The following is a 57,671-nucleotide window of genomic DNA, read 5'->3' on the forward strand; positions in this document are numbered from 1 at the left end:
GTTCTTCCTTTTTTTTGGGGCCCAACCACCCACCGCTGGTGGTGCACCCCCCCCTTCATCCACCTCACCAGACGACGCGCGGCTGCGCGGCTGAGTGGCGGCAGACGCCGAGCCACGGCGGACATCGGGACACGGCGGACAGCGAGTCACCGCTGGTGGTGGCGCCGCCGAGCACCCGGACGCGAGCGAGGCGAGCAGCAGCGCGTGGCGATCGCGTTCGCCCCCGGTACCCGAACCATCCAAGCCGAACAGTCCACTCACGTCGAAGCCGTCGTCGAATGCCGAACCGGTTCGACACCCGACCCCTTGCCATCCCCGAGCAACTGCGCGTACTTTCAGGCAGCGATCGAACCGGTTCGAGTCTCCGTCACCCCTGACCCAGTTTCGGAGTCCTCATGGTTCACCGACGCACCAGCAAGACACTCCTCGCGATCACCGCATCCCTGCTTGCCCTCGCCATGCCCGCGCAAGCCGCCAACGAGTCGATCGGCGTTGACTTCTCCGTCACGAACGGCACTCCCACCTACCGCGCCTCCGGCTGGATCTACGGCATGACGGAGAACGCGGCGGCCCCTGCCGACCACTTCTACCGCGACGTCAAGTTCCGCTACATGCGTGCCGGTGGCGCGCAGCTCGACAGCCCCGGCGGCTGGGTCTCGGGCAAGTACGACCGGCGGTGGAACGCGACGCGCGCGCAGCTGCTGCGGACGAAGCAGCTGGGCGGCGAGTTCGTGTTGCTCGTGCACGATCTCTGGGGCGCGGACGGGTATCCGATCTCGCGCTTTCCCGGCGACAACGGCAACTGGTCCGACTACGACGCCTTCCTCACCCGCGTGATCGACGACGTGCGGGCGACCGGGGTGCCGGTGCAGTGGGACCTGTGGAACGAGCCCAACATCACGACGTTCTGGAACCGGCCGCAGTCGCAGTACTTCGAGCTGTGGCGGCGCGCGTTCCAGCGCATCCGGGCGGCCTTCCCGGCGCAGCTGATCGTCGGGCCGAGCCTGGCGGGCGTGCCGTCGAACGGGGGCTGGTGGACGCAGTACCTGGACTTCGTGCGGGCCAACAACGTCGTGCCGGACATCGTCAGCTGGCACGCGTTGCCGAGTGATCCGGTGGCCAACGTGGCGACGGCGAACTCGACGCTCAACGCACGCGGTATTCCGCACCCGCGGCCGTACCAGATCAACGAGTACGGCGCGAGCAACGAGCAGAACCCCGGTGACGGCGCCTGGTACATCGCGCGGCTGGAGCGGGCCGGGGCCGACGGGCTGCGGGCCAACTGGGCCAGTGGCGGCAACCTGCACAACGACCTCGCCAACCTGCTCGTCCACAACTCCTCCGGGCAGCACCAGCCCAAGGGCGAGTGGTGGGCGTACCGGTTCTACGGGTCGCAGACCGGGCAGGTGGTCACCACGACGCCGAGCCAGTCGTACGACTCGTTCGCGACCAAGGCGAACGGCGAGGCGAAGATCCTCGTCGGCGGCGGCAGCACCACCGGCAACCTCGCGGTCGGGCTGCAGCGGCTCGACACCACGACCGGCATCGTGCAGAACAACCAGGTGCGGGTGCTCGTGCAACGCATCCCGTACAACAACGGCGGCGCCGTGCAGGGGCCGGTCACCGTCCAGAACAGCGTGGTGTCGTTGTCCGGCAACGCGGTCACGGTCAACGTGCCGCACAACAACATCGACGAGACGTTCACCATCACGCTGCTCCCGCCCAGTTCCAGCGGCTTCCAGTCCGTCGCCGCCGCCCAGCACTCCCAGCAGTGCCTGGACAACACGGACCTCAGCACGGCCGACGGCACGCAGCAGCAACAGTTCTACTGCGAGGGCGGCGACCAGCAGCTGTGGAACTTCGCGCCGGTGCAGGGCGTCGCGGACACCTACACCGTCAGCAACCAGCTGTCGGGCAAGTGCCTCGACATCAGCGGGACCACGGACGGTACCGCCGTCACGCAGCAGGCCTGCGCCGCGAACGCGACCAACCAGCAGTTCACGTTGCGCAAGGTCACCTACAGCGGCAACGACCCGCACGACTACCAGCTCGTCGCCCGGCACAGCGGCAAGTGCCTCGACGTCAACGGCATCTCCACGGCCGCGCGCGCCCAGATCATCCAGTGGACCTGCAAGCCGGTCTCCCAGGGCACCGAACTGAACCAGACCTGGCGGATCTGGGGCCGGTAGAGCCCGAACCTTCCCGAGGAGAAAGACAATGCTGTCTTCATCCCACCCCCGTCGCTGGCTCGCGACGGTCGGCGCATGCCTCGCGGTGATGTTCGCCGTCGCACCCGCGCCCAACTCGTTGGCGGCTAGCACGGGGCCGTGCGACATCTACGCGTCCGGCGGCACACCGTGCGTCGCCGCACACAGCACGACCCGAGCGCTTTACGGCTCGTACAGCGGAAACCTCTACCAGGTAAGGCGTTCGTCGGACAACGCCACGAAGAACATCCCCGTGCTGGCCGCGGGCGGCACGGCGGACGGCGCGGCCCAGGACGCGTTCTGCGCCGGCACCTCGTGCGTGATCACGGTGATCTACGACCAGTCCGGTCGCGGCAACGACCTGTGGTACCAGGGTTCGGCCCAGGTGCCGGGCTCACCGCAGAGCAGGCCGGCGAACGCCACCTCCGAGTCGCTGACCGTCGGCGGCGGCAAGGCGTACTCGCTCTACATCAACCCCAGCAACAGCTATTGGCGCGACGGCCACCTGACCGGTGTTCCGACCGGCAGCGCGCCGGAGGGCATGTACATGGTCACCAGCGGCACGCACGTCAACGGCGGCTGCTGCTTCGACTACGGCAACAGCGAGACGACCAGGAGCGCGGACGCCGCCGGGGCGATGGACGCGATCAACTTCAGCACCCAGTGCTGGTTCGGCGGCTGCTCCGGTACCGGCCCGTGGGTCCAGGCGGACCTGGAGTGGGGCCTGTTCCCCGGAGGCAGCAAGTCGTGGAACCCCAACCAGAAGGCGTTCCCGAACAAGTTCGTCACCGCGATGCTCAAGAACAACGGCACCTCGCGGTTCGCGCTGAAGGGCGGCAACGCGCAGTCCGGCACGATGACGACGTTGTGGGACGGTTCGCTGCCGTCCGGCTACAGCCCCATGAAGAAGCAGGGGGCGATCATCCTGGGCAGCGGCGGTGACTGCTGCAAACCGGGCGGTGGCGCCAACCTCAGCGCGGGCACGTTCTACGAGGGTGCGATGGTGGCCGGGTATCCGTCCGACGCCACCGAGAACGCGGTGCAGGCCAACATCATCGCGGCGGGCTACAGCACCGGCGGCACCGGCAACGGCGGAGCGGTCCGCGGCACCGGATCCGGCCGTTGCCTGGACGTCGGCAACACCGCGCCCGGCACGCAGCTGCAGATCTGGGACTGCAACGGCGGCGCCAACCAGGCGTGGACGCGGACCGCGTCCGGCCAGCTGACCGTCTACAGTGGAACGAACCTGAAGTGTGCGACGGCGTCCGGCACGAACACCGGCGCCGCGGTCACGATCGCGTCGTGCGACGGCGGCACCGCGCAACAGTGGCAGTTCAACGCCAACAGCACCGTCACGAACACCGGGTCCGGCCTGTGCCTGGACGTCAACGGCGCCGCCACCGGCAACGGCGCCAAGGTGATCGTGTGGACCTGCCACGGCGCGTCCAACCAGCAGTGGACGATCGGCTGACCTCAGCCGCGCGTTGATCTCGATGAAGGGCTCCTTGTTCCACCTGAGGTGGAGGAAGGAGCCCTTCATCGAGCACCAGCACGCCGCGCTCGGGCGCGGTCAGCGGCTCACCGCGGCGAACACCGGGTTCGAGTAGAACCAGAGGTCCTCCCACGGGTCGGCCTTGCCGACCACGTCGAGCGCCGGCCCGGCCGGGTCCACCGCGGCACCGTGGTAACCGACGGAGCCGCGCTTGCCGTCGGTGCCGCGCACCCGCACGTAGAACGGCCCGTCGACGGTGATCCGGTGCACCAGCTCGACGGTGCCGGTGCGCTGCCCGACGTCCCACGAGCGGACGACCTCGGTGGCGGGGGTGTGGAACACCGAACGGTCCGACGCCGGACCGGTGATGCCGCCGACGATCAGGTCGACCCGTGCGAGCTTCGGCACGAACCCGGCGAAGTTCGGCCGGTCGGCCAGGTCGACCCGGACCACGACCTCCACCACGTCACCGCGACGTGCCCGCAGCGTGCCGCCCATCACCGCGCCCTGCCCGTGCGGCCCGCGCAGCCGGACGTCCAGTCCCGCCACGAGGTCGCCGAGGCAGACCCACATCCGGCCGGCTCGCATCGCCCGCATCACCTCGCCGTGCCCGCACCGGGTCACGCCGACCCAGGTCTTGTTGTAGGCACCGGGCGGGAACGAGCTGTACTCGACGACCGGGCGACCGGCGTTCACCGGGTCCGGGAAGCGGCCGGTGGTGGCGAACGTGTGCCCCTCGCCGTCGTACGGGATCTCGTCGTAGGACTGCTGGTCCAGCCGGTCGACCGGGTTCTTCACCCAGTCACCGCAGCCCTGGTGGCCGTCCGAGGTGGTGGTGATCCACCACGGTTTGCCCTCGGCGAGCAGGCTGTCCCAGAGGCCGCCGACCGTGGCCGCCGCCCAGTCGAACCCGCCCCACGTGCGGTAGCTCTCGGCGGGATAGCCGGGGAACGAGAACTTGCCCGGCGCCGAGTCGTACAGCCCGCGGCCGCGCGCCATGCCCGGTGCGGGCAGTCCGGCGGCCTGGTGGCCCGGTGCGCCCTCCATGCCGATGACGATGCCGGGCGCCGTGTCGCGCCAGGCACGGGTCTCCTGCGGCGAGTTGATGCCCAGCCGGGACGGGTGGTTGGGCAGCACTAGCGCGTCGGCGATGCGGCCGGTGGCCACGGCGTTCTGCAGGAACTTCAACGCCTGCACCGCGATCGCCTCGTTGGCGGGGGTGCCGTCGCGCGTGCCGTTGACCCGCGCGTCGAACCTGGTGACGAACTCCTGCAGCAGGCTGCCCTCGTTGCGGCCGGGCGCCAGCATCAGCGTGGTGTGCTCGCCGGCCGGGATGTTCCACTCCAGACCGGTGAACACCAGCACGTCGGGGTGCGCCCGCCGGGCCGCGGCGATGTCGGCGACCAGCGGGGTGACGCTGTACTTCGCGAACGGGACGTTGCCGTGGTCGGTGATGGTCAGCCAGCTCAGGCCGTGCCGGGCCGCGCGCTCGACCTGCGTGGCGACCGGGTACATCGCGTCGTTGCTGTACTGCGTGTGGATGTGGTGATCACCGGCGAGCCACTGGTAGCCGCCGCTCGACGCGTGTGCGGGAGTGCTGCTCAACGCGGCTCCGGCGACGAGGCCGGAGCCGATCAGGAAGGTGCGCCGATCGGTCATGACGCGAGGCTAAGATAACGCGAGAAACTTTCGGATATCGTGGACATGACAACACCGTGTACACGAAGCAACGAACTCTTGTCCTTTATGGACTGAATTCGATCTGAAAACTGTCTGTTCGACGACATTCGACGAAGAGGTGCGGAACAAGATTCCGCAAGCTTCGGACGAAGATCCGCGACTCGCCGAACAACCGACGTCCTCACTGTTCCCGCGAACGGGTGACGGGGGATGATCGGCGCCTTCACCCGGAGCGCAGCGACCAGAAAGGATCTGTGCGATGTCCGCCGGCCCGCCGCAGGCCCCCGCTCGCGCGACCAACCGCAGCACCTCCGCGACGATCGCACCCATCATCCTGCGGTACCTCACGGCGGTGACCGACGAGCTCGGTGCCGACCTGCGGCCCGCACTCGCGCACGTCGGACTGCACGAGCAGCTGCTCCAGTCGCCTGATCTGCGGGTCTCCTACCGCCAGGGCAGCGAGGTCATCCGCCGTGCCCTGGCGCTCACCGGGAGCGACGACCTGGGCCTGCGCGTGGGCGCGCGGCAGCACCCGACCGCGTGGGGCCTGATGGGGTTCGCGCTGATGGCCGCGGGCACGCTGCGCACCGCGGTCGAGACGGGCGTGCGGTTCCAGAACCTGTCCGGTGCCATGGTGGTGTGGTCGGCGGGCGAGGGCGACGCGGGGTTCACGCTGTGGGCGGACCTGCCCGATCCGGCGGTGGACGGAGGCGTCGGCGCTTTCCTCGCGCAGGAGGCGTTCGCCAGCGTCGTGACGGTCAGCAGGCTCGCGCTCGGCGCCGACTTCCGCCCGCGCCAGGTCGAGTTCACCTCTCCCGAGCCGCGCGACACCGCGCCGTTCACCGAGATGTTCGGATGTCCGGTCCGCTTCTCCGCGCCGCGCAACGGTTTGGTGTTCCCCGCCGACTGGGTGCGCACCGAGATGCCCGGCCACGACCCGGTCACCTACGCGTCGCTGCAGACCCTGCTGGACGACCAGATCGCGTCCCGCCGGACCCGCCAGGACCTGTTGGAGGTGCTGGAGATCTCGATCGCGCAGAGCCTGCCGGACGTGCCGACGTTCGCCGAGCAGGCCCGCAGGCACGCGGCGGGCGAACGCACGTTGCGCCGCCGCCTGTCCGAGTGCGGCACGACCTACGAGGCCCTCGTCGACGGCGTTCGGCGTGAGCGGGTCGAGCAGCTGCTGCGCCAACCGGAGATCACGCTGGCCGACATCGCCCGCAGGGTCGGCTTCTCCGACGTCCGCGCGCTGCGGCGGGCGATTCGCCGTTGGCACGACATGACTCCCCTGCAGCTGCGCGGCACGGTCCTGGACCAGACCTGATCACCGGGTCCGGAGCCAGACGGTCTTCTCCCTGGTCCACTGGTCGAACGCGGTCGTGGACTTCTCCGCCCCGCCGAACCCCGACTGCTTCCACCCACCGAACGGCGAGGTGAGATCACCCTCGCTGTAGGTGTTGACCGAGACGACACCGGCCTGGATGCCGCGCGCGAGCCGCCACGCGACGTCGACGTCCCGCGTCCACACCGAGGCGGCGAGACCGTACCTGGTGGCGTTGGCGAGCTCGACGGCTTCCTCCTCGGTGGCGAACGTCTGCACGCTGACCACCGGCCCGAACAACTCGGTGGTGAGCAAGGAGTCTCCCGGCGCGACGTCGGTGACGACGGTCGGCGGGTAGTAGGAACCGCGCGGGTGCAACCCTTCCGGCAGCTCGGCCGTGTGCACCCGCGCACCCGCCGCCTGCGCGTTCTCCACCGCCCGCGCAACGCGTTTCACGGCGCTGTGGCTGATCAGCGGCCCGATCCGGGTGTCCGGACTGGACGGATCACCGATCACCAGGGTGCGCATCGCGGCGGTGAACCGCGCCACCACCTCGTCCGCGACGTCCCGGTGCACCAGGATGCGCGAGCCCGCCGTGCAGTTCTGGCCGGACGTGAGGAACGCGGCCCCGATCATGGTGTCGACGAGGTCGTCGAACTCGACGGCGTCGGGCATCAGCACCTGCGGGCTCTTGCCGCCCATCTCCAGCGAGACGCGCTTGAAGTTCGTGAGCGCGGCGGTGGCGAGAACCAGCCGCCCGGTCTCCGTGGAACCGGTGAACGACAACGCTCCCACCACGGGGTCCCGCGCGAGTGCCGCCCCGGTGACGTCGCCGAACCCGGGCAGCACGGTCAGCACGCCCTCCGGCAGACCCGCCTCCCGCGCCAGTCTCGCCAGGCGCAGTGCCGAGCGCGGGGTCGCCTCCGCGGGCTTGAGCAGCAGGCAGTTCCCGGCGGCGAGCGCGGGACCGATCTTCCACGCGGCCATGGCGAGCGGGTAGTTCCACGGCAGGATCGCGGCGACCACCCCGACCGGCTCACGGCTGATCACGCCGAGCTGCCCGGGACCGGTGGGGGCGACGCGGCCGAACACCTTGTCGGCGGCCTCGGCGAACCAGCGCACCGACTCGATCGCGCCGGGCACGTCACCGGTGCGGCACTCGGTGATCGGCTTGCCCGCGTCCTCGCTGTCCAACCGGGCCAGAACCTCGGCGTCGCGCTCCATCAGGGCCGCGAGGGCGAGCAGGACCGCCGCACGTTCTCGCGGCGGTCTCCGCGACCAGCCCTCGTGCGCCTCCGCCGCCCGCCGCACCGCCTCGGCCACTTCGGCTTCACCCGCCGCCGACACCACCGCGACGAGCTCGTCGGTCGCCGGATTGCGCACTTCCAGGGTCGTCACCGCGCCACCCCCGCCTCGGCCACCACGTCGACCGACTTCGTCTTTTTTGCGCGGTTTCAACATATTGGCCCGGGGGTCAAAGAGAACTGGCCTGAGCGGCCACGAGCAGGGCCGCCCGCGGAACCGCCAGACGGGCTACTCGACGGCCGGGCAGCTGCTGCCCTCGGCCGGCACCTTCAAGCGGAGCAGGTAGTCGTCCACACCACCGCGGGTGCAGGCGCCGTGCTCGCCCAGCGCCTGCCGAACCGCGTCCACGTCCTGCGCGACGACGGCGCTGTCGGCGTGGTCCAAGATCGCCCCGCTGCGCTCGCGGCACCTGCGCAGCACGTCCTGGTTGTGGCGCAACAGGGTGGCGAACCGCGCCTCGTCGGCCGGACAGCTCGTCGGCGGGTCCGTCATGAGGTCGTCACAGAGGATCCGCAGGCTGTTGCCGGTACCTCGCGAGTCGATGCCGACGATGTCGAACCGCCGGGACCGCCCGGGTCCACCATCAGCACACCGATTCGCCGCACCGGCCCTCGGGGTTGTCCGCGCACGGCGCCCATGCGATGACCGGCGCCGGTGCGGCGTTCACCGCACCGGCGCCGGTCATCAGGATCATGGCACCCAGGGGTACCACCAGCGCCCGCGTCATCGACCGCATGGTTCGCAACCCTGACAGAAGATCACCGGCGCGGAATCCCCTCACTAGCCGAAGTTCACGTCGCTGCACCACATGTAGGTCTGGTCCGCGTGCGAGGCCTGCCAGATCGTGAACACGATGTGGCGCCCGCGGTAGCCGGAGGTCTGGACGTTGAACGTGATGTCCTTGGCCGGTGCGAACCTGCCGGTCTGCGTGATGAAGTCGAGGTTGCCCCAACCGAGTTTCTGCGTGGTCGGGTCGTACCCGTTCTTGCTGACGTAGACCTTGAAGTAGTCAGCGCCGTGGCTCGCCTGGTCGTACAGGTGCATGGTGAAGCTGCTGCCCAGGTTGGTGGCCTTCCAGTCGCCGGGCGTGTTCAGGGAGTTGTTGCGCGACAGGGCGTTGCTGCAGAGCTGACCGTCCGGTGTGGAGCCCTGGAAGTTGCCGCGGAGGCCGTCCCGCAGCGCGCTCATCCAGTTCCACATCGTGTCGGCGTTGGCCTGGAAGGCCTGGTAGCACATGGGGTCCTGGGTCTTCATCGCCGGATCCAGGTGATGGCTGCCCCACGTCTGCCAGCACTGGTAGGCACGGGTGGCCGGGCTGACGATGGTGCCGTGCGCCGAGGCCGTCGGCGTCCATAGGAACGTGCAGACCAGCATGCCGATGATCAGTGTGACGACGCCCCGCCGTCTGGTGACGGACCCGAAGGTGCGCGTGAGCATGGATGTGCCTCCATTCTCCGATGATCGACAGCAGCGGCGGAATGGGAGCGCTCCCAGAACATTTAGCGTACTCCTCACTTTGTGAAACCTCAAGGACACATTCCGTAGCGGCCGACCTCGCCCCCACAGCCGCGTCCGTGGGCGTTAGCGTGTGCCGTACCAGAACGGCGCGGGGAGGCCAGGATGGAACGACCGACGTGGGCGGGTCCGGAGATCGACGTGGACAAGCCGAGCGCCGCCCGGATCTACGACGCCCACCTGGGCGGATTCCACAACTTCCAGGTCGACCGGGAAGCGGCCGCGAAGATCGTCGCGTTCATGCCGGAGCTGCCGGAGATCATGCGGGCCAACCGGTCGTTCCTGCGCCGGGCGGTGCACCACCTCGCCGGTGAGGGCATCACGCAGTTCCTCGACCTCGGTTCCGGCATCCCGACGGTCGGCAACGTGCACGAGATCGCCTGGAAGGCCAACCCGGACTGCCGGATCGTCTACGTCGACTCCGACCCGATCGCCGTCTCGCACAGCCGCACGATCCTCACCGGCCTGGATCGCGCCACCGCCATCCGGGCCGACCTGCGCCGTCCTCAGGAGATCCTCGCCCACGAGGAGACCCAGCGGCTGCTGGACTTCTCGCAACCGGTCGCGGTGCTGATGTTCGCGGTGCTGCACTTCGTGCCGGACAGCGACGACCCGCGGGCCATCGTCCGCGAGTACCTCGACGCGACCGTGCCGGGCAGCTGTCTCGCGATCTCGCACGCCAGCCTGGAGGGCCCGGAGCCGGAGCGGGCGGAGGACGCCACCAACCAGTTCCGCCGCAGCGTCACCGACTTCTCGATGCGCACCCGCGCGGAGATCACCGCGCTGTTCGACGGGCTGGAGCTGATCGACCCCGGCGTGGTCTACCTGCCGCAATGGCGGCCGGACCCCGGCGACGAGATCGGCGACGCACAGCGGACCTCCACGTTCGCGGGCGTGGCGCGCAAACGGGGCTGAGCACGCCGAGCGACACTGCAGGCGAACTCCACGATCATCGCGTCGCCGCCCACGCCCGTGCCGCCGCGGCCATGCCCCACTTCCAGGGCTGCGGGTCCTGCTCCGCGATTTCGCCCCACAGGCTCGCGCTCGCCGCGGCGAACACGCGGACACCGGCCTTCGGGGCCGAGCGCCACGCGGGTACGTCCGCGACACAGGCCTCGGCGGCCTCGGACGTGTGCCCGGCCGCGATCAGCCGGACGATCAAGACGCACGTGTCGATCCACGCCGCGCCTCGACACGGCCAGGCCCAGTCGACCATCCGCGCACCATCGGCTCCGATCAGAACGTTCTCCGGATTGAAGTCGATGTGCAGCAGCTGAGACCCGGCGAGGAGCTCAGTGGCAGCCGGATCATGGAGGTGGGCAGCGAACGCCGCGCGCACATCGCGGGCCGGTGCATCCGCCGGATACTCGATCTCGCCGATACGCGTCAGCAGTTCCACCGTTGCCAGAACGTCTGGTGAGCCAGGTGTGTAGTCGGCATGACGACCGTCGACGAACTCGAACCCGAGTACGTCCCAACCAGCCGCGTCAGGCAGGTGCCACAGCAGTTTCGGGGCGACACCCGCGACGTGCGGTGCGACCGCGGCCTCGCGCGCCTGACTCGCCGCACCACGAGAGCCCGCAGGCATTCCCTTGACGAACACGGGGCCGTTCTCGGCTTCGAGCACGGCCGCCAAAGGGCTGTTCGCGCCCGCACTGATCATCCGCACGGTCTGGATCCGCCCGGTGCGGTCAGCAATCGCAGCCTGGGCGGCAGAGGTCAGATCGTCCCAGGTGATCCTCGGGCGCATGAGTGTCCTTACACACGTGACGGCACGGCCGACGGCAGGTTACCGATGTCCGCGCGAGGGCCCGGAGCGACGCTCCGGGCCCTCATGCCCGTCGACTGTCAGTACGGAAGGTCGTCGCCGACAGCACACGAGCAGCGGTTGAATGCGCTCAACTGCTCAACGTCGTCGATCATCACAACGGCGTCAGGCGCCGTCGGTGGCGGTGTGAGCTCAATCGCGACAGCGGTCATGGTTCACCTCCCCGTGTGCTGGCAGTAGCGGTTCAAGGGGGCTCCGGACTCCTGGTACAGCCGTGCCAGCGGCCGACAGGTGAAGCACGTGCTCGACAGAGCACAGCCGGAGCATCCACCGGTGCGGGCCATCAGCCCGTCGGCGATTTCACCGAGGCGGAGCAGTCCGTCGAGGCCCTCGGTGACGAGATCCACGGCGGAGTCTCGCCCCACCTTGCACATGCTGGCCTTGCCGTGCGGGTCGACGTGAAAGTGCGTGTGTCCCGCACCGCAGCCCATGAAGGGCTTGCGGGCGCGAAGGAACGCGGCTGATTGCGACGGCAGGGTCTCGGCACCGCTGTGGATCGTGGGTGAGATGTTGCTGTACTCGTTGAACGGCAGGCGGTAGCGATCGGCCAGTGTCCGCATGGCGTCGATCTCGTGCTCGTTGTGCCGGGTGATGACCAGGCTGAGCGTGACGGGCAGACCGGCAGCGCAGGCAGCTTCCAGTCCGCGGCTGAACAGCCGGAACGAACCCTTGCGGCGCGTCAATCCGTCGTAGGACTGCTCGGTCGCTCCGTACACGCTCACGGTGATCCGATATGGACGACGGCTGGTCAACAGTTCCAGAATCGCCGGGTGGTGCAGCCGAGATCCGTTGGACAGCAACGTGATGACCATGCCGAGATCCCAGGCGAGGCGGTAGACCTCGCTGAACAACGGATCGATGGTCGGCTCGCCTCCAGTGAGCTGAAGCCAAAGCACGCCAGCGTCGCGCATGAGGCGCAAGACCAGTTCGCGAGCCCGCCAACTCATGCCCTCGAACCGCTTCACGCCCAGATAGCAGTGTTCGCAGTCGTAGTTGCAGCCCAGGTTGAGCTCGTAGGACGCTCGCCCGTACCCCAAGGCCGACGGTTCACGGACCAAGACTGTGTCCGTCAGCCTCCGCCCCGCCAGGTCGAGGTCCCATCGCTGCCGGGCGGCGTCAGCGAGCCAGGCTGGCACCACGTTGTCAGGTCTGGTGGCCGCTGCCAGCAGATCGCGATAGCGGTGGGCGCCGACCTTGACCGCTCGCGGGTCATCGGGCCGAAGGACCAGGTGCTCACCCAGGAACGGGCTGGCGATCAACGTGCGCAATGGTCTGCTCCCTCGTGTGGAACCTGTGCGAGGTAGCGGTCAACCACCTTCGTGCTGCGGTGTGGTTGGAGCGGTGGTGACCCACTACCGTCGCCAGATGCAGACAACACCCCGTGGAGCGCCGCGACCACGGCGTCAAGGCCGCAGGATTACCGCGTCCAAGCCGCACAAGCCGGTTTGACCAGCGAAGAGTCCCTTCTGGTGAAGCACGCCGAAGGCACACTGTCTGGTGCAGCCCTACCGCACGGGGCGAGCCACGAGCCGTACGTCGGAACCGCTACGAGCGACGTCGATCAGTTCGAGCCGGAGGATGTCCGACATGCTGTGGATGCCCGCGTCCTCCAGACCGCTCTTACCGGCGCCGAGAAGCGCAGGGGCCACGTAGTTGACGACGCGATCGACCAGGCCCCGCGCAATGAAACTGCCGGCCAGCGTCGGACCTCCCTCGAGGAAGACGGCCTTGATGTCGCGCGCGAACAGGCCGTGCATGACCGCACTGAGGTCGAGCCCCCGTTCGGCACGTCGGACCCGCAGAACGTCCACCACCCCGTCGAGGTGCGACGTGTCGGCATCGTCCGCGACGACGATGAGGGTGGGCGCGGCGTCGTCGCACACGTTGGCGTCGGCGGGCGTCTTGGCGTTGCTGTCGATCACGACGCGCCAAGGCTGCCGATCGGGGTTGGACACGATCGACAGATCGAGACGTGGATCGTCGTTCCCGCGCACTGCGAGATTGGGGTTGTCCGCCTGCTGCGTTCCTGACCCGACCACCGTCGCCTGACACCCGGCACGCAGCAGGTGCACCTCGGAACGACTCTCCGCGCTGGTGATCCACTGGCTGGTGCCGTCCTCGGCGGCGATCCTGCCGTCGAGCGTGGCCGCGAACTTGTACACGACGAATGGGCGTTGCTGCTCCTGGTTGACGGCCTCCCACTCATCACGTCCGACCAGCTCGTCAACGCTCAACACGCCCACTCGGCTTCTCCTTCGGTGGCAACAGCTTCCACAAAGTCGTCGACGCCAGCGTACGACCGCCACTGCTGCATACCGGCCGCGCTGCGGACGAGTTCTCGGATCGTTCGTCGCGACTGCGTTTCGCGAGCGATCGTCAGCGCTGCGAACCCACTCTCAACTGCGGCATCAGGGACCCCTGCACGCACCGCGACATGTGTGCGGCGTGCGAGGTGAAGCCCTCTTTCCCGGTGGAATTCCTGAGGCCAGTCGCCCAGTACGCGGTCGTACTCGTCGAGAGCATCGCGATGCTTGCCGAGAGTGTTCAGAACCGCCGCGCGCTGCACTGTCACATATACCGGAGTGCAGTAACCGGCCAGCGAATAAGGATCTTCCTCGTCGAGGTCCTTTCCGCTCAGATGGTAAGCGGCGTCGAGGTGCGACAGGGCCGAGACCTCGTCACCGTCCAGGGCTGACGCGTGGGCAGCCTGTTGACGGACAGCGGCTCGAACGCGAACGCTCCTGACCGAGCTGTCGTAGCGACCGGACGAGTGCGCCAACGCGGCTGCCGCGCCCTCGTCTCCGACAAGTTGCGCCTGCTGACTCATCCGCATGAGGACGTACGCCAGCAGATCAGCACTTCCCGACGCATGAGCCCATTCGAGCGCCTGGCGCGACCACGACCTCCCGTCCTCGAACTTCCCGAGGTCGTCGGCCAGCCAACCGCAGAACTCGGCGAACAGCGCCCCCACCTCGAACAACCGGCCCCGCGTCTTGAGATCCGCACGACCGAAAAGCCGCGCGACATTGGAAACCTGCTCGACAGCGGAGTTCACCAAGCTTCCCGAGCCGAGCAGGCTGTCGGCCGCGACAAGTGAGTCACGCAGGTCCACAAAGGTGTCCACAAGGGCTGGATTGAACGCCTGGGTCCTGCTTTCTCCCAGTGCCAGCAGAACGCCCACGCTGACGCCAGTCGAGAGAACGCTGCGCCGATCGATTCCGGCACCGCTCGATTCCGCATCGCTACTTCCTCGATGGACTGTGCCTCCGGAAGCAGCCAGAATCTCGCGGAGTTGCTGCGGACTGACTCCGAGGACCTTCGCCAGTTTCGGCCACAGGTACGGCTGCGGCCGGTTCTTCCCGGAGTGCCAACGCTGAACGGTCGCACGGTCGACGCCGAGCTTTTCCGCCAAGCCCTCCTGGGTGTAACCCGCCATCAGCAGCGCCTCACCCAGCGCCGTCCGTCTTGTCACAACTCAGAGTGTCCCACCACCGCCGAAACCCACAAGGAGCTTGTTTGCGCTGGTCACGGTGCACAGTGCGACATTGATGCGGCAAATCAGCCACAAGGTTGCGCAGCTTCTGGAGCATCCCGTCCGGTACGAAGACCTGATTCGCCACCTCGCCCTCTCGCATGCCGGCATGGAGGGACCGGAGCCGGAGCGCGCGGAGATCACCGCCCTGTTCGACGGGCTGGAGCTGATCGACCCGGCGTCGTCTACCTGCCGCAGTGGCGGCCGGACCCCGGCGACGAGATCGGCGACGCGCGGCGTACCTCCGCGTTCGCCGGGGTGGCGCGCAAACGGGGCTGAGCCTCGACCAGCTCGTCCCCCAGCCGGGTGCGCTGGTAGAGCACGTGGTGCCCGTCGCGGCGGAAGGCCACGAGGCCGACCCGGCTGAGCGCCTTGAGGTGCACGTTGACCGTGGGCGCGGCAAGGCCGAGCAGCGCGGCGAGGTGCGTGGTCGACATCGGCAGGTCGAGCTGGACGAGGATCGCGGCGCGGCTGTCGCCGAGCACCCCGGCCAGCGCGGAGGAACCGTGCGTGCCGGTCTCCCACAGCCGGCCCGTTCCGCGCGGTGAGTAGGTCAGCGCCGGCTGCGGGTCGGCGGTGCGCACGATGACGTCGGGCCAGGCGAAGACGCACGGGATCAGCAGCAGGCCGCGCTGCCGGAGGTCGGCCGTGCCGTCGTAGTACTTGACGACGCTGAGGGTGTCGCCGTCGAAGCCGACCGCCGGGTGCAGCGTCCGGAACAGCTGCCGCAGGCCGCCGGTGGCGAGCTCCTCCAGACGGTGCGCAAGATCCGCGTGCAGCAACGCCCGCATGCGCGGCCAGTACGGCGCGACGGCCACCCGCCAGTAGCGGTCGAGCGCGGCCACGATCCGGGCGAGAGCGGACCGCGGGTCTGCGATCAGCTCGGCGAGCACCGCGCGGTGGCGACCCGCGCCCCTCATGGCGAGCGGGTGCTGGGCGAGATGCGCCAGTTCCGCCGCGACCAGCCGTGGATCGGTCTCGGCCAGCGCCGCCAGGCTGGTGTCGAAACCCGGTGCCCGGCGCGGCGGGATCGGGTGCAGGAAGTCCGGCAGATACCCGGCCGGGCGCACCACGGCGGTGAGCAGGTCCAGGTCGTCGCCGGCCAGACGCGGCCGGACCTCCGCGAGCCACGGCCCGTGCACCCCGGCGGGCGAACCGGCGGTCAGCGTCCGGAGGCTCGTCACGGCCTCCCAGAGCGGTGAGGTGGCGAACCGGACCTGGCCGAGGTCCTCGACGCTGAACCGCAGTCGGATCACCCTCGCCAGATTAGGCCACAGGCTAATCCTCGACCGGCCGATCGCCGCCCGCGCATGCTCGTCCCCGACCTGATGGGGGTGAGCCATGACGGTTCTCGACGAGGCGTACCAACGGCTGCACGGCAAGGGACCGGAGTTCGGCGGCGACGAGGAAGGCAACCACGGCCTGACCAACCACGGCCCGATGGCCGTCGAGGTGATGGTGCGCCGAGGCCTCGATCTGAACGTGCACCGCTGGCTCGACCGCTACCTCGACCGGCTCACCGACCTCCCCGGCACCGTGGACCCGATCACCGCGCACAACTGGCGCGCCGCCCTCGGCGACCCGCGCCGGATCGGCGACTGGACGGCCTGGTTCACCCGGCAGCTCGCGGAACACCCGTGGCGGCAGGTGCTCGCGACGTGGTGGCCCCGGCTGCTGCCCGGCATCATCGCCGGCTCGACCCACGGCGTCATCCGAGTCGGACACGCGGTACGTGCCCTGCGCGCCGCGGACGACGACCGGCCGGCGGCGGCCGAGCTCGGGCACGGGCTGGCCTTCTGGGCGGCTCGGTGGCGTCCCCTTCCCGGCCTCGGCGCCCCCGTGCCGGACCTCGCAGAGGCCGCCGCCCTGACGGCCCGTGCCGCGCTGGCCGCGGTGCCCAGGCTGGCCGACCAGAGCGGGCTCATCGCGCACCGCCTGACCCGGCTCGCCGAACTCCCCGGCTGGCCCGCCGCACTGGCGAACCTGCGCCCACCGGCGGCCCCGGCCGACGTGCCGGTCCTCCTGGCCGACCTGGTCGAGGCGGCCGTGCTCGACTACCTCGGACACGGCCAGGCGAGCCCAGTGCTCCTGGTGCACACCGCCACGGCCCCCAACGCCGTCCGGCACGTCCTGCCCGTGCTTCCCACGGCGATGTGGGTGCCCAGCCTCACCGCGGTATGGTCGGCCGGCGCGGCCATCACCGCCGCCTACGCCCCCGCGCGGCCGGAATCACCGTCCGCACCGCAGCTCGGTTCCGATCCGGTGGCCGAGGTGCTCGACCTGGGCGCGCGGCACGGCGACGAGCACGTCATCAAGTTTGCCGACACCGCCCTCGACGTCTTCGACGACACCGGTGACCCACGCGTCCTCGCCGCCGCCCTGCACGCCGCACGACTCATCGAGTCGCCGTGACGCACCTGGTGTGGCAAGGGGCCGCGGCTGCCCGAAACCGACCCCGCCCCACTGATCCCACAACCACCGCCGGGGCAAGATGACCAGGTGAACGCGCCCAGACGAGGCCGGCCCGCCGGTCCCACCGGACCGGTCGTCGGCCGTGCCCTCCACCTCCTCGGCGCGTTCGACGCCGACCACCGCGAGCTGACCCTGAGCGAGCTGGCGCGACGGGCGGACCTGCCGTTGTCGACCGCGCACCGGCTGCTGAACGAGTTCTGCGAGTGGGGCGCGGTCGAGCGGGGCGCCGACGGCCTCTACCGGATCGGGCTGCGGTTGTGGGAGCTCGGCTCGCTCGCGCCGCGCGGTCCCGGGCTGCGCGAGGCCGCCTTGCCGTTCCTGGAGGACCTGTCGCTGGTCACCAGGGAGAACGTGCAGCTGGCCGTGCGGGAGGGCACCGAGCTGGTCTTCGTGGAACGGATCGCGGGGTCCGGTGCGGTGCCGGTGCTCACGCGGGTCGGCGGGCGGTTCGCGCTCACCGCCACCGGGGTCGGGCTGGTGTTGCTGGCGCACGCCCCGGTCGAGGTGCAGGAGGAGGTGCTGGGCAGCCCGATCGACCGGTACACCGACCGGACGGTCACCGATCCGGTGCGGCTGCGCCGGATGCTCGCCGAGACCAGGTCGAACGGGTTCTCGATCAGCGACCGCCAGGTCACGATGGACGCGCTGTCGGTCGGCGCGCCGATCCGGGACCGGCAGGGTGCGGTCGTCGCGGCGGTCTCGCTCGTGGTGCGGCACGGGAGCACCACGCCGCACGCGCTGGCGCGGCTCGTGCGCACCAGCGCTCAGGCGATCTCACGCGCCCTCTCGGGTTAAGAGCTTCCATTTTACGGAAACCGATCTACGGCTCGGGTCGTGGTCTGGGTCACGCTGTGCCCTTCCCACCACGGAGAAGGAGCGCCGATGCCAGGCTTCCCGCGCGACCAGTGGTACGTCGCCGCCTACGGGTCCGAGATCGGGCACGACCTGTTCAGCCGCACCGTCTGCGGCGAGCCTATCCTGTTCTGGCGCACCCGCGACGGAGCGGTCACGGCGATGGCGGACCGGTGCGTGCACCGGCGGTTCCCGTTGTCGCAGCCACCGTCGCGGCTCGTCGACGACCAGGTGGTCTGCGGCTACCACGGTTTCACCTACGACGCGGGCGGCAAGTGCGTCGCCGTGCCGGGGCAGACGCGGATTCCGCGCACCGCGCGGCTTTCGCCATACCCCGTGGTCGAGCAGGACTCGTTCGTGTGGGTCTTCATCGGCGACCCGGCCAACGCCGACGCGACGAAGATCCCGCGCGCACCGTGGCTCGTCGCGCCCGACTACACCACGGTGTCGGGCATGGAACCGTTGAACGCCAGGTACGAGCTGCTCGTCGACAACCTGCTCGACCTCTCCCACGAGACCTACCTGCACGGCGGTTACATCGGCACGCCGGAGGTGGCCTCCACGCCCATCACGACCGAAGTGGACGAGGACGCGGGCATCGTCTACGTCTCACGGCACATGGACGACGCCGAATGCCCGCCGTTCTACTCGAAGTCGACCGGCCTGCAGGGCAGGATCGCGCGCTGGCAGGACATCGAGTACACGCCGCCGTGCCTGTACAAGCTGCACAGCCGCATCGCGCCGGTCGGGTCCGTGCCCAACCCGGACGGCAGCGACCCGGACGCGTTCCACGTCGAGGTCGTGTACGCGATCACGCCGGAGACCGAGACCTCCACGCACGACTTCTGGGCGGTGGCACGGGACTTCGCGCTCGGCGACGAGGAGGTCTCGGCGTTCCTCGCGGAGAACAACCGCACGGTGGTCCTGCAGGACGTCGTCGCCCTGAACGTGCTGGAGCAGGTCATCGCCAACGAACCCGAGGGCTACCAGGAGCTGTCGATCAACATCGACACCGGTGGGCTCGCCGCGCGGCGGATGCTCAAGCGCCTGTGTGAGAAGGCATGAACGCGCTGACCGGCAACCGCGTGTTCCGCATCCACTGGGTGCTCGGCACCGATCGGCTCCGCGCGGTCTGCCACTGCTCCGCCGAACGCGAGTTCGAGGATCCCGTCGAGCTGTGGGAATGGCTGCTCGACCACCCCGTGGGACACGCGCCGTGAAACTGTTGCTGGAGAAGAAGGAAACGATCGCGGACGGCGTGGTGCGGCTGACGTTGCGGCACCCGGACGGTGACCCGCTGCCCGCCTGGACACCGGGTGCGCACGTCGACCTCGTGCTCGCCGACGGCCTGGTCCGCCAGTACTCGCTGTGCGGTGACCCGGCCGACCGGACGGTCCTGCGGGTCGCCGTCCTCCGCGAGGAGGCGGGGCGCGGCGGCTCGCGGCACGTGCACGACGTGCTCGCCGCCGGGCAGCTGGTCGAGGTGGACGGACCGCGCAACCACTTCGAGCTCGTCGAGGCCAAGCGCTACCTGTTCGTCGCGGGCGGCATCGGCATCACGCCGATCCTGCCGATGATCGGCCAGGTCGCCGCGTCCGGGCACGACTGGCGGCTCGTCTACGGTGGCAGGACCCGGTCGTCCATGGCGTTCCGCGACGAGCTGGAACGGCTGGACCAGGTCGAGATCCGTCCCCAGGACGAGTACGGCCTGCTGGACCTGGACGCGCTGCTCGGTGAACCGGAGGAAGGCACCGCGGTGTACTGCTGCGGGCCGGAACCCCTGCTGGCCGCCGTCGAGCAACGCTGCGCGATCTGGCCGAAGGGGACACTCCACGTCGAACGGTTCGCACCGAAACCCGGTGCGGCACAAGGGCCGCGGCACGAGTTCGAGGTCGAGCTGGCGGAGACCGGCACGGTGCTGAAGGTGCCGCCGGAGAAGTCCGTGCTCGAAGTCGTGGAGCAGGCGGGCGTGTCCGTGCTGTCGTCCTGTCAGGAAGGCACCTGCGGCACCTGCGAGACGGTGGTGCTCGACGGCACTCCCGACCACCGCGACTCCGTTCTCACCGCGGAGGAACGGGAGACCGCGGACGTGATGATGATCTGCGTGTCCCGGTCGCGTTCACCGCGCCTGGTGCTGGACCTCTGAACAGGGCACCACCGGACAGCGAACAGACACTTGACAGTTCAACCAAGCACCAGCATGCTTTCTATATCAGGATTCCTTATATTCGAAACCCTGATACCGAGCTCGACGAGGAGCTGAACCATGCGCGGTACCTAGGGCCCGGTCAGAGCGGCGCGGCACCGGTTGAGCAGGTCGTGCAGCGCGGTTCGCTCGCCCTTGTCGAGCCTGCTCACCATCCGTTCCTCGATCGCCGCGATCTCGTCGGCGTGCTCGTCGAGGAACGCCCTGCCCTTGTCCGTGAGGCTGATCAGCAACCTCCTGCCGTGCGCGGGGTCCTGCTCGCGGACGATCAGCTCACGCCGCTCCAGCGCGGCGACCATGTCGGTCATCGTCTGCGCGGTCACGAACGAGTTCCGCGCCAGTTCCGCTGACGTGAGGCCGTCCCGCCCGGCCAGCACGGTCAGCGCGGTGTACTGCAGGGTCGTCACGCCGGCGGGGCGCAGCACCTCGTCCATGAGCGCGCGCACCGCGAGCTCCACCTGCTTGACCTCGTACATCAGCGACGGCCGCAAGGTGCCTCACCTTCCCCGATCGATCTCCCCGAACACCCGAAGCCTGTCACAGGAAGGCAAACCCACATGACCACAGTCGACGACCGGCCTGCCGCGACGGTGCGGCGCCCCGACGTCAAGCCGGGCAGGTTGTTCATCGGGGGCCGGTGGCAGGAGTCGGCGGAGGGCGGCCGGATCAACGTCGTCGACCCGTCCACGGGGTCGGTCGTGACGTCGGTCGCGCGGGCCGGCACGGCGGACGTGAACGACGCGGTCGACGCGGCACGGGCGGCGTTCGACGGCTGGGCGGCGACGCCGGGCAGGCACCGCGCCCGGATCCTGCACCGCGTCGCCGGCGGCGTGCGCGCCAGAGCCGACGAGCTGGTCGCGGTGGAGAGCCTGGACGTCGGCAAGCCGGTCGCGCTGTGCCGCCCGGTCGACGTGGAGACGACCGCCGAGCAGTACGAGTACTACGCGGCGCTGGCGCAGACCCTCGACGGAGCAACGCGGCAGATCCCGCTGCCCGTGCACGCCTACACCCGGCGCGAACCGGTCGGGGTGGTCGCGGCGATCACCCCGTTCAACTTCCCGCTGATCCTGTCCAGCTCGAAGATCGCGCCGGCGCTCGCGGCCGGCAACACGGTCGTGCACAAGCCCGCGGAGGACACGCCGCTCAGCGCGTTGCTGATGGCCGAGATCCTCGCGGAGGCGGGCGTGCCCGACGGCGTGGTCAACGTGGTGACCGGGTACGGCACCGAGATCGGCGAGCACCTGCTGCGCCACCCCGGCGTCGACAAGGTGGCCTTCACCGGGTCGACGACCGTGGGCAGGCACGCGGCGAGCGTGGCGGGCGCGCAGCTCAAGCCGATGACGATGGAGCTGGGCGGCAACGCGGCGCACATCATCTTCGACGACGCCGACCTCGACAAGGCGATCGGCGCGGCCATCAAGGGTTTCGTGTTCAACACCGGCCAGTTCTGCATGGGCGGCCCCAGGCTGCTCGTCGCCGCACCGCTCTACGACGCCGTCGTCGAGGCGCTCGCCGGTGCCGTGCCGCACGTCCCGCTCGGTGACCCGTTCGACCCGGCGACCGTGATCGGCCCGATGGCGGGCGAACGCCATCTGTCCAAAGTGGAAGGCTATGTCGCGCAGGCGAAGGCGGACGGTGGCCGGATCGTCGCGGGTGGACGGCGGGCCGACCGGGCCGGTTTCTTCTACGAGCCGACGGTGATCGCGGACCTGCCGGACTACTCCCCCGTCGTGCGGGAGGAGATCTTCGGCCCGGTGCTCACCGTGCAGCGGTTCGAGACCGAGGACGAGGCGATCGCGATGGCCAACGGCACGCCCTACGGCCTCGCGGCCGGGCTGCAGACCGAGAACCTCGCCCGCGCGCACCGGGTGGCCGCGCGGCTGCAGGCGGGCATCGTCTGGGTCAACGACTGGGCCATGCTCGACCCCGCGATCCCGTTCGGCGGCGTCAAGGACTCCGGGTACGGCCGGGAGTACGGGCCGGAGGCGCTCGCCGCCTACACGCGCACCAAGTCCGTCGTCATCTCACTGGCCTGAGGAGCAAAGCCATGTCCACCACAACAACGGCGGCCGTGGTCGAGTCCGCCGGTTCCGGGTTCGCGCTCACCGAGGTGGCACTCGACGACCTGCGGCCGGACGAGGTGCGCGTGCGCGTCGTCGCCGCCGGCGTCTGCCACACCGACCTCGGCGTCGCGGGCGGTCACCTGCCGTTCCCGCTGCCGGGCGTGCTCGGCCACGAGGGTGCCGGGATCGTCGAGGAGGTCGGCACCGCGGTCACCAAGGTCGCGGTGGGCGACCAGGTGCTGCTGAGCTACACCTCGTGCGGCCGCTGCCAGAACTGCCGCGAGGGTCACCCCGCCTACTGCGACACCTGGCTGCCGTCGAACCTCATCGGCGGCGAACGGGCCGACGGGACGTCGCCGATCTCCCGCGACGGCGTCCCGCTCGGCGGCCGCTTCTTCGGCCAGTCGAGCTTCGCCCACCACGCCGTGGTCGACGAACGCAGCGTGGTGAAGGCGCCCGCCGACGCCCCGCTCGACCTGCTCGCCCCGCTCGGCTGCGGGGTCATGACCGGCGCCGGCGCGGTCTGGCACGTACTCGCCCCGCGACCCGGCGCCACCCTCCTCGTCACCGGCGCCGGCGCGGTCGGCCTCTCCGCGGTCATGGCGGCCAGACTGACCCCGGCGACTCGCATCATCGCGGTCGACCGCGTCCCGGAAAGGCTTGCGCTGGCGGCCGAGCTGGGTGCCACCGACACTGTGGACACGAACACCGAGGACCTCGGGGAGGCGGTCGCGAAGCTCACGTCCGGCCGCGGCGTGGACGGCGTCGTGGAGACCACCGGCAACGCCGACGTGCTCGGCGTCGCGATCTCCTCGCTCGCGACCCGCGGCACGGCGGTGATCGTCGGCGCGCCCGCGTTCGGCACCCAGGTGCCGGTCAACGTGAACTTCATGCTGCCCGGCCGCCGGATCGTCGGCCTCACCATGGGCGACGCCGAGACGCAGTCGCTGATCCCGGTGCTCGTCGAGCTCGTGACCGCGGGCCGGATGCCGATCGACCGGCTGATCACCCACTACGAGTTCGGTGACATCCAGCAGGCGGTCGACGACGCGCTGGCGGGCGTCACCATCAAACCCGTGCTGCGACTGGGGTGAGCCGATGATGATGATCGGACCGGGCAACTCCGGCCTCGGCAGCTGGCCGGCCCGCCGCGCGCGCATCTCCCCGCACCGCACGGCACTCGTGCAGGCGGACCGCGCGCTGACCTACACCGAGCTCGCCCGCCGGGTCGACGGGCTGGCGGCCGTGCTGGCCGGGCGCGGCGTGCGACCCGGCGACCGGGTCGCCTACCTGGGCGTCAACGACATCAGCGTGTTCGAGACGTTGTTCGCGACGGCGTTGTGCGGGGCGATCTTCGTGCCGCTGAACTACCGGCTGTCCGGCGCGGAGATCGGGTACATGCTCACCGACAGCGGCGCGTCCCTGCTGGTGCACAGCGCGGACGCCGACGAGCTGGTCGCGTCGGTGTCCGGGCCGCTGCCGGGCGTGCTGCGCACGGAGGACTTCGACGCGGAGATCACCGCTGCCGGTGCGCCGCCCTCGGCCGGGGTGACGCTCGACGACCCGTGCCTGCTGCTCTACACCTCCGGCACGACCGGCAAGCCGAAGGCGGCTGTGCTCACGCACGGCAACCTCACCTGGAACACCGTCAACCAGCTCGCCCACTTCGACGTGCTCAGCACCGACCGGGCGCTGTGCATCGCGCCGTTGTTCCACTGCGTCGGCCTCGGCCAGATCACGTTGCCGACGTTGTTCAAGGGCGGCAGCGTCGAACCGGTCGCCAGGTTCGACCCCGGCACGATCCTCGCGCGCATCGCGGAAGCGGGGATCACCGGTTTCTCGGCCGTGCCGACGATGCTGCAGATGATGTGCCAGGACCCGTCCTGGGACACGACCGACCTCAGCTCGCTGACCTGCGTGCTCTACGGCGGATCGCCGGTGCAGGAACGGGTCGCGCGGGCGTGGCTCGACCGAGGTGTCCGGTTGTTGCAGGGCTACGGCATGACGGAGGCCTCCCCCGGCGTGTCGATGGGCACCCACGACGGCACTCTCGCACATCCGGTTTCGGCCGGTGTCCCGCACTTCTTCACCGATCTCGCGGCGCTCGGCCAGGACGATCGCCCCAGGCCCCTCCGCGCGGAACCGGCCGAGCTGCTCGTCCGCGGGCCGAACGTGTTCACCGGGTACTGGAACCGTCCACAGGAGACTCGCGACAGCTTCGTCGGCGACGAGTGGTTCCGCACCGGTGACGTGGTGCGGACCGACGACGACGGCTGGAACTACGTGGTCGACCGGGTGAAGGACCTGTTCATCTCCGGTGGCGAGAACGTCTACCCCGCCGAGGTGGAGGCCGTCGCCGTGCAGCTCGACGAGGTCGAGGCGTGCGCGGTGGTCGGGGTGTCCGACGAGCGCTGGGGCGAGGTCGGCGTCGCCTACGTCGTCACCCGCACCGATCTCCCCGAGAGCGCGCTGCGGTCGCACCTGGTCGCGAACCTGGCCCGTTACAAGGTGCCCAAGCACGTGGTGTTCGTGGATTCCTTGCCGCGCAACGCCACCGGCAAGATCCGCCGCGTCGAGCTGCGGGCGCGGGCGGCCGCCACCTTCACCGCGAGCTGACGTACGTCCACAGTGGAGTGAGGCAGGCCGGCGGCCTGCCTCCCCGGCGCGATGTTCGTCGAACGACGCAGGTACTTGTTCGGCAAAATCTTGACGGCCGTCACCAATCTGAATACTTTCGGGTCTCCGGAATCCCTGACCGGAGGTCGATGATGACCACACGCAGAACACTCGTCACACTCGTCAGCGCCCTGCTCACGCTCGCCGGCGTGGTCCTCGCACCGCAGGCGTCCGCCGCGTCACTGGTGGAAGTGACCAACTTCGGCGACAACCCGGGCCGGATGCGCATGCACGTCTACGTGCCGGACACCCACCCGGCCAAGCCCGCGATCGTGGTGGCCATGCACGGCTGCGGCGGCTCGGGCCCCGGCTTCTACTCGGGCAGCGAGTTCGCCTCGCTCGCCAACAGGTACGGGTTCATCGTCATCTACCCGAGTGCGCAACAGGAGGCCGGGTTCGGCAAGTGCTTCGACACCTGGTCCGACGCGGCGAAACGCCGTGGCGGCGGCAGCGACCCCGTCTCGATCGTCTCAATGGTGACCTACGCCGAGCAGCATTACAGCGGTGACGCGAACCGGGTCTTCGTCACCGGATCGTCGTCCGGCGGCATGATGACCAACGAGATGCTCGCGCTCTACCCGGACGTCTTCAAGGCGGGCGCGGCGTTCATGGGCGTGCCGTTCAACTGCTTCGCGAACGCCGCGGACTACCCGCCGGGACGCAGCAAGTGCACCGGCGGCAGCATGAACCGCACGCCGCAGCAGTGGGGTGACGCCGTCCGGCAGGCCTACCCCGGCTACACCGGACCTCGCCCGCGAGTGCAGCTGTGGCACGGCACCGCCGACAACCTCGTGCCGTACTCCTTGCTGCAGGAGGAGATCGAGCAGTGGACCAACGTGTTCGGGCTGAGCCAGACACCGACGTCCACCGACACCCCGCGGGCCGGCTGGAACCGCCGCAAGTACGCCGACAAGGTCGAGGCCTACAGCATCCAGGGCGCCGGGCACAGCCTGCCGTCCGCCGGCATGGCCGCGGTCGCCGTCGAGTTCTTCGGCATCACCAGCTGAGCTGATGGGGTGGTTTCCGTTGCCTGGCAGCGGAAACCACCCCGTCCTCAGATCAGCTTCCAGGCGCCTTCCAGCGTGTGCCGGATGATCTGCTCCATCTCGTCGAAGTGGGACTGGTCGCAGATCAGCGGCGGCGAGAGCTGGACGACCGGTTCGGCGCGGTCGTCGGCGCGGCAGTACAGGCCGTTCTCGAACAAGGTGGTGGACACGAACCCCTTGAGGATGCGTTCGGACTCCTCCGCGGTGAAGCTGGTCTTGGCGTCCTTGTCCTTGACCAGCTCGATGCCGTAGAAGAAGCCGGTGCCGCGGACGTCACCGACGATCGGCAGGTCCCTGAGCTTGTCCAAAGTGGACCTGAACGCGTCCTCATTGGACAGCACGTGCCCGTAGAGGTCCTCGCGCTCGATCAGGTCGAGGTTGGCGAGCGCCACCGCGCACGACACCGGGTGGCCGCCGTAGGTCGAGCCGTGCATGAAGATCGTGCCGTCCTGGCGGAACGGCTCCATCAGCCGTTCGTCGACCAGCACCGCGCCGAGCGGGGCGTAACCGGACGTGAGTCCCTTGGCCGTGGTGATCATGTCGGGCCGGTAGCCGTAGCGCTGGGCGCCGAAGGTGTGCCCGAGGCGGCCGATCGCGCAGACCACCTCGTCCGACACGAGCAGCACGTCGTGCCGGTCGCAGATCTCGCGGACGCGCTGGAAGTAGCCGGGCGGTGGCGGGAAGCAGCCACCGGTGTTCTGCACCGGTTCGAGGAACACCGCGGCCACGGTGTCCGCACCCTCGAACAGGATGGCCTGCTCGATCTGGTCCGCGGCCCACCTGCCGAACGCCTCGTAGTCGTCGGCGTGTTCGGTCGCGCGGTAGAAGTTGGTGTTCGGCACCCGGATCGTGCTGGGCACGAGCGGTTCGAAGTCCTTCTTCAGCGCGGGCAGCCCGGTGATCGACAGGGCACCCTGCGAGGTCCCGTGGTAGGCGAGCGAGCGGCTGATGACCTTGTGCTTGGTCGGCCTGCCGGTGAGCTTGAAGTAGTTCTTGGCGAGCTTCCACGCCGTTTCGACGGACTCGCCGCCGCTGACGGTGAAGAAGACCCGGTTGAGATCGCCCGGCGCGTCGGCGACCAGGCGCTCGGCCAGCTCGATCGCTCTCGGGTGGGCGGCCGACCAGAGCGGGAAGTAGGCGAGCTCGCGCGTCTGCCGGGCGGCGGCCTCGGCGAGCTCCTCGCGGCCGTGGCCGACCTGGACGGCGAACAGGCCGGCGAGCCCGTCGAGATACCGCCTGCCCTCGGTGTCCCAGACGTACGCGCCCTCGCCGCGCGCGATGACGGGCACGGCGTGGTCATCGGCGGCGGAGTGGCGCGTGAAGTGCAACCAGAGATTGTCAAGCGGCATGACTACGTTTATCGCACACGTAACGCAGGAAGGCAAGCGAATCAGTAGATGGATGCGCTTGATGCAACGAAATCCGCAGTCAGCGAGTGCCCCACTGGTAGGACTGCTTGCGCAGCGAGAGGTAGACCAGCACCTCGGTGTCGGCGACCCCCGGCAACGTGCGCACGCGACGGGAGATCAGATCGAGCAGGGCGGCGTCGTCCTCGCACACGATCTCGCACAGCACGTCGAAGCGACCGGCGCAGATCACGACGTACGCGACCTCGTCGATCTCGGCGAGCGCGTCGGCCACGGGCTCGATCGGTCCCTGCACCTTGACCGCGACGAGCGCCTGCCGGAAGAGGCCGACCTGCAGCGGGTCGGTGACCGCGACGATCTGGATGACACCGGCGTCCGACAGGCGCTGCACGCGCTGACGCACGGCCGCCTCGGACAGTCCGACCGCCTTGCCGATCGCGGCGTACGGCCGGCGGCCGTCCTGCTGGAGCTGCTCGATGATCGCCTTCGAGACGTCGTCGATGATCAGCTGGTTGCGGTCGTCCGCTGGGCTCGTCCTCTTCACGCGCACAGTATGACCACATGACCACCGGTCAGGCGGCAAGACGCGACCATCGCAATCCGCCTACGGTTCCGGTAGCTTGAGTGCATCTGAACTACTGATTTCGTTGCCATCAGGCTCGGAAACCGAGGAGAAGCACCGTGACGCTGGAGCTGCGCAACTTCGTCGGCGGCGAGCACACCGGCACCGCCGAGGACCACCGGGCGGACCTCGTCGACCCCGCGACCGGTGAGGTGTTCGGCACCGCGCCGGTCTCCGGTGCCGAGGACGTCGACGCCGCCTGCCGGGTCGCGGCGAAGGCGTTCGAGACCTGGGGTGAGTCGACGCCCGCCCAACGGCAGCGGGCGCTGCTCGCGTTCGCCGACCTGGTCGAGGAGCACGCCGACGAGCTCGTGCGGGCCGAAAGCCGCAACACCGGCAAGCCCCTCGGGCTCACGGCCACCGAGGAACTGCCCGCCGCGGTGGACCACCTGCGGTTCTTCGCGGGTGCCGCGCGGGTGCTCGAAGGCAAGGCCGCGGCCGAGTACCTGCCCGGCCACACGAGCTTCGTCCGGCGGGAGCCGATCGGTGTCGTCGGTCAGGTGACGCCGTGGAACTACCCGCTGCTGATGGCGGTGTGGAAGATCGCCCCCGCGCTCGCGGCGGGCAACACGGTCGTGCTCAAGCCGTCCGACACCACCCCGGTGACGACTCTGCGGCTGGCCGAGCTCGCGGCCGAGGTGCTGCCGGCGGGCGTGTTCAACGTCGTGTGCGGCGGCCCCGAAACCGGACGGGCCTTGGTGGAGCACGAGATCCCGCAGCTCGTGGCGATCACCGGTTCGGTGCGGGCCGGCAGCGCCGTGGCGACCTCGGCGGCACGCGACCTCAAGCGCGTGCACCTCGAGCTCGGAGGCAAGGCACCGGTCGTCGTGTTCGACGACGCCGACGTCGAGGCCGCCGCCGCCGGGATCGCCACGGCGGGTTACTTCAACGCGGGCCAGGACTGCACGGCCGCCACCCGCGTGCTCGTCGGGCCGCGTGTCCACGACGACTTCGTGGCCGCGCTCACCTCGCAGGCCAGGAGCACGACGACGACCTACCTCAAGGGCGCCGACGACCCCGACGCGCTCGTCCCGCCGGTGAACAACGCAAGGCAGTTCGCGCACGTCACCGGCTTCCTCGACCGCGTGCCCGGCCACGCGGAGATCACCGCGGGCGGCCGCAGGCAGGGCGACCGGGGCTTCTTCGTCGAACCGACGGTCGTGACCGGGCTGCGGCAGGACGACGAGATGGTGCAGCGGGAGATCTTCGGCCCGGTCATCACCGTGCAGCGGTTCACCGACGAGGACCAGGCCGTCACGTGGGCCAACGGTGTCGACTACGGCCTCGCGTCCAGCGTGTGGACCCGCGACTTCGGGCGCGCCATGCGGATGAGCAAGCGGCTGGACTTCGGCTGCGTGTGGATCAACGCGCACATCCCGCTGGTGGCCGAAATGCCGCACGGCGGCTTCAAACAGTCCGGTTACGGCAAGGATCTTTCGCTGTACGGGTTCGAGGAGTACACGAGGATCAAGCACGTCATGGCGAACATCGAGTCCTGACAGGAGAACCGCATGAGCCGCTACGGCGCCCAGTACGGACCGGACGTCACGTTCCTGGGCGTCGACCGGTGCAGCCTCGACGACCCCGGCTCCTTCGCCGGGGCGGACGTCGTCGTCCTCGGCGCACCGTTCGACGGCGGCACCTCCCACCGCCCCGGCACGCGCTTCGGCCCGCAGGCCATCCGCACCACCGACTACCTCCCCCACGACGGCTCGCGCCCCAGCCTCGCCCTGCGCGCCGACGGCCTGCGGGACCTGCGCGTGCTCGACGCCGGTGACGTGGAGATGCCGCCCGGCGACATCGTTTCCGCGCTGGCCGCCCTGGAACGCGCGGTGGAGACGGTCGCCCGTTCCGGCGCGATCCCGGTAGTCCTCGGCGGCGACCACTCGATCGCGTTCGCCGACGCCAAGGGCATCGCCAACGTCGTGGGGCACGGCCGGATCTCCATGCTGCACTTCGACGCGCACGCCGACACCGGCGACATCGAGTTCGGCTCACTGTGGGGCCACGGCCAGCCGATGCGCCGGCTGATCGAGTCCGGGGCGCTGCGCGGCGACCGGTTCCTGCAGATCGGGTTGCGCGGCTACTGGCCCCCGCCCGAGACGCTGGCCTGGATGGCGGCCCAGCGCATGCGGTCCTACGAGATGACCGAGATCGGGTTGCGCGGCCTGGAAGCCTGCCTGACCGAGGCGTTCGGCATCGCCGTGGACGAGTGCGAGGGCGTGTTCCTGTCCGTGGACATCGACGTGTGCGACCCCGGCCACGCACCCGGCACCGGCACCCCGGAACCGGGCGGCCTGTCCGCACGCCAGCTGCTCGACTCGGTCCGCCGGATCTGCCTGGAGCTGCCGGTCGCAGGCATCGACGTGGTCGAGGTGAGCCCGCCGTACGACCACGCCGACATCACCGCCGCGCTCGCCAACCGCGTGGTGCTGGAGGCGCTGTCGGCGATCGCCCGCCGCCGCCGTGACGAGGCGGACGGCACCCGCTGGGACCCGTCCCTGCCACTGCTGGCAGACCGCCCGGCGCCAACCCCAGCCGACTGACCCCGCCCCTCCTGCCTTGCTCCACGCGGGGCCCTCCCGTACTCCAGAAGGGTACGAAAGCTCCCCGCGTACCCCAGAACAACCACCGACATAGCGAACCAAGCCCGCGTCGCCGACACCACGCGGGGGCCTCGCGTGCGCCAAGAGCGAACGAAAGCTCCCCGCGTGCACTTCGGCGGGCGGGGTCAGCGGGCGAGGGCGGACTCGGTAGACGAGGCGGCGCGGTGCACGATCACGCCGCCGACCGCGGTCAGCGCGATCGGCGCGTCGGCGAGCTCGTCGGGACCGGCCCGCAGCGGGTCGACGGTGAACGCGGTGAAGTCCGCACGTCCGCCGACCGCGATCCGGCCACCGCCGGGCTCGCCCGCGGCCAGCGCGGCGTGCGAGGTGTAGCCCTCCAGGGCCATCCGGGCCGTGAGTCCCTGTGCCGGTCCCACGGGCGGCACGTCGGGTTCGAGGGCCGGGCGGCGCAGCATCGCCTCGGCCAGGCCGTGGCGGGCGTCGAACGGGGCGACCGGCCAGTCCGAGCCCAGGACGACGGGCACCCCGGCGTCGCGCAGGTCGCGGCAGCGCCAGGCGCGGTCCGCCCGTTCCGCGCCCAGGCGGGACGACCAGTTGTCGCTGTGGTCGGCTCTGGTGAAGTGGCCGCAGTGGATGGGTTGCATGCTCGCCACCACGCCCTGCCGGCGGAAGCGCTCGATCAGGGCACCCGGCAGGGTTTCGAGGTGCTCGACGCGGTGCGGCACGGTGGCGGAACGGGTGACGCCGTCGAGGGCGTTCAGGACGTGACGGACGGCGGCATCGCCGATGGCGTGGGTGGCGGTGGGGACGCCGGCGGCCGCGAGCCTGCGCAGGGCCCAGGTGTAGTCGTCGACGTCGGGCCAGAGCGCGTCGGTCGACTCCCCCAGCGCGTCGGGTGTCTCCAGCCAGGCGGTGCCGTTGTCGATCGTGCCGTCGAGCATGAACTTGACCGCGCCGACGTGCCAGCGGCGGCCGCCGCGGCCCTGCGCCGCGATCAGGTCCGCGAGGCCGTCCGCGTCCACGCCGGGGTCGCACCAGGGCGCGAACCGCAGCCGCAACGACAGGTCGGCGAGGTCCTCGGCGGCGGCGAGGACCTCCTCGCTGTCGCCGAGCAGGTCCATGACATGACCGCCGGTCAACCCGGTGGCGGCCATCGACCGCAGCAGCTCGTGCAGCCTGGCCGCACGGACCGCGACCGGCTGCACCGGGACGTGGGCGAGCACCAGTTCCATCGCCGCCGACTCGTGCAACAGCCCGGTGGGACGGCCGTCCTCGCCGCAGACCACGGTCGAACGCTGGTCGAACTTCCTGGGGCCGTCGACGCCCGCGATCCGCAACGCGGCTGCCGTCACGAGCGCCGAGTGCGCGTCGAACAGCCGGACGAAGGCAGGCCTGCCGCCGACCGCGTTCTCGATCAACGACCCGGTGAGCGGCCGGCCGGCGAACACGTTCGGGTCGAGTCCCCACGCCTGCACCCAGGCGTCGGGGGCGCGGGACGCGGCGGCCTCGGCGAGCAGCCGGTGCACCTCCGCCGGGTCGCGCGCGCCGGACAGGTCGACGCCGGCGGTGAGGCTCAGCCCCGCGACCGGGTGAATGTGGCCGTCGACCAGACCCGGCGTGAGCACCGCCGGTCCGAGGTCGACGACCTCGGTGCCGGGACCGCGCCAGTCGCGCGCGTCCCTCCTGGAACCGACCGCGCTGATCACACCGTCCCGCACCGCGACCGCCTCCACCGGGCGGAGGCCGACGGCCAGCGTGTGCATCGTGTGAACCGTGTCGGCGCACAGGATGAGGTCCGCATTCACGCGGCAACCTCCTGAACGGCCGGTCCCTCACCAACGCGCGCGTAGGTCTCCGGACGACGATTGCGCAACCAGACCGCGAGCACGCCACCCACGAGCAGCGTCACCGGAACGATGCCGACCAGCACGACGTTGACGCTCGTCGGCGCGTTGGTGAGCAAGCCGACGTTGCTGATCAACACGTAGGTCGCCGCCGCCAGCAGCACTGTGGACACGACCGCGGCCGTCAACGCCACCGGTGTGCTCGCGGACTTGTTTCGCCGCAAGAAGTACACGACGCACGCGACCGCGGTGAGCGCCTGCAGCACGACGATGCCGACGACGCCGGGAGTGTTCACCCACAGCAGCAGACCGGTGATCGGGTCGGCCCCGGCGAGCGCGAACCCGCCGATGACGATCACCGCGAAGACCGTCTGGAGGGCGCTCGCGCGGTACGGCGAGCCGAAGCGCGGGTGGACCTCGCCGATCCAGGCGGGCAGCACGCCGTCCTGGGACAGCGCGTGGGTGTAGCGGGTGATCGCGTTGTGGAACGCGATCTGCGAGGCGTAGACGCTGGAGATCACGAGCAGGCGCATCAGCGTGGCCGCCCACGGTCCGACGTAGGTCTCGGTGGCCGCGAAGAACAACCCGGCGACGTTCTCCGAGGCAGCGCCGACGACCTTGTCGCTGCCGAACCCGATCACGACGGACCAGAGGATCACGCAGTAGAACACCGCCATGAACCCGACGGCGAAGTAGGTCGCGCGGGGAATGGTCCGCTCCGGGTCACGGGCCTCCCGGCGGTACAGGGCGGTGGACTCGAAGCCCATGAACGCGGCGAAGGCGAACGCGAGCACACCGCCCATGCCGGGGTTGAACGCCGCCGCCGCGGTGAAGGACGCACCGTCCACACCGGACGCACCACCGTGCGTGAAGACCCCGATGGCCATCACCACGAGGATTCCCGACTCCAGGATCAGCAGGACGCCGAGCACCTTCGCGCCGACGTCGATGCCCAGCCAGGCGATGACGAGCACCAGACCGAGGGCGATCAACGCGATGACCGGCCACGGCACGTTCACCCCGAACAGGTCGGCCAGTGTCGCTCGGGTCTGCGCGGCGAACAGGCCGTAGACCCCGATCTGCAGCGTGTTGTACGACACCAGCGCCAGCAGTGCGGCCGCCAGCCCCCAGCCCCTGCCGAGCCCCTTGGCGATGTAGGCGTAGAACGCTCCGCCGCCGCTGACGTACCTGGTCATGCGGGTGAACGCGACCGCGAAGATGATCAGCACCGCGCCTGCGGCCAGGTAGGCGACGGGGGCACCGATGCCACCGATCATGAGGCCCAGCGGGGCGACGCCGGCCATGACGGTCAGCGGGGCGGCGGCCGCCACGACCATGAAGACCAGGCCGCCGCTGCCGAGCACGCCGCGTTTGAGCTCTCCCGCCGGTAAGGCTGCGATCTTGTCGTCCGGGGAGGCGGTTCGGGTCATGGCGCGCCCTTTCGCGTGTGTCGGGGGTCACTCGGGCTGTGATTGCCGAATCATTGGCCAACACCCCCTTCAAGTCAAGGTTTTCGTAGCAAGACAGGCCCTCTCGACACGTAAACGGTAGATTTCGAGCGCTTCGGCAACGGAAATAGTTGGACCGACTGTTACGTCCGCGTCGAGGTGGACACCAGACCGGCGGCGTCCGCCCGTGCGGCGGCGATCGCCTGGTCGTCGGCGCCGCACACGCGCAGGCACGCCTCGGCGATGGCGTGGCAGTCCGACGTGTCCGGCACGCGGGTCCGCCGCTGCTGGATCACGACCTCGACGAGCTGGATCAGCATCTCGCCGCGGCGCGCGGTCGCGGCCGGGTCCGGGTCGTCACCGGCGACCTTGGCACCGAGGCGGGCGTAGATGTCCTGCAGCTCCGCGCGGTCCTGGCGGAACAGGTCGTACCGCTCCAGCTGCACCTCGGGCAGCAGGTAGAGCATGCCGATGTTGTGGGGCGCCGTCGCGAGCGTGTGCGCGTCGGCCACGGCCAGGGCGTAGAGCGCGGCCTCCGCGGGCGCGGCCTCCAGCAGGCGGGCGGTCTCCAGGCTCGGCCGCACGGAGGTGCGGAGCAGTTCCAGGAGGATGTCGTCCTTGCCGGCGAAGTGGTAGTAGAGCGACGCCTGTCTGATCCCGACCCGGTCGGCGATGGCACGGGTGGAGGTCGCCGAGAAACCCTGGTCGACGAACAGCGCGGCGGCTGCTTCGAGGATCTGGTCCCGCGGCGACCTGGCACCGTCGTCGGGCGCGTGGCGCGGGCGGCCGGGTCGGGGTCGAGTCACGGCGTCATTGTTCCCGGCATGCCGCGAGATAAGCCCGCCATCCCCCGAACGCGGTGATGTCGCCGGCACCGTCCAAAGCCCACGGTTCGGCCAGAAAGCCGGAAACCGCAACGCCTTCGGCGAGTTCGACGGTACCGATCACCATCGGCGGCGGCACGGCGGCGACGAACGTGCCGAACCCCGCCGCCGGCAACCGCCAGATCTCGCCCTCGATCGGCGCGCCACCGTCCGGCACCCGCACCAGACCCGGCTTCGGCGGTGTCGTCGCCAACGCCCGCAACCGGTACGCCGCAGCGGTTCGCGCCGGCCGCACCAGGGTGCCGCCCGCCTGCACCAGTTCCTTGTTCAACGGCTGACCGCTGAGGTGCGCGCCGACCACGAACAGGTCGATCGACGGCGCGAGCAGCCTCCTGGCGAGCTCGGCCAGACCGCGGTCGCCGAACGCCGGACCGGTGAACATGACCCCGAACGGCAGGCCGTCGACGAACCCGGCGGGCACCGCGAGCGACGCGAGGTCGAGCAGGTTGGCGAAGTTGGTGAACCGCCCCAACCCGCTGTTGACGCCGACCGGATCGGCGGCCACCTCGGCGAGCGTGGGATGACAGGTGGTCGTCGGGGTCAGCAGCGCGTCGCACCCGGCGAGCAGGGCACGTCCCCGCGCGCCGAGCCGGGCGAGCGTGGCGGTGTCCTCGGCCCACTGCGCGGCCGTCGGCGCCGCGCCCGCGAGGACGATCGCGGCCACGGTGGGGTCGAGGTCGGAGCCGACGAGGTCGCGGTGCGACTCGATGTGCGCACCCACAGCGGCGTACCGCTCGGCGACGAAAGCGCCGCCGTACAACATCTTCGCGGCTTCCAGCAGTGGCGCGACGTCGACCTCGACGATCTCCACGCCGGTGTCGGCGAGCCGTGCCGCCGTGGCCGAGAACGCCTCGCGCCAGCCGGGTGCCATGCCGGCGAGGTGCTCGCTCGTGGGCACGGCGACGCGCGGCCTCGGTGCGAGCCCGACGTCCGGACGGGCTTCGCGCGACAGCGGATCCGCCGGGTCCGGTCCGGCCATGATCTCCGCGGTCAGCCGGGCGAGGCCGAGGTCGCGGGCGAAGACCGTGACGCAGTCCAGGGAGTAGCACGCCGGCACGACACCCGTGACGGGCACGAGCCCTTTCGTCGGCTTCACCCCGACGATCCCGTTGAGCGCCGCCGGCACCCGTCCGGAGCCCGCGGTGTCGGTGCCCAGCGCGGCGTCGACGATACCGAGCGCGACGGCCACCGCCGACCCCGCCGACGAACCGCCGGAGATCCTCGCCGGGTCCCAGGCGTTGCGGACCGCGCCGTACGGGGTCCTCGTGCCCACCAGTCCCGTGGCGAACTGGTCGAGGTTGGTCTTGCCGATCACCACGGCCCCCGCGGCCCGCAACCGCGCGACGGCAGTGGCGTCCGCTTCCGGGCGGTAGAGGTAGGAGTGCGCGGCCGCGGTGGTCGGCAGGCCGGCCACGTCGATGTTGTCCTTGACCGCGATCACCCGGCCGGCGAGCGGGAGGTCCTCACCGGCGGCCACCCGAGCGGCGATCTCCCCGGCCTCGGACAGCGCGTCCTCGCGGTGGCGCCGCGTCACCCAGATCTCGGGCCGGTCGACGGCGGCGATCCGGTCGTAGGCGGCCTGGACGGCGGCAACCGGGTCCGGCGTCACGGCCGCACCGCCGCGAGCACCTGACCGGGACCCACCTGGTCGCCGGGACGCACGTACAGCTCGACCAGCCTGCCCGTCACGGGTGCGGTCACCTCGGCCTCCATCTTCATCGCCTCCAGCGAGAGCACCGGATCTCCTTCCACCACCGGGGAACCCGGTTCCAGCGCGAGCCGCCACACGGTCGCGGTGAACGGCGCGGTCACGGCCACCGCCCCGTCCGGCACCACCACGTCCGCAACGGCCACCGGTTCCGGTTCGTCGTGCCGGTCGAACTCGCCGGCGAGCCGCCAGCGTTGTTTCTCCTCCTCGAAGGCCGCGGTCTGGCGGGCGCGGAAGGCCGCGATGTCGTCCGCGTTGTCGTCGAGGAACCGGAGGTGGCCGGCGATCGAGAACGTGCCGTCGACGGTCTCGAAGTCACCACGTCCGGCGTCGGTTTCGGCACGGAGCTCGAGCAGCTCGTCGGCGGAGACCGGGTACCACTCGATCCGGTCGAAGAAGCGCAGCGCCCACGGGTGCTCGGCGAAGAGGCCACCGCGGCGGTAGCGGTTCCAGACCTGCACGGTACGGCCGACGAACTGGTAGCCGCCCGGCCCCTCCATGCCGTAGACGCACAGGTACGCGCCGCCGATGCCGACGGAGTTCTCGGCCGTCCACGTCCGCGCCGGGTTGTACTTCGTCGTCACCAGCCGGTGCCGGGGGTCGAGCGGGGTCGCCACCGGGGCGCCGAGGTAGACGTCGCCGAGTCCCAGCACCAGGTACGAGGCGTCGAAGACGGTCCGGTAGACGTCGTCGACCGACGACAGACCGTTGATGCGCCGGATGAACTCGATGTTCCACGGTGTCCACGGCGCGTCTGAGCGCACGCCGGCCATGTACCGCTCGATCGCCAGCCGAGTGGCGGGATCGTCCCAGCTCAACGGCAACCGCACGGTGCGGGACGGCACCACGAGGTCCTGCGTCGCGGGGACCGAGCCTTCGAGTTCCCGGAGCAGCCGCGCGACATCGGAGGCCTTCAGCCGCGACGGATCGGTGTGGACCTGCAACGAACGGATGCCCGGCGTGACGTCGAGGATGCCGTCCGGGGCATGTGCCGCAAGGGTTTCCTGCAACGCGTGCACCCGCATCCGCAGCGCCAGGTCCAGAGTCATCGGCCCGTACTCGACGAGCACGTTGCTGTCACCGTCGCGCCGATAGGTGACGGACGGACGTTCGTCGGTCTCCTCCAACCGGCCCAGCACGCCGTCGTCACCGTCGCCGCCTCGGGACACCACGCGCGGAGCAGCAACCGGCGACGCGGCGTCGGCCTCGCGCACCCGCACGAACCGCACGGAGTCGCCGGGCCGCAGCTGCCCCAGCTTCCAGAGATCCCCGCTGGCCACCACGGCCGGGCAGACGAACCCGCCCAGCGAGGGGCCGTCGGGGCCGAGGACGACCGGGGTGTCACCGGTGAAGTCGATGGCACCGATGGCGTAGGGCGTGTCGTGGATGTTCGACGGGTGCAGTCCCGCCTCACCGCCGTCCGGACGCGCCCACACCGGCTTCGGGCCGATCAACCGGATGCCGGTGCGCGCGGAGTTGTGGTGGACCTTGAAATCGGTGCCGTAGAAGGCGTCCAGGTCCGCACGCGTGAAGAACTCCGGTGCCCCGTGCGGTCCTTCGGTGACCGCGATCTGCCACGCGTCGACGATCGCGGGACGCCGGTGGGCCGGGGTCGGGCCGCCGATCGTGGTCAGGCCGGGGTTCTCCGCCGCGTCCGGTGAGCCCAGCCGCAGCACGTCCCCGGACAGCAGCGCCCGTCCGGCATGGCCGCCGAACCCGCCCAGCGTGAACGTCGACGCGGACCCGAGGTGGGCGGGCACGTCGAACCCGCCCCGGACGGCGAGGTAGGCACGCAGGCCAGGACCGGTGATCGAGCCGATCCGCAGGGTGCCGCCGGCGGGGACGTCCACCGGTTCCCACCGCGGTACCGGCTCACCGTCCACATCGGACTCAACGGCGGCGCCGCTGAGGCAGACGACCGCGGGCGCCGAGAACCGCAGGATCGGCCCGGACGCGGTGATCTCCAGCCCCGGTGCCGCGGCGGGGTTGCCGACGGCGAGGTTCGCCTCCCGCAGCGACACGGCGTCGAACGGACCGCTGGGCGGCACGCCGACCTGCCAGTACCCGACGCGGCCCGGCAGGTCCTGCACCGTCGTCATGGTGCCCGGCACCAGCACGTCGACGCGCGGATCGGGGTCGGTCGTGACGTCGAGCGTGGAGGTCGAGTGCACCGCCGCACGCACGTCGTCGGAGCCGGTGAGTGCGCGCAGCAGTCCCAGGTTGGTGACGATGCCGTCCACGCGCGAGCCGCCGAGCGCCTCGCCGAGCAGGTCGAGCGCGGCGTCCCGGTTCGGCCCGGCGGCGATCACCTTGGCCAGCATGGGGTCGTAGTGCGGCGAGACCTCCAGCCCGGTCTCGATCCAGCCGTCCACCCTCACCCCGTCGAGCTCGGACGGGAAGACCGCCCGCGTCACCAGACCCGACGACGGCAGCGAGTCCTTCGCGGGATCCTCCGCGTAGACGCGGGCCTCGACCGCGTGCCCGTCCGGCACCCACGGCGAGTCGAAGACGCGATCGGGCAGGCCGTCCGCGCCGTCGCGGGCCAGTCGCAGCATCAGCTCGACCAGGTCGACGCCGAAGACCATCTCGGTGACGGGGTGTTCGACCTGCAGCCGCGTGTTGACCTCCAGGAACGCGGCCTCCTGGCGGACCGGGTCGTAGATGAACTCGACCGTGCCCGCGCTGCGGTACCCCACCGACGCGGCCAGGTCCCGCGCCGAGGAGTGCAGCACCGAGCGGACGTGGCCGGGCAGGGCCGGAGCGGGCGCCTCCTCGACGACCTTCTGGTTGCGGCGCTGCAGCGAGCAGTCCCGGTCACCGATCACCGCCACGCGGCCGAGACCGTCGCCGAACAGCTGCACCTCCACGTGCCGGGCCGGGCGCACCAACCGTTCGAGGAACACCCCGGCGGCGCCGAAGTTCTGCCGTGCCAGCAGCTCCACGCGTTCGAACGCCGCGCGCACCTCCTCAGCGGTGGCGCAGGCCTGCATGCCGATACCGCCACCGCCGCCGGTCGCCTTGACCATCACGGGCAGCCCGATCCGTTCGGCCTCCGCGACCGCCTCGTCGGCCGACGACAGCAGACCGGTCCCGGCGAGCATCGGCACACCCGCGGCGAGCGCGATCTCCCGCGCGGTGTGCTTCTGGCCGAACGCGGCGATCTGCTCGGGCGACGGGCCGACGAACCGCAGTCCGGCGGCCTCGACGGACCGGGCGAACGCGACGTTCTCCGACAGGAACCCGTAGCCGGGGTGGATCAGCCCGGCACCGCTGTGGAGAGCGGCCTCGACGATCGCGTCGGCCCGCAGGTACGACTCACGTGCCGGAGCCGGACCGAGCCGGACGGCCGTGTCGGCCTCGCGGACGTGCGGCGCGGCGCGGTCGGCGTCGGAGTAGACCGCGACCGTCTTCATCGCCAGCGCCTGCGCGGTGCGGATGACCCGGCGCGCGATCTCACCCCGGTTGGCGACCAGGACGACGTCGAACGAGGTCATGGCGCCACCACGATCATGCGCAGCGGCGTCGGGTTGAAGTCGTTGCAGGGGTTGTTCATCTGTGGGCAGTTCGACACCAGCACCAGCACGTCCGTCTCCGCGCGCACCGCGACCCGCTTGCCCGGCGCGGACATGCCGTCGACGATGCCGAGCGCGCCGTCCGCCTCGACCGGGACGTTCATGAACCAGTTGAGGTTGGACACCAGGTCGCGCAGGCCGAGCCCGTGCTTCTGGCCCTCGGACAGGAAGTTCTCCCGGCACCCGTGGTGGAACATCACGTGGTGCCCGTACCGCAACGTGTTGGACTCCTTGGAGCACGCGCCGCCGATCGTGTCCTGCCGGTCGATCTCGTTGCCGACGACGGTCATCAGCGGGTTGCCGAGGTTGCTGCGCAGCACCGTGCCCGTGCGGACGTAGGCGTTGCCCTGCCACGCCAGCGTGTCCGGCACGCTGTAGCGTTCCGCCGTGTCGTCCGCGTTGTAGAGCAGGCAGTCACCGGACTGGTTGCCGCCGACGTCCACAACGGTCAGAACGTGACCGGCCCGCACCACGGCGGACCACGAGGCGTTGGGCGCGACGCGTTCGTCGAGGACCACCTCGCCGGCGACGAGCGGCTCCGACCAGTCGAGCGGTGACTCGGGCGAGTGGGTCGCCCCGACCGGGACCGAACTGGTCACCATCCCCGCGCCTCCGCGTAGTCGATCGTGTTGAGGTAGGCCCGATGTGCTTCGGGCGTGGCCGTGAAGCGGTGGTCGGCGGGTCCCGTCGGCACCGAACGCCAGGCGTGCACGCGCAACGGCCCGACCACGTAGTCAGGACGCGGGTCCAGCGGGTGCGGCACGTTGGCCACCAGGACCAGCAACGGCAGTTCGGCCAGCAGCTCGACCGAGGTGCCCTCCCCCGCCGACCCGCGCCACTCGAACGCCCCGTCGGCGTCGACCCGGACGCCCTGGAAGAACGAGACGCTCGGCGGCAGATCGCGCGGTGCGAGCCCGTGTTTGGCCGCGGCCTTGACGAACAGCGAACGCCCTGCCGGGAACGGTCCTTCCGGCGCGGCGTCGCCGTACTTGCGCCGGCACCACGCCTCGGTGCTGGTGCCGCAGAACGCGTCGTGGTGGCCGGACGTGTCGCCGACGATCGTCGCGAGCACCCGGCCGTCACCCGACAGCAGCGGGTGCCCGGCACCGAGGTAGGCCTGCCACGGGATCTTCAGCGTGTCGGCGACGTTGAGCCGTTCGACCGGTTCCAGCGCGTTGTAGACGATCAAGTGCGCGCAGGCGTCGCCGGTCGGGTCGTCGAACCGGATCCGGGTGCCCCTGGCGACCACCTTGTGCGTGTATCCGCCTGGCGCAACGGTTTCCGCCCAGGTGAGTGCGGACACGCCCTCCGGCCGGTACGGGCTCGACGACGCCGGCAGGTAGGGCATCCACTCGCTCGTCTGCCCGCCGCGTGCGCGGGCGTCCGCTCTGGCGTTGAGGACGGTGTCGGTGTCGTGCTGGTCCACTAGGCCTCCTGCGCGGGTGCGACGTGGGTGTGCGAGACGTGCCGCAGCTCGATCCGGCCGTGCACCCGGTGCTTGAAGAGCAGGTACGCGGCGCCGCCCGCGACGCTGAGGGCGATCACGAGCAGCGCGCTCCACCGCAGCCACCACGTCTCGCCGGTGAGGTCGTAGATCTCCGGGCGCGGCCACAACAGGTTGATCGCCATGCCGATCTGGTAGACGACCGCGAGCGCGTTCAGCGGAATGCCCCACGCGCCCAGGCTGAACAACGGTTTCCCTTGCTCGTCAACGCCTCGGGGCCAGCCGTCGGTGGCGCGGTGCCGGATCCGGATCACCAGCAGCGGCAGCGTCACGCCCAGGTACGCGAGGTAGAGCATCGCGATGCACAGGCTCGACAACGCGGTGAAGATCGCGGACTGCCCGATGTTGACCACGAGTGCGACGGCGGCACCGACACCCACGACGATCGAGGCACCGACCGGGGTGCCGGTGCGCGGCGAGACCCTGCTCAGCGCCCGGTGGAACGGGAAGGCCTCGTCCCTGGCCATCGAGTAGATCATCCGCGCGCCCGCGGTCTGGATCGCCAGCGTGCACGCGAAGACGGCCACCGCGACGCAGCACAGGAACAGGCGGCCGAGCACACCGCCCAGCCGTTCGGTGAGCACCCACGACAGCCCGCCGGTCGCCAGGTTGCCGTCGGTGAGGCTCGGCGCGGCCATCAGCGCGCCGACGATCAGCAGCGCTCCTCCGACCGCGGACGCGATGAGCGCGTGCAGGATCGTGCGCGGGGTCGTGCGGCGCGGCGAGTGGGTCTCCTCGGACAGTTCGCCCGCGGAGTCGAACCCCACCATCACGTACGCGGCCATCAGCGACGACGCGAGGAACGCCGGGAGATAACCGCCTTCACCGGTCCAGCCCTCGTGGTGCAGCACGACGTCAGGACCGCGTTCGGGCAGCAGGAACAGCACGAGCACCAACGCGACGACCGCGACGATCTCGATGGTGACACCGACACTCGTCGCCGCCGCCATGTGCCGGACGCCGGCGATGTTCACCGCCGTCGTGATCACCAGCAGGATCACGCCGAGCAGCACGGCGTTCTGCGCACCGGTCGCGGACGTCACCGACGGGTCGGCACCGGAGCCGCCGACGATCTGGAACCCGGACCAGATGCTCGGCAGGACCACCTGGATCGCGATCGCGGCGGCCGCGACCGTCAGGATCTGCCCGATCACCATGACCCAGCCCGCGAACCAGCCGGCGGTCGTGCCCGCCAGGCGGCTCGACCACTGGAAGATCGCGCCGGAGACGGGCCAGCGCGCCGCGAGCTCGGCGAAGCACAGCGCGACGAGCAGCTGCCCGGCGAAGACCAGCGGCCAGGCCCAGAAGAACGAGGCGCCGCCGAGCCCGAACCCGAGCCCGAACAGCTGGAACACGGTGGTGAGGATCGAGACGAACGAGAAGCCAGCCGCGAACGACGAGAACGTCCCCACTCCTCGTCGCAGCTCCTGGACGTACCCGAGTCCCGTGCTGCCAGGCGAACCGGTGTCACTGAGAGAGGTGCTCATGGGTCCTCCGCGGGCCGGACGGAATATCTGTCGAGCGACAGGTAAGGAACTGTCCGGCGCTGGTGTTTCACGAACGGGTGACGCCATGTGAACTTGCCGTAAATCAGTGGGCCGGTCTACGCACTTCGGTCAAAACGAAAACAGCTCTGTCCATAGAGGACGGTCACTCAACCGCGGCCGAACGCCCCGGGGTTGGCGTCGTACGAAGTACCGCCGGTGAGCGGTGTGCCGCCGAACAGCTGGGAGACCGTGACGAACCGGTAGCCACGATCCTGCAGACCGGCCAGGATCGCCGGCACGGCGTCGACCGACGTCTGGTGGATGTCGTGCATCAGCACGATGTCACCGGGCTTCGTCCGGTCCAGCACGGCCTTGGTCACGACCGCGCTGTCGCGGTACTTCCAGTCCTCGGTGTCCACGCTCCACAGGATCAGCGGCCTGCCCGCGGCCGCGCGGACCGTGTCGTTGAGGGCGCCGTAGGGCGGCCGGACGAGCGCGGGCCTGGCGCCGGTCGCCTTGCCGACGGCCTGGTCGGTGCGGTCGAACTGGTCGCGGACGTCCTTGTCGGACAGCTTGGGCAGGCTGGGGTGCGACCAGCTGTGGTTGCCGATCTCGTGCCCGGCCGCAGCCGCACGGTGAACCAGGTCGGCGTTGTAGGTGGCGTTCTGCCCGACGACGAAGAACGTGGCGTGGGCGTTGTACTGCTCCAGGTTCGTCAGCAGCTGCGCTGTGTACGGGCCGGGTCCGTCGTCGAACGTCAGCGCGACGCACTTGACCTGAAGGCAGTCGACCGGCTGGGCGGTGGGCGGGGCGGCCGTCGTGGTGGGCGCGGGTGACGCGACCGGGACACCGGGGAGGTCGAGTCGTTGCCCCGGCTGGACCGCTTCGCGTTGAGCCCGGCGGCCGAGATCGGACAGCAGCGGCGCGGCGTCCGCCGGGGACAGGACGACCAGCTGCCGTCCGGCGGGCACGGCGGCGACCGCGCCCTGGTCGAACTGGACGACGAGGCCGCCCGACTCGGTGAAGGCGAGGTCGGTGAGGGTCGACGCGCGACGGTCGGGGCCGAGTGCCTCCTTCACCGCCGCGGTGTCGACGCCGTCGTGCCCGGACAGCCCGTTGACCAGGATCTCGGTGAACCGGTCCAGGGCGTCGCCTGCGATCAACTCCGTGGCCGGAACGGTTTTGCGGGTGGCGCCGTCGAACCAGTACGACCTCGTGCTGGTGCCGTCACCGGTCGCCATGAAGTCGAAGGTCGTCATCTCGACGCCCACCACGTCACCGGAGGCCACCAGGAAGTCCGAGTTGATGCTGATCTCCGGCGAGGCGTCGCCGCGGGCCAGCGCCTGGCACTGCTCGTCACTGCCGCCGTTGGCCTGGAAGAACGTGGTGAGGCGCCGGTGCACCGCGTCCCGCAGCGTGCTGGTCAGGTCGTCCGCGCCGGGAACCGCGGGATAGGTGGTCTCCCAGTGACAGTTCTCGTGCTCGCTGTTCTCGCTCACCAACCGCAGTCCGCCGATCCAGACCGGGGTGACCGTCCTGATCGCGGGGACGGCCGGCACCGGCTTGCCGGGTTCGAGACCCGCCGTGCACCCGGCGACCGTCGCGGCAAGCGCGAGCACGGCGAATCCGTTCCTCATGCCTCGGCATACGTACGAACCACAAGATCGGTTGCGGATCGCCTTGGGCGGTTTGACGGGAACTCCCCCGTTTGTCATCGGCCAAACGGATGGCGATCGAGAAATTCCTCCCGCGGAGGGGAACGACCGGCTCAGAGTGTCCGTCGCACCGGCGCCCAATTCGGCGGAGGGGATCGCGATGACTGGTCCGGGATCATCAAGCGCGGGGATCGACGCGTGGGTCGCGCAGGCCAAGGCGAAGGCCGAGCGCTACCAGGAGATGCGCGCGCAGGCACAGCAGATCTCCGTCACCGACACCGAGGGCCCGGTGACCGTCACGATCGACTCCAGCGGCAACGTCACGGACCTGCGCATCAAGGACCACGACGAGCTGGCGCGAGCGGTCCTGCTGACCATGCGCAGGGCGCAGGCGCGGCTGCCGGAGCGGCTCGCCGAGGTGATGGCCGAGACGATCGGCGACGACCGGCAGACGGTCGACACCATCGTCGGCAACTACCGGGCCAAGTTCCCCGAACCGCAGGTCGACGAGAACCCGCCGCCACCGCGCCCCGGGACCGATGACGACGAGGGCTTCGGCTCGGTGATGGACCGATGAGCGGCTACCAGGTCAGCACGACGGAGCTCAACGGCCACGCCGAGTCCGTGCGGAAGGTCGCCGACACGCTCAGCCAGGCGATGGACGCCGCCACGCAGGTCACCGTGGGAGTGGAGGCCTACGGGTTGATCTGCGGCCCGCTGTTCGTGCCGATCGTGATGGCGGTCAGCGCTCCCGGCCTGATCACGCTGAAGGTCGCACAGGAGGCGATCGGCAAGATGGCCGACGAGGTCAAGGCCACCGCCGAGCACTACGGCACGGTCGAGCAGAACACCGCGAGCAGCTTCACCGCGATCGAGGGCAGACTCTCGTGACGAACCCGCTGCTCGCGCAGAAGCAGGACTCCACCAACTGGCACACCGGCATCAACCTGATCGACGACGCCGCCGGCGTGTACGACGCGGTCGAGTCGGGCAGCTGGATCGAGGGCGGCATCTCCGCGCTCGGCGCCGGCATGGACCTGCTGACCGTGGCGATGAACCCGGTCGGCACGCTCATCTCCTACGGCCTGAACTGGTTGATCGAGCACGTCAAACCGTTGCAGGACGCGCTGAACCACCTCGCGGGCGACGGCGACCAGATCGCCGCGTACTCGGCGACGTGGGCGAACGTCGCCAAGGCCGTCGAGAGCGCGGGCAAGAGCCTCACCGACGCGGTCGCCAAGGAGACCGCGAACTGGTCGGGACCGGCCGCCGACGCCTACCGCAAGCACGTCGAGGGCAAGGTCAGCGGACTGTCCACGATCGTGACGTGCGCCAACGCCATCAGCACGGTCGTGAAGGTCGTCGGCGTCATCACGGGTGTCGTGCGCGGCCTGGTCCGCGACATGGTCACGCAGGCCGTCGGCGACTTCATCCAGGACGCGCTGGAGGAGGTCTTCTCGCTCGGCCTCGGCACGCCGTTCGTGGTGGCTCAGGTCGTCGAGCAGGTCGCCGCGTGGACCGAGAAGATCGGCGCCACGATCAAGAAGCTGATCAACTCGGTCGAGAAGCTGCGGCCGATCATGAGCAAGCTCGAGGAGATCTGGCAGGGCGTCCAGAAGGTCATGAACGCCCTGCACGGGCACGGCGGCGGTGAACCGCACGTGCCGCACGGCGAGGGCGGTGGCACGCACGTCTCGTCGGCCGAACCGCACGCGGGCGGTGGTGGTGCCGGTGGAGAGACGCACGTGTCGAGCGCGGGCGGGGACACCCACGTCTCCAGCGCGGAACCGCACACCGGAAACGGCGAACACGGCACCACGGGCGAGACGCACGCCTCCTCCGGTGAGGGCGCGCCCGGCGAGCACGGCGACCCGTCCGGCAACGGCAAGCCGCCCGGCGACGACTCGTCCGTGCGCAGCCAGACCGAGGATCCGCGCTCGACCGTGCAGGAGGCCGAGAACCGCACGGGCTGCGGTGACCCGGTCGACGTCGTCACCGGGGACATGTTCCTCACCCAGACCGACGTGACGCTGCCCGCCGAGCTCGGCCTGGTGCTGCAACGCACCCACATCTCGTCCTACCGCGTCGGCAGGCTCTTCGGCCGGTCCTGGTCGTCCACTGCGGACCAACGGCTGGAGGTCGACGCGCAGGGCGTGTGCTACGCGGGCGCCGACGCGATCCTGCTGGTCTACCCCGCACCGGCGCGGGGTGGCGCCGCGGTGATGCCGGTCGAAGGCCCGCGCTGGCCGTTGACGCTGGACGCCGAGGGGACCTACCGGATCACCCGCCCGAACGGGCACGTCCTGCACTTCACGCCGTCCGGGGTGGCGGGGCTGGCACCGCTGCGGGCCATCACCGACCGCAACGACCACCGCATCGACTTCGTCACCGACGCGGACGGGATGCCCACCGAGATCAGGCATTCCGGCGGCTACCGGGTCACCGTCGAGACCGCGCGCGGCCGCGTCACCGGCTACCGGCTCGGCGACATCCAGCTGATGTCGTTCGGCTACAACGACTCCGGCGACCTGACGCACGTGACCAACGCGTCCGGCCGGCCGCACGTGTTCGACTACGACGGCGAAGGCCGGATCGTCGGCTGGACCGACCGCAAGGGCACGCAGTACCACTACCACTTCGACGCGCAGGGCCGGGTGGCGTGGGCCGAGGGCACCGGCGGCATCCTCAACGCCCGCTTCCGCTACGAACCGGCGAAGACGACCGTGCTGGACTCGCTGGGCAACGAGTCGGTCTACCACCTCAACGAGCTGAAGCAGATCGTGCGGGTCGTGGACCCGTTGGGACACAGCGTCGTCAACGAGTGGGACCGCTACGACCACCTGCTCGCCCGCACGGACGCCCTCGGCAACACCACGCGCTACCGCTACGACGACGCCGGGCACGTCATCGAGATCGCCGAGCCGACCGGGTCGACGAAACGCATCGCCTACAACGAGTTCGGACTGTCCACTTCGGTCACCGACGGGGTCGCGACCACGAACTGCAGCTACGACGACCGCGGCAACCTCGTCGCCGTGCACGGTCCTGGCGGCTCGACCCGCTCGACCTACGACGCGCACGGGCACCTCACGAGCAGGACGGACGCGGCCGGCGGAACCAGCCACATCACCACGAACGCCGCCGGTCTGCCGATCATGATGGTCGACCCGCAGGGCAACCGGCACCGCTACGAACGCGATGTCTTCGGACGGCTCGTCGCCGCCATCGACCCGTTGGAGGGCACGACCCGTTACGGCTGGACCGTCGACGGACAGCCCGCGTGGCGGATCGGACCCGACGGCGGCCGGGAGACCTGGCGCTACGACGGTGAGGGCAACCTCGTCGAGCACGTCGACGCGGGCGGCAGGCGCACGACGTTCGAGATCGGCGACTTCGACCTGCCCGCCGCGCGGATCACGGCCGACGGCGCCCGCACGGCGTTCGCCTACGACACCGAGCAACGCGTCACGGCCGTCACGAACGCGCAGGGCCGCACGTGGACCTACGAGTACGACGCGGCCGGGAACCTGGTGCGGGAACAGGACTTCCACGGCCGCGCCACGACCAACACCTACGACGCGGCCGGGCGGCTCGTGTCCACCACGAACGGCGCGGGCCAGACCGTCACGGTGTTCTACGACGCCATGGGCCGGCGCATCCGCCAGCTCAGCGACGACGGCGAGATCACTTACGAGTACGACGCGCAGGGCCAGATCGTCCGCGCGGTGAACGAGGCGGGCGAGCTCACCCTCACCCGCGACCCCGCCGGCCGGGTGCTCACCGAGACGTTCAACGGCCGTGTGCTGGTCAACAACTACGACGCCGCGGGCCGTCGCGTGCGCCGGGTGACGCCGTCCGGCGCCACCGTCGGCTACACCTACGACCCGCTGGGCAAGCTGGCCTCGGTGCGGGCGGGCGCGCACGCGCTGACGTTCGACCGCGACCCGCTCGGCCGCGCGGTCACGCACCGCCTCGACGCCCGTCCGGTCGTCACCCAGTCCTGGGACGCGGAGGGCCGGCTCGTCGCACAGGACGCCGCGGGACAACGCAGGCAGCTGCGGTGGCGGCCCGACGGCCAGCTGGTCGCCGACGGCCAGAAACGCATCGACCTGGACGCCGTGGGCCGCGTCGCCGCGATCCACGCACCGGACAACACCGAACGCTACGTCTACGACCTCGCGGGCAACATCACCGCCGCCGCGTGGCTGCCCGGCGGCGACACCGACGGCCAGCGCGAGTTCGACCGCGGCCTGCTGCGCGCCGCCGGACGCACGACCTACACCTACGACGGCCAGGGCCGCGTGAGCGAGGTCCGCCGCCGCACGCTCTCCGGTCAGACCCTGCTGTGGCGCTACACGTGGAACGCCTACGACCAGCTCACCGAAGTGTCCACACCGGACGGACGCACCTGGCGGTACCTGTACGACGCGTTCGGCCGCCGGTGCGCCAAGATCTCCGGCGGTGTGCGCGTCGACTTCGCCTGGGACGGCTTCGACCTCGCCGAGCAGCACGTCACCGGCACCGGCGTCACGACGTGGGTGCACGAGCCGGGCACGTTCACCCCGCTCGCGCAGCTCGACGGCACCGGCTTCCACGCCGTCGTCACCGACCACCTCGGCAGGCCCACCTCGCTGGTCGACACCGGCGGCCGGGTGAGCTGGCAGGCGACGTTCTCCGCGTGGGGCGTGCTGCTGGGCTCGCGGTTCACCACGGACTGCCCGCTGCGCTTCCCCGGCCAGTACCACGACACCGAAACCGGCCTGCACTACAACGTCTTCCGCTACTACGACCCGCAGACCGGCCGTTACACCTGCCCCGACCCGCTGGGCCTCACGCCCTCGCCCGACCACTACTCCTACGCCGGCAACCCGCTGCTGTTCATCGACCCGTACGGGCTCTCGGTGTGCGGCAGGCAGGGACCGGTGCAGCTGGGCGAGACAGACCTCAGCAGGATGGCGTACGAGCACCGCTTGAACGAGGGCGTCGGCTCGCACCAGAACGTCGCGGTCTACGAGTACGACACGCCGACCGGCAAGCAGTACCTGATCCAGGCCAACGACCCCGGTCGCCTGCACTCCGAGCAGATCATGCAGAAGGAGCTGCAGGCCCGTGGCATCCACCCGGACCAGGTCACCCGCATCTACTCCGAACGCGTGCCGTGCTCGACACCCCGGCACGAATGCGCCGGCATCGTCGCCCAGTACAAGAACGCCGCCATCACGTGGAGCCTCTCCGGCACCAAGCGGGAGAACTGGATGGCGCTGCACCAGTGGATGTCGCAAGGACACCCCTGAGATCAGCACGCTTAGTATTGCGCCGTGGAGCCACTGGAGCTGTTCGAACACGCGCTGACCGCACCGCTGGACGACCTGATCGTGCCATCGGTGCAGGTCATGCCGCCCACCTCCATCAAGACCTGGCAGCTGCCCGCCACCGACCTCGAGGCCTACCAGCGCTGGGGCCTGCCGATCGTCGAGGCGACCGAGCTTCAGCCGTCGTTCGACCGGGTCATCGAGGACGAGGACCAGGTCTACTACCGGCTCTGCGCGATCGGCGAAGACGACCTGGTCACCGCCGCGGACACCGGCACGGTCGAGGGCTTCTGCCACCTGGAGGGCGCGGCGTTCCCCCGCTACTGGATCAACGGCTCAGGCGCCCTGTTCGTCGACACGGCGTGGCGCTGGTACGGCGTGAACACCGCCCTGCGCGCCGCGCCGTTCGAGTACGAGACCTACGACCGGCTCGACCGGTTCTTCGCGCTCGTGCAGGAAAAAGACCCCACGGTCGGCGAGAACTCGCTCTGGCACAGTCTTGTCGAGGGTTGGTGAGCACGACCAGCCGCCTCACCCCTCCGACCATTCGTCGAATGGCACATTCACTTCGCGAACAAACAACATTGCGCAAACTGTTGCTGTAGCGTGGAAAAGAATGCGAATCTCTCGCGACCAACGCCTGCTGGACGTTGAGAGATCGGAGTTCTCGGCATGCCTGAAGGCATCAGTCGCCGCAGCCTGATAGCGGGCGCGCTCGTCGTCGCCACCACCGCCGACCAAGTCCTCGCCACACCGGCACAGGCCGCCACCCCGGCCACGCCCGTCCCGCTCCCGCCCCTGCGCATCCCGAAGGTCGACCTGGGGGTCGAACAGCAGTCCGACGCCAAGGTCCGGTGGCTGCAGGACGCCAAGCTCGGCCTGTTCCTGCACTGGGGCCCGTACGCGGGCCCGGCCAAGGGCGAGTGGTACATGCACAACGCGGCCGTGACGCCCGCGAACTACCGCAAGTACGTCACCGACGCCACCAACGAGCAGTTCACCGCCAGCGCCTACAACCCAGGCACCTGGGCGCAGCTGGCCAAGGACATGGGCGCGAAGTACGCCGTGCTGACCACGCGCCACCACGACGGGTTCGCGCTGTTCCCGAGCGCGCACCCCAACGCGTGGACCTCGGCGCAGGCACCGTTGAACCGCGACCTCGTCAAGGACTACGTGGCCGCCGTGCGGGCCGCCGGGCTCAAGGTGGGCCTCTACTACTCGCCGATCAACTGGCGTTATCCCGGCTACTACGACGTGACCGGCACGAACTGCGCGTCGAACCCGTGGGGCTACACCACCGATGCCGCGCACAAGGAGAACGCGCGGATCCTGAAGACCGAGGTGTACCAGGCGGTCCGGGAGCTGGTCACGCAGTACGGCGTGATCGACGATTTCTGGTGGGACGGCGGCTGGGTCGCCGAGCAGGGCACCGACGCGGACGGCGCCTTCTTCTGGGAGCCCGGCCAGTCGCGCGACACCGCCAACCAGTGGCCGGTCGACGCCGCCTACAGCGAGAACGACCCCGCCACCGGCAAGCCGCTCGGCCTGACCGGGCTCGTGCGCGCACATCAGCCCGACATCGTCACGACCTCGCGTTCGGGCTGGATCGGCGACTACACCAGCGAGGAGGGCGGTTCGGTGCCCACCGGCCCGATCCGCGCGGGCAAGGTCGCCGAGAAGTGCTTCAGCGTCGGCGGGGCGTGGGGCTACACCGGGGACACCGCGATGTCCTATCGCGACACGATGAACGTCCTGGTCAACGCGTGGGTCCGGAACATGACCTGCCTCGTCAACGTCGGCCCCGACCGGACCGGCGTGGTGCCGCCGACCCAGGCGGACCTCATGCGCCAGATCGGCGCCTACCTGTCGACGTACGGCTCGTCGGTCTACGGCACCCGCGGCGGCCCGTGGGAACCCGTTGACGGCCAGTACGGCTTCACCAGCAACGGCAACACGTTCTACGTGCACCTGCTGCCCGGCTACAGCGGCACGAGCTTCACCACGCCGTCGATCGGCGACGCCCGGGTGAGCAGGGTCTTCGACGTCGCCTCCGGCACCGCCCTGTCCTACGCGGTGAGCTCGGGGCAGGTGACGATCACCGGCATCAACCGCACCCGCCACCCCGAGGACAGCGTCGTCGGGGTCACGCTCGACCGGTCCGTGCAGCCGGCCGACATCGCCGCGGGCCGGACCGCCACGGCCAGCAGCGAGGAGAGCGGCAAGGGCAACACCGCGGCGAAGGCCGTCGACGCGTCCACCTCGACCCGCTGGTGCGCGAACGACGGCAACACCGGGCACTGGCTCAAGGTCGACCTCGGCTCGATCAGGTCGATCACCGGCGTGCGGATCGCCTGGGAGCGCGACGCGACCAACTACCGTTACCGCGTCGAGGGTTCCGCCGACAACACGACCTGGACGGCGCTGGCCGACCGGACCGCCACCACGAGCACCAGCCAGGTCCAGACCGCCGTGTTCAGCGCCAGGGCGCGGTACGTGCGGGTGACGGTGACCGGTCTGCCGTCCGGGAGCTGGGCGTCCATCCGCAACTTCGAGGTCTACGACCGGCCGATCGCCGAGCTGTAGCTTTCCAGGAAGGACCAACGATGTTCCGCAGAATCGCCGCGCTCGCCGGCCTGCTCACCCTGGTGGTGACCGCCGTCCCCGCCTCGGCCGCACCGGTCGTGATCACCAACGCCACGCAGTTCACCGACACCGCCGGGGCCGTCGTGCACGCCCACGGCGGCGGGGTGCTGAAAGTCGGCGACTACTACTACTGGTTCGGCGAGAACCGCAATCCCGACAACAGCTTCAAGGCCGTCTCGGTCTACCGCTCGACCGACCTGAAGACCTGGGAGTTCCGCAACGACGCGCTCAGGCAGTCGAGTGCCGCGGAACTGCGGTCGGCCAACATCGAACGGCCCAAGGTCATCTACAACAGCGCCACGCACAAGTACGTGATGTGGATGCACAAGGAGAACGCCACCGACTACAACGAGGCCCGCGCCGCGGTCGCCGTCTCCGACACCGTCGACGGCGACTACACGTGGCTGGGCAGCTTCCGGCCGCCGAGCGGCACGACGTCCCGGGACCAGACGTTGTTCACCGACGACGACGGCACCGCGTACCAGATCACCGCCACAGCCGGGAACGCCGACCTGAGCATCTACCGGCTCACCGCGGACTACACCGGCTACGACGCCCTGGTCGCGAACCCGTGGCCGGGCAGCTACCGCGAGGCACCGGCGTTGTTCAAGCGCAACGGGGTGTACTTCATGCTGACCTCGGGCACCAGCGGCTGGAACCCGAACCAGCAGCGCTACGCCACCGCCACCAGCCTCGCCGGTCCGTGGACCGCGATGGCGGACGCGGGCAACGACACCACCTACCGTTCGCAGACCGCGTACGTCCTGCCCGTCCAGGGCATGTCGGGCACCTCGTACCTGTACCTGGGCGACCGGTGGGGCAACTCGACGGGCGGCACGGTGAACGACTCGCAGTACGTCTGGCTGCCGATCGCCTTCCCCAAGAACAACACCATGGTCCTGCCGTGGTACCCGCAGCTCTCCATCGACACCGCGGCGGGCACGGTCACCGGCGTCGGCGGCGGCCCGTACTACAACCTCGTGGCCAGGCACAGCGGCAAGTGCGTGGACGTCACGAGCAACTCGGCCGCGGACGGCGCGTCGGTCCTGCAGTACACCTGCGGTGGCGGGCTCAACCAGCAGTGGCGGCTGACCGACGCGGGCGGAGGCTACGTCCAGGTCATCGCGCAGCACAGCGGCAAGTGCCTCGACGTGTCCAGCGGATCGACCGCGGACGGCGCCACCGTCCTGCAGTACCGGTGCGGCAGCGGCACGAACCAGCAGTGGTCGTTCCAGGACCAGGGCAACGGCTACTACCGCCTGGTCGCCCGGCACAGCGGCAAGTGTCTCGACGTCTCGGACGTGTCCACGGCCGATGGCGCCAAGCTGATCCAGTGGACCTGCGGCAGCGGCACCAACCAGCAGTTCGCGCGCCGCGCGGTGTGACCGGGAGCCGGGAAGCCTTGAGGTGTCAAGGCTTCCCGGCTTCTCAGGTGGTCAGGACCGCCACTGCTGGTTCGACTGGCTCCCGCAGGACCACAGGATGAGCTGGGTTCCGTTCGCGGTACCGGCCCCGTTGGCGTCCAGGCACAGGCCGGACTGCGCGCTGGTGATCGTGCCGTTGGCGTTGACGTTCCACTGCTGGTTCGCGCCGCCGGTGCAGTCCCAGATCACCACCTTGGTGCCGTTGGCGGTACCGGCACCGGAGGCGTCCAGGCACTTGCTGCCGTAGACCACGAACTGCTTGCCGGAGGTGTAGGTCCAGCTCTGGTTGCTGCCGCCGTGGCAGTCCCAGAGCTGGACCTGCGTGCCGTTGGTCGTCGTCGCGCCGGGGACGTCGGCGCAACGGCCGGAAGGCACGCCGACGATCTGCCGGCTGCTCACGGGGTCACCGATGCTGCCGGGCACGGAACGCAGGGCGGCGTACCAGGTCGCGGCCATCTTGTCGTAGCCGGTGGCGGTCGGGTGGACGCCGTCGATCAGGTCGGCGGTGGTGAGCGCGGAGTGCATGTCGACCAGGTGCACGCGCTTGCCCGCGTTCACCTTGCTCTGCACCATGCCGGGAATCGTGGCGTTGAACGCGCGGCCGAGGGACTCCTGGCTCTCGTTGGTGATCGGGATGATCGTCGCGACGAACACGTCCGCGTTCGGCACGGTCGCGGTGATGCGGTCGACCAGGGCGGACAGCCGTGCGGGCGCGTTCGCCACGTCGTGGTTCTGGAGCACGTCGTTGGTGCCGATGTGCAGCAGCACCGTGCGGGGGCTGGTGCTGCCGAGCCAGCTGACGATGTTCGCGTCGATCTGGTCGATCCGCCAGCCGGGATGGCCCTCGTGGTCGTGGTCGCCCAGTGAGCTGGGGCCGTTGAACTGCGAGCCGACGAAGTCGACCCGGTAGTTCGCGGCCGAGAGCCGTTGCCACAGACCGATGCGGTAGCCGCCCGGCACCTGCGTGCCGTCGGTGATCGAGTCGCCCAGCGGCATGATCCGCGTGCCGCCGTTGGACTCCGCGACCGCCGGTGCGGCGGCGGACAGCGTGGCGGTGAGCACTGCGGCCGCACAAGCGATGAGCCGTCGTAACGTGACCTGCATCAGGTACTCCTGTCCCAGGTGAGCGCGTCGTTGCGTTAGCGTTAACACTGGCCAATTCGCCAGGCGGACGTCAAGAGCAAGTCCATTTGAGACAAATACTGTTAACGCTCACATGAGTGCCGCTCACGAACGCCGCTGGGACACCCACGTCGCGACCTGCACCCTGGACCGGAACCCGAGCTTGGCGAGGATGTGCTCGGTGTGCGTCTCCGCCGTCCGCACCGAGATCACCAGCCGCTCCGCGATCTGCCGGCTGGTCAGCCCTTCGGCGATGAGGTCGGCGATCTCGCGCTCCCGCCTGGTCAGCACGGCCGGTGGCTCCACCGGTGCAGCGACAGCCGGTTGCTCGTTCAGGGAGAACGCGATGGCGTCGTCGACGTCCATCGCCCGGCCGCGCCCGAACGCCTCCTCGAACCCCTTGTCCCCCAACCGTTCCCGCGACACCCGCTCGGTTTCCTCGTGGTACGGGTAGAGGTGCTGGTAGGTGCGCAGCGGCCGGCCCATGATCTCCCAGATCCGGTCGGCCGCACCGAGCAGCGCGGCCGCCGGCTCCGCGTGTCCCAGCGCGGACTCGACCCACGACAACGACTCCGTCGACCAGCCGATGCCGGTGAGGTCGCGGATGTCGCGGCGCAGCCGGATGCTCTCGCGGTACAGCTCGGCGGCCCGGTCGTGCTCGCCCTGCGCCATCGCGAACAACCCGATGCTCCACAGCGCGTACGAGCGGTGGAAGCGCTCCCCCGCGGGTTCGGTGAGCCGCAGCCACTCCTCGTGGCAGGCGGTCGCGCGGGCGACGTCACCGACGAGTCCCACCGCGCTCGAGTAGCTCAGCATCAGGTCGAGGCGGCGCGGCACGTCGACTCCGGGTGGCAGCGTCGCGAGGCCCCGCTCGAACACCGCGATCGCGGCCGGCAGGTCACCGCTGTAGAGGTCGACGCTGCCCTCGACCCAGTCGGCGAAGGCCGCGATGGTCGGGTCGGCCAGGATCGCGGCGTCCGCCTTGGCGTCGGCGAGGCGCTGCCGGCTGACGTCGAACTGGCCGTCCGCGGACGCCAGACTGCCGTCGGTGAGCAGGGCTCTCGCCCGCAGCGCGGACGGCGGGCTCGGCCGGTCGAGCGCCCGCGCCAGCCACAACCGGCCCTCCCTGGCCCATCCGCGACCCCACCAGTAGAAGTGGAACAGCCCCGCCAGCAACCGGAACGCGGCGTCCAGCTCTCCCGGTTGCCGCAGGCAGTAGTCCACGGCCGCCTGCACGTTGGCGTGTTCGCGGTCGAGCCGGGCGAACCAGTCCACCTGCCGGGAGCTCACCCAGTCGGCGTTGGCCCGGTCGACCAGGCCGAGGTGGAAGTCGCGGTGCGCCAGGAGAAGGCGGTCGTGCTCGCCGGTCTCCTTGAGCTGTTCCACGCCGAACTCGCGGATGGTCTCCAGCATCCGGTAGCGCATCACGTCGCCGTGCTGCTCGGCGACCAGGATCGACTTGTCCAGCAACGAGGCCACGGTGCTCAGCACGTCCTCCGCGGCGAGCCCGGCGCCGGCGCACACGGCCTCCGCGGTGTCGAGCTCGAACCCGCCGGGGAACACCGACAACCGCGCCCAGAGCAGCTTCTCCCGGTCGGAGCACAGGCCGTGGCTCCACTCGATGCACGAGCGCAGCGTCTGCTGCCGCGCGGGCAGCCGGCGCCGTCCCGCGGTCAGCATCGCCGGCTGGTCCACCAGCCGGGCGAGGATGTCCTTCTCCGACAACGCCCGCACCCGTGCCGCCGCCAGCTCGATCGCGAGCGGCAGGCCGTCCAGCCGTTGGCAGATCTCGGCGACCACGTCCCCGTTGGCGGCGTTCACGGTGAAGCCGAGCCGCACCGACGCCGCCCGTTCCACGAACAGCGTCACCGCCTCGGAGCTGCTCAGGTCCTGCTCCGCGAGCGGCCCGCGCACGGCGGGCAGGGTGAGCGGCGGTACCGGCATGACCACCTCGCCCGCGATGCCCAGGCACTCCCGGCTCGTCGCGAGGATCCTCAGCTCGGGACAGGTCTGCAGCAACGCGTGGGACAGCTCGGCGACGGCGTCGACCAGGTGCTCGGAGTTGTCGAGCACCAGCAGCAACCGGCGCGCCGCCAGGTAGTCGATCAGCATCTCCAACGACGTGCGGCCCGCCTCGCGCATACCCACCGCCAGCGCCACGGCGTTCGCCACGAGCTCCGCGTCGCGCAGCTGGTCCAGCTCGACCAGGACCACGCCGTCCGGGAAGGCCCGGTGCACGACGCGGCTCACCTCCAGGGCCAGCCGGGTCTTGCCGACTCCGCCCGGTCCGGTGAGTGTGACCAAGCGTGACGACGAG

46 protein-coding genes (1 of these 46 running past the window's edge) are annotated in these 57,671 nt (G+C 70.2%); 21 read left to right on the forward strand and 25 right to left on the reverse strand.

What is annotated here, in order from left to right:
• Positions 1–395 precede the first annotated feature (395 nt).
• Both ABZV40_RS36685 and ABZV40_RS36690 read left to right on the forward strand, forming a co-directional pair.
• Positions 396–2,189, forward strand: a complete 1,794-nt coding sequence (locus tag ABZV40_RS36685; RefSeq protein ID WP_355452575.1) for a ricin-type beta-trefoil lectin domain protein — start codon at positions 396–398, stop codon at positions 2,187–2,189.
• Between the two features lie 28 nt (positions 2,190–2,217).
• Positions 2,218–3,678 carry an arabinofuranosidase catalytic domain-containing protein gene (locus ABZV40_RS36690; RefSeq protein ID WP_355452578.1) on the forward strand — a complete coding sequence of 487 codons (1,461 nt, stop codon included), beginning with the start codon at positions 2,218–2,220 and terminating at the stop codon, positions 3,676–3,678.
• A 99-nt stretch (positions 3,679–3,777) separates the two neighbouring features.
• On the opposite strand, the gene ABZV40_RS36695 is transcribed toward ABZV40_RS36690, so the two are convergent.
• Entirely contained in the window at positions 3,778–5,358 is a 1,581-nt protein-coding gene (locus ABZV40_RS36695) for a PHP domain-containing protein (protein ID WP_355452581.1), read from the reverse strand.
• A 280-nt stretch (positions 5,359–5,638) separates the two neighbouring features.
• Between ABZV40_RS36695 and ABZV40_RS36700 the strand changes: the two genes are divergently transcribed.
• Complete coding sequence (locus tag ABZV40_RS36700; RefSeq protein WP_355452584.1) at positions 5,639–6,703, forward strand: AraC family transcriptional regulator; 1,065 nt, start codon at positions 5,639–5,641, stop codon at positions 6,701–6,703.
• Here ABZV40_RS36700 and ABZV40_RS36705 read toward each other — a convergent pair whose 3' ends face one another.
• The 4 genes from ABZV40_RS36705 to ABZV40_RS36720 all read right to left on the reverse strand — a co-directional run bounded on the left by ABZV40_RS36705 (position 6,704) and on the right by ABZV40_RS36720 (position 9,442).
• Complete coding sequence (locus ABZV40_RS36705) at positions 6,704–8,098, reverse strand: aldehyde dehydrogenase family protein (protein ID WP_355452587.1); 1,395 nt, start codon at positions 8,096–8,098, stop codon at positions 6,704–6,706.
• A gap of 135 nt (positions 8,099–8,233) precedes the next feature.
• Entirely contained in the window at positions 8,234–8,497 is a 264-nt protein-coding gene (locus tag ABZV40_RS36710; protein WP_355452589.1) for a hypothetical protein, read from the reverse strand.
• 91 nt (positions 8,498–8,588) lie between these two features.
• Positions 8,589–8,732 (reverse strand): hypothetical protein, encoded by a 144-nt coding sequence (locus ABZV40_RS36715; RefSeq protein WP_355452592.1) that lies wholly within the window; start codon positions 8,730–8,732, stop codon positions 8,589–8,591.
• 53 nt (positions 8,733–8,785) lie between these two features.
• Complete coding sequence (locus ABZV40_RS36720) at positions 8,786–9,442, reverse strand: lytic polysaccharide monooxygenase (protein ID WP_355452595.1); 657 nt, start codon at positions 9,440–9,442, stop codon at positions 8,786–8,788.
• Between the two features lie 183 nt (positions 9,443–9,625).
• Here ABZV40_RS36720 and ABZV40_RS36725 point away from each other — a divergent pair, with 183 nt between their 5' ends.
• Entirely contained in the window at positions 9,626–10,435 is an 810-nt protein-coding gene (locus tag ABZV40_RS36725) for an SAM-dependent methyltransferase (protein ID WP_355452598.1), read from the forward strand.
• Between the two features lie 34 nt (positions 10,436–10,469).
• On the opposite strand, the gene ABZV40_RS36730 is transcribed toward ABZV40_RS36725, so the two are convergent.
• From ABZV40_RS36730 to ABZV40_RS36755, 6 genes are all read right to left on the reverse strand, one after another.
• On the reverse strand, positions 10,470–11,270 hold the full coding sequence (locus ABZV40_RS36730) for an aminoglycoside phosphotransferase (protein WP_355452601.1): 801 nt from the start codon (positions 11,268–11,270) through the stop codon (positions 10,470–10,472).
• A 98-nt stretch (positions 11,271–11,368) separates the two neighbouring features.
• Positions 11,369–11,500: a hypothetical protein gene (locus ABZV40_RS36735; RefSeq protein WP_355452604.1), complete on the reverse strand. Its 132-nt coding sequence runs from the start codon at positions 11,498–11,500 to the stop codon at positions 11,369–11,371.
• Positions 11,501–11,503: 3 nt separating this feature from the next.
• Positions 11,504–12,616 carry a radical SAM protein gene (locus tag ABZV40_RS36740; RefSeq protein WP_355452607.1) on the reverse strand — a complete coding sequence of 371 codons (1,113 nt, stop codon included), beginning with the start codon at positions 12,614–12,616 and terminating at the stop codon, positions 11,504–11,506.
• 237 nt (positions 12,617–12,853) lie between these two features.
• Positions 12,854–13,591, reverse strand: coding sequence for a bifunctional diaminohydroxyphosphoribosylaminopyrimidine deaminase/5-amino-6-(5-phosphoribosylamino)uracil reductase RibD (gene ribD / locus ABZV40_RS36745; RefSeq protein WP_355452610.1), 738 nt, complete (start codon positions 13,589–13,591; stop codon positions 12,854–12,856).
• On the reverse strand, positions 13,579–14,820 hold the full coding sequence (locus ABZV40_RS36750) for a helix-turn-helix transcriptional regulator (protein ID WP_355452613.1): 1,242 nt from the start codon (positions 14,818–14,820) through the stop codon (positions 13,579–13,581). The genes ribD and ABZV40_RS36750 overlap by 13 nt, the downstream gene beginning before the upstream one ends.
• 245 nt (positions 14,821–15,065) lie before the next feature.
• On the reverse strand, positions 15,066–16,136 hold the full coding sequence (locus ABZV40_RS36755) for a DUF5937 family protein (protein WP_355452616.1): 1,071 nt from the start codon (positions 16,134–16,136) through the stop codon (positions 15,066–15,068).
• Between the two features lie 85 nt (positions 16,137–16,221).
• Here ABZV40_RS36755 and ABZV40_RS36760 point away from each other — a divergent pair, with 85 nt between their 5' ends.
• The 5 genes from ABZV40_RS36760 to ABZV40_RS36780 all read left to right on the forward strand — a co-directional run bounded on the left by ABZV40_RS36760 (position 16,222) and on the right by ABZV40_RS36780 (position 20,350).
• Positions 16,222–17,292, forward strand: coding sequence for a questin oxidase family protein (locus ABZV40_RS36760; RefSeq protein ID WP_355452619.1), 1,071 nt, complete (start codon positions 16,222–16,224; stop codon positions 17,290–17,292).
• Between the two features lie 87 nt (positions 17,293–17,379).
• The gene (locus tag ABZV40_RS36765; RefSeq protein ID WP_355452622.1) at positions 17,380–18,147 is read left to right on the forward strand and encodes an IclR family transcriptional regulator; all 768 of its coding nucleotides are present in this window, start codon (positions 17,380–17,382) and stop codon (positions 18,145–18,147) included.
• An 87-nt stretch (positions 18,148–18,234) separates the two neighbouring features.
• Complete coding sequence (locus ABZV40_RS36770; protein WP_355452625.1) at positions 18,235–19,269, forward strand: aromatic ring-hydroxylating dioxygenase subunit alpha; 1,035 nt, start codon at positions 18,235–18,237, stop codon at positions 19,267–19,269.
• Complete coding sequence (locus ABZV40_RS36775) at positions 19,266–19,424, forward strand: hypothetical protein (protein WP_355452628.1); 159 nt, start codon at positions 19,266–19,268, stop codon at positions 19,422–19,424. The genes ABZV40_RS36770 and ABZV40_RS36775 overlap by 4 nt, the downstream gene beginning before the upstream one ends.
• Positions 19,388–20,350, forward strand: a complete 963-nt coding sequence (locus ABZV40_RS36780) for a PDR/VanB family oxidoreductase (protein ID WP_355452631.1) — start codon at positions 19,388–19,390, stop codon at positions 20,348–20,350. Before ABZV40_RS36775 ends, ABZV40_RS36780 begins: the two co-directional genes overlap by 37 nt.
• Before the next feature lie 131 nt (positions 20,351–20,481).
• Here the strand turns inward: ABZV40_RS36780 and ABZV40_RS36785 are convergent, their stop codons facing one another.
• Complete coding sequence (locus tag ABZV40_RS36785) at positions 20,482–20,901, reverse strand: MarR family transcriptional regulator (RefSeq protein ID WP_355452634.1); 420 nt, start codon at positions 20,899–20,901, stop codon at positions 20,482–20,484.
• A 66-nt stretch (positions 20,902–20,967) separates the two neighbouring features.
• On the opposite strand from ABZV40_RS36785, the gene ABZV40_RS36790 reads away from it, so the two are divergent.
• From ABZV40_RS36790 to ABZV40_RS36805, 4 genes are all read left to right on the forward strand, one after another.
• Positions 20,968–22,446: an aldehyde dehydrogenase family protein gene (locus ABZV40_RS36790; protein WP_355452637.1), complete on the forward strand. Its 1,479-nt coding sequence runs from the start codon at positions 20,968–20,970 to the stop codon at positions 22,444–22,446.
• Positions 22,447–22,457: 11 nt separating this feature from the next.
• Positions 22,458–23,567: an NAD(P)-dependent alcohol dehydrogenase gene (locus ABZV40_RS36795; RefSeq protein WP_355452640.1), complete on the forward strand. Its 1,110-nt coding sequence runs from the start codon at positions 22,458–22,460 to the stop codon at positions 23,565–23,567.
• A gap of 4 nt (positions 23,568–23,571) precedes the next feature.
• Complete coding sequence (locus ABZV40_RS36800; RefSeq protein WP_355452643.1) at positions 23,572–25,089, forward strand: long-chain fatty acid--CoA ligase; 1,518 nt, start codon at positions 23,572–23,574, stop codon at positions 25,087–25,089.
• Positions 25,090–25,241: 152 nt separating this feature from the next.
• Positions 25,242–26,156 carry a PHB depolymerase family esterase gene (locus ABZV40_RS36805; RefSeq protein WP_355452646.1) on the forward strand — a complete coding sequence of 305 codons (915 nt, stop codon included), beginning with the start codon at positions 25,242–25,244 and terminating at the stop codon, positions 26,154–26,156.
• Positions 26,157–26,203: 47 nt separating this feature from the next.
• Here ABZV40_RS36805 and ABZV40_RS36810 read toward each other — a convergent pair whose 3' ends face one another.
• A complete protein-coding gene (locus ABZV40_RS36810; RefSeq protein ID WP_355452649.1) occupies positions 26,204–27,544 on the reverse strand; it encodes an aspartate aminotransferase family protein in 1,341 nt (446 codons plus the stop codon).
• A 79-nt stretch (positions 27,545–27,623) separates the two neighbouring features.
• Complete coding sequence (locus tag ABZV40_RS36815) at positions 27,624–28,106, reverse strand: Lrp/AsnC family transcriptional regulator (protein WP_355452652.1); 483 nt, start codon at positions 28,104–28,106, stop codon at positions 27,624–27,626.
• Between the two features lie 143 nt (positions 28,107–28,249).
• Here ABZV40_RS36815 and ABZV40_RS36820 point away from each other — a divergent pair, with 143 nt between their 5' ends.
• Both ABZV40_RS36820 and ABZV40_RS36825 read left to right on the forward strand, forming a co-directional pair.
• Positions 28,250–29,683: a gamma-aminobutyraldehyde dehydrogenase gene (locus ABZV40_RS36820; RefSeq protein WP_355452709.1), complete on the forward strand. Its 1,434-nt coding sequence runs from the start codon at positions 28,250–28,252 to the stop codon at positions 29,681–29,683.
• 12 nt (positions 29,684–29,695) lie between these two features.
• Positions 29,696–30,730: an agmatinase family protein gene (locus ABZV40_RS36825; RefSeq protein WP_355452655.1), complete on the forward strand. Its 1,035-nt coding sequence runs from the start codon at positions 29,696–29,698 to the stop codon at positions 30,728–30,730.
• 185 nt (positions 30,731–30,915) lie between these two features.
• Here ABZV40_RS36825 and ABZV40_RS36830 read toward each other — a convergent pair whose 3' ends face one another.
• From ABZV40_RS36830 to ABZV40_RS36870, 9 genes are all read right to left on the reverse strand, one after another.
• On the reverse strand, positions 30,916–32,556 hold the full coding sequence (locus ABZV40_RS36830; RefSeq protein ID WP_355452658.1) for an amidohydrolase: 1,641 nt from the start codon (positions 32,554–32,556) through the stop codon (positions 30,916–30,918).
• Positions 32,553–34,025 (reverse strand): APC family permease, encoded by a 1,473-nt coding sequence (locus ABZV40_RS36835; protein WP_355452661.1) that lies wholly within the window; start codon positions 34,023–34,025, stop codon positions 32,553–32,555. The genes ABZV40_RS36830 and ABZV40_RS36835 overlap by 4 nt, the downstream gene beginning before the upstream one ends.
• Before the next feature lie 161 nt (positions 34,026–34,186).
• Positions 34,187–34,849, reverse strand: coding sequence for a helix-turn-helix domain-containing protein (locus tag ABZV40_RS36840; RefSeq protein WP_355452664.1), 663 nt, complete (start codon positions 34,847–34,849; stop codon positions 34,187–34,189).
• A gap of 4 nt (positions 34,850–34,853) precedes the next feature.
• On the reverse strand, positions 34,854–36,536 hold the full coding sequence (locus ABZV40_RS36845; protein ID WP_355452667.1) for an allophanate hydrolase: 1,683 nt from the start codon (positions 36,534–36,536) through the stop codon (positions 34,854–34,856).
• Positions 36,533–40,129 (reverse strand): urea carboxylase, encoded by a 3,597-nt coding sequence (uca, locus tag ABZV40_RS36850; protein ID WP_355452670.1) that lies wholly within the window; start codon positions 40,127–40,129, stop codon positions 36,533–36,535. The genes ABZV40_RS36845 and uca overlap by 4 nt, the downstream gene beginning before the upstream one ends.
• Positions 40,126–40,809, reverse strand: coding sequence for an urea amidolyase associated protein UAAP2 (locus tag ABZV40_RS36855; protein WP_355452673.1), 684 nt, complete (start codon positions 40,807–40,809; stop codon positions 40,126–40,128). The genes uca and ABZV40_RS36855 overlap by 4 nt, the downstream gene beginning before the upstream one ends.
• Positions 40,803–41,633 (reverse strand): urea amidolyase associated protein UAAP1, encoded by an 831-nt coding sequence (locus ABZV40_RS36860; protein WP_355452676.1) that lies wholly within the window; start codon positions 41,631–41,633, stop codon positions 40,803–40,805. The genes ABZV40_RS36855 and ABZV40_RS36860 overlap by 7 nt, the downstream gene beginning before the upstream one ends.
• Positions 41,633–43,198 (reverse strand): amino acid permease, encoded by a 1,566-nt coding sequence (locus tag ABZV40_RS36865; RefSeq protein ID WP_355452679.1) that lies wholly within the window; start codon positions 43,196–43,198, stop codon positions 41,633–41,635. The genes ABZV40_RS36860 and ABZV40_RS36865 overlap by 1 nt, the downstream gene beginning before the upstream one ends.
• A gap of 167 nt (positions 43,199–43,365) precedes the next feature.
• The gene (locus ABZV40_RS36870) at positions 43,366–44,835 is read right to left on the reverse strand and encodes a polysaccharide deacetylase family protein (RefSeq protein WP_355452682.1); all 1,470 of its coding nucleotides are present in this window, start codon (positions 44,833–44,835) and stop codon (positions 43,366–43,368) included.
• Positions 44,836–45,013: 178 nt separating this feature from the next.
• Here ABZV40_RS36870 and ABZV40_RS36875 point away from each other — a divergent pair, with 178 nt between their 5' ends.
• The 6 genes from ABZV40_RS36875 (at position 45,014) to ABZV40_RS36900 (ending at position 54,193) form a co-directional block, all read left to right on the forward strand.
• Positions 45,014–45,430, forward strand: coding sequence for a YbaB/EbfC family nucleoid-associated protein (locus ABZV40_RS36875; RefSeq protein WP_355452685.1), 417 nt, complete (start codon positions 45,014–45,016; stop codon positions 45,428–45,430).
• On the forward strand, positions 45,427–45,744 hold the full coding sequence (locus ABZV40_RS36880) for a type VII secretion target (RefSeq protein WP_355452688.1): 318 nt from the start codon (positions 45,427–45,429) through the stop codon (positions 45,742–45,744). The genes ABZV40_RS36875 and ABZV40_RS36880 overlap by 4 nt, the downstream gene beginning before the upstream one ends.
• Positions 45,741–50,147, forward strand: a complete 4,407-nt coding sequence (locus ABZV40_RS36885; RefSeq protein WP_355452691.1) for an RHS repeat-associated core domain-containing protein — start codon at positions 45,741–45,743, stop codon at positions 50,145–50,147. Before ABZV40_RS36880 ends, ABZV40_RS36885 begins: the two co-directional genes overlap by 4 nt.
• A 24-nt stretch (positions 50,148–50,171) precedes the next feature.
• Entirely contained in the window at positions 50,172–50,681 is a 510-nt protein-coding gene (locus tag ABZV40_RS36890; protein WP_355452694.1) for a hypothetical protein, read from the forward strand.
• A 156-nt stretch (positions 50,682–50,837) separates the two neighbouring features.
• Positions 50,838–52,748 (forward strand): alpha-L-fucosidase, encoded by a 1,911-nt coding sequence (locus ABZV40_RS36895; RefSeq protein ID WP_355452697.1) that lies wholly within the window; start codon positions 50,838–50,840, stop codon positions 52,746–52,748.
• Positions 52,749–52,768: 20 nt separating this feature from the next.
• Positions 52,769–54,193 (forward strand): RICIN domain-containing protein, encoded by a 1,425-nt coding sequence (locus ABZV40_RS36900; RefSeq protein WP_355452700.1) that lies wholly within the window; start codon positions 52,769–52,771, stop codon positions 54,191–54,193.
• A 51-nt stretch (positions 54,194–54,244) separates the two neighbouring features.
• On the opposite strand, the gene ABZV40_RS36905 is transcribed toward ABZV40_RS36900, so the two are convergent.
• Positions 54,245–55,336, reverse strand: a complete 1,092-nt coding sequence (locus tag ABZV40_RS36905; protein WP_355452703.1) for an RICIN domain-containing protein — start codon at positions 55,334–55,336, stop codon at positions 54,245–54,247.
• A 123-nt stretch (positions 55,337–55,459) separates the two neighbouring features.
• Positions 55,460–57,671, reverse strand: the 3' portion of a protein-coding gene (locus ABZV40_RS36910) for a LuxR C-terminal-related transcriptional regulator (RefSeq protein WP_355452706.1). Its footprint extends 143 nt past the window's final position; only the last 2,212 of its 2,355 coding nucleotides appear in the window; the start codon falls outside the window, past its right edge; the stop codon is at positions 55,460–55,462.

The sequence above is a fragment of the Lentzea sp. NPDC004782 genome (genome assembly GCF_040609115.1).
Lineage (GTDB): Bacteria > Actinomycetota > Actinomycetes > Mycobacteriales > Pseudonocardiaceae > Lentzea.

Coding starts and splice junctions, on each gene's coding strand:
- ABZV40_RS36685 (WP_355452575.1), top strand. CDS start 396: ATGGTTCACCGACGCACCAGCAAGACACTCCTCGCGATCACCGCATCC.
- ABZV40_RS36690 (WP_355452578.1), top strand. CDS start 2,218: ATGCTGTCTTCATCCCACCCCCGTCGCTGGCTCGCGACGGTCGGCGCA.
- ABZV40_RS36695 (WP_355452581.1), bottom strand. CDS start 5,358: ATGACCGATCGGCGCACCTTCCTGATCGGCTCCGGCCTCGTCGCCGGA.
- ABZV40_RS36700 (WP_355452584.1), top strand. CDS start 5,639: ATGTCCGCCGGCCCGCCGCAGGCCCCCGCTCGCGCGACCAACCGCAGC.
- ABZV40_RS36710 (WP_355452589.1), bottom strand. CDS start 8,497: ATGACGGACCCGCCGACGAGCTGTCCGGCCGACGAGGCGCGGTTCGCC.
- ABZV40_RS36715 (WP_355452592.1), bottom strand. CDS start 8,732: ATGACGCGGGCGCTGGTGGTACCCCTGGGTGCCATGATCCTGATGACC.
- ABZV40_RS36720 (WP_355452595.1), bottom strand. CDS start 9,442: ATGCTCACGCGCACCTTCGGGTCCGTCACCAGACGGCGGGGCGTCGTC.
- ABZV40_RS36725 (WP_355452598.1), top strand. CDS start 9,626: ATGGAACGACCGACGTGGGCGGGTCCGGAGATCGACGTGGACAAGCCG.
- ABZV40_RS36730 (WP_355452601.1), bottom strand. CDS start 11,270: ATGCGCCCGAGGATCACCTGGGACGATCTGACCTCTGCCGCCCAGGCT.
- ABZV40_RS36735 (WP_355452604.1), bottom strand. CDS start 11,500: ATGACCGCTGTCGCGATTGAGCTCACACCGCCACCGACGGCGCCTGAC.
- ABZV40_RS36760 (WP_355452619.1), top strand. CDS start 16,222: ATGACGGTTCTCGACGAGGCGTACCAACGGCTGCACGGCAAGGGACCG.
- ABZV40_RS36770 (WP_355452625.1), top strand. CDS start 18,235: ATGCCAGGCTTCCCGCGCGACCAGTGGTACGTCGCCGCCTACGGGTCC.
- ABZV40_RS36775 (WP_355452628.1), top strand. CDS start 19,266: ATGAACGCGCTGACCGGCAACCGCGTGTTCCGCATCCACTGGGTGCTC.
- ABZV40_RS36780 (WP_355452631.1), top strand. CDS start 19,388: ATGGCTGCTCGACCACCCCGTGGGACACGCGCCGTGAAACTGTTGCTG.
- ABZV40_RS36790 (WP_355452637.1), top strand. CDS start 20,968: ATGACCACAGTCGACGACCGGCCTGCCGCGACGGTGCGGCGCCCCGAC.
- ABZV40_RS36795 (WP_355452640.1), top strand. CDS start 22,458: ATGTCCACCACAACAACGGCGGCCGTGGTCGAGTCCGCCGGTTCCGGG.
- ABZV40_RS36800 (WP_355452643.1), top strand. CDS start 23,572: ATGATGATGATCGGACCGGGCAACTCCGGCCTCGGCAGCTGGCCGGCC.
- ABZV40_RS36805 (WP_355452646.1), top strand. CDS start 25,242: ATGACCACACGCAGAACACTCGTCACACTCGTCAGCGCCCTGCTCACG.
- ABZV40_RS36810 (WP_355452649.1), bottom strand. CDS start 27,544: ATGCCGCTTGACAATCTCTGGTTGCACTTCACGCGCCACTCCGCCGCC.
- ABZV40_RS36825 (WP_355452655.1), top strand. CDS start 29,696: ATGAGCCGCTACGGCGCCCAGTACGGACCGGACGTCACGTTCCTGGGC.
- ABZV40_RS36835 (WP_355452661.1), bottom strand. CDS start 34,025: ATGACCCGAACCGCCTCCCCGGACGACAAGATCGCAGCCTTACCGGCG.
- uca (WP_355452670.1), bottom strand. CDS start 40,129: ATGACCTCGTTCGACGTCGTCCTGGTCGCCAACCGGGGTGAGATCGCG.
- ABZV40_RS36855 (WP_355452673.1), bottom strand. CDS start 40,809: ATGGTGACCAGTTCGGTCCCGGTCGGGGCGACCCACTCGCCCGAGTCA.
- ABZV40_RS36865 (WP_355452679.1), bottom strand. CDS start 43,198: ATGAGCACCTCTCTCAGTGACACCGGTTCGCCTGGCAGCACGGGACTC.
- ABZV40_RS36870 (WP_355452682.1), bottom strand. CDS start 44,835: ATGAGGAACGGATTCGCCGTGCTCGCGCTTGCCGCGACGGTCGCCGGG.
- ABZV40_RS36875 (WP_355452685.1), top strand. CDS start 45,014: ATGACTGGTCCGGGATCATCAAGCGCGGGGATCGACGCGTGGGTCGCG.
- ABZV40_RS36880 (WP_355452688.1), top strand. CDS start 45,427: ATGAGCGGCTACCAGGTCAGCACGACGGAGCTCAACGGCCACGCCGAG.
- ABZV40_RS36895 (WP_355452697.1), top strand. CDS start 50,838: ATGCCTGAAGGCATCAGTCGCCGCAGCCTGATAGCGGGCGCGCTCGTC.
- ABZV40_RS36900 (WP_355452700.1), top strand. CDS start 52,769: ATGTTCCGCAGAATCGCCGCGCTCGCCGGCCTGCTCACCCTGGTGGTG.
- ABZV40_RS36905 (WP_355452703.1), bottom strand. CDS start 55,336: ATGCAGGTCACGTTACGACGGCTCATCGCTTGTGCGGCCGCAGTGCTC.